47 protein-coding genes and 1 pseudogene (1 of these 48 only partly in view) are annotated in these 56615 nt (G+C 67.2%); 22 read left to right on the forward strand and 26 right to left on the reverse strand.

The features are described 5' to 3' along the window. The first annotated feature begins 116 nt into the window (after window positions 1–116). Both PVZ72_RS21615 and PVZ72_RS21620 read left to right on the forward strand, forming a co-directional pair. The gene (locus PVZ72_RS21615; protein ID WP_187978553.1) at window positions 117–1928 is read left to right on the forward strand and encodes an ABC transporter ATP-binding protein; all 1812 of its coding nucleotides are present in this window, start codon (window positions 117–119) and stop codon (window positions 1926–1928) included. Window positions 1929–1993: 65 nt separating this feature from the next. Beyond that, complete coding sequence (locus tag PVZ72_RS21620) at window positions 1994–2146, forward strand: hypothetical protein (RefSeq protein WP_273862981.1); 153 nt, start codon at window positions 1994–1996, stop codon at window positions 2144–2146. 284 nt (window positions 2147–2430) lie between these two features. On the opposite strand, the gene treA is transcribed toward PVZ72_RS21620, so the two are convergent. The 3 genes from treA to PVZ72_RS21635 form a co-directional block, all read right to left on the reverse strand. Beyond that, window positions 2431–4074: an alpha,alpha-trehalase TreA gene (treA, locus tag PVZ72_RS21625; protein ID WP_187978551.1), complete on the reverse strand. Its 1644-nt coding sequence runs from the start codon at window positions 4072–4074 to the stop codon at window positions 2431–2433. A gap of 98 nt (window positions 4075–4172) precedes the next feature. Further along, window positions 4173–6086, reverse strand: coding sequence for a hybrid sensor histidine kinase/response regulator (locus PVZ72_RS21630; protein WP_273862982.1), 1914 nt, complete (start codon window positions 6084–6086; stop codon window positions 4173–4175). Between the two features lie 126 nt (window positions 6087–6212). Continuing rightward, the gene (locus PVZ72_RS21635) at window positions 6213–9638 is read right to left on the reverse strand and encodes an SbcC/MukB-like Walker B domain-containing protein (RefSeq protein WP_273862983.1); all 3426 of its coding nucleotides are present in this window, start codon (window positions 9636–9638) and stop codon (window positions 6213–6215) included. A gap of 171 nt (window positions 9639–9809) precedes the next feature. On the opposite strand from PVZ72_RS21635, the gene PVZ72_RS21640 reads away from it, so the two are divergent. Then, on the forward strand, window positions 9810–9947 hold the full coding sequence (locus PVZ72_RS21640; protein ID WP_158895263.1) for a hypothetical protein: 138 nt from the start codon (window positions 9810–9812) through the stop codon (window positions 9945–9947). Window positions 9948–9989: 42 nt separating this feature from the next. Here the strand turns inward: PVZ72_RS21640 and PVZ72_RS21645 are convergent, their stop codons facing one another. The 9 genes from PVZ72_RS21645 to PVZ72_RS21685 form a co-directional block, all read right to left on the reverse strand. Next, on the reverse strand, window positions 9990–11165 hold the full coding sequence (locus tag PVZ72_RS21645) for a zinc-dependent alcohol dehydrogenase (protein ID WP_187978548.1): 1176 nt from the start codon (window positions 11163–11165) through the stop codon (window positions 9990–9992). Next, the gene (locus PVZ72_RS21650) at window positions 11165–12004 is read right to left on the reverse strand and encodes an SRPBCC family protein (protein ID WP_187978547.1); all 840 of its coding nucleotides are present in this window, start codon (window positions 12002–12004) and stop codon (window positions 11165–11167) included. Before PVZ72_RS21650 ends, PVZ72_RS21645 begins: the two co-directional genes overlap by 1 nt. A 100-nt stretch (window positions 12005–12104) precedes the next feature. Next, complete coding sequence (gene sbcD, locus PVZ72_RS21655) at window positions 12105–13310, reverse strand: exonuclease subunit SbcD (protein ID WP_273863017.1); 1206 nt, start codon at window positions 13308–13310, stop codon at window positions 12105–12107. A 183-nt stretch (window positions 13311–13493) separates the two neighbouring features. Beyond that, entirely contained in the window at window positions 13494–14579 is a 1086-nt protein-coding gene (locus tag PVZ72_RS21660) for a sn-glycerol-3-phosphate import ATP-binding protein UgpC (RefSeq protein ID WP_273862984.1), read from the reverse strand. A 2-nt stretch (window positions 14580–14581) separates the two neighbouring features. Continuing rightward, on the reverse strand, window positions 14582–15427 hold the full coding sequence (ugpE, locus tag PVZ72_RS21665) for a sn-glycerol-3-phosphate ABC transporter permease UgpE (RefSeq protein ID WP_273862985.1): 846 nt from the start codon (window positions 15425–15427) through the stop codon (window positions 14582–14584). Continuing rightward, entirely contained in the window at window positions 15424–16311 is an 888-nt protein-coding gene (ugpA, locus tag PVZ72_RS21670; RefSeq protein WP_187978544.1) for a sn-glycerol-3-phosphate ABC transporter permease UgpA, read from the reverse strand. Before ugpA ends, ugpE begins: the two co-directional genes overlap by 4 nt. A 75-nt stretch (window positions 16312–16386) precedes the next feature. Further along, on the reverse strand, window positions 16387–17703 hold the full coding sequence (ugpB, locus tag PVZ72_RS21675) for a sn-glycerol-3-phosphate ABC transporter substrate-binding protein UgpB (RefSeq protein WP_133862913.1): 1317 nt from the start codon (window positions 17701–17703) through the stop codon (window positions 16387–16389). Window positions 17704–17909: 206 nt separating this feature from the next. Continuing rightward, the gene (locus PVZ72_RS21680) at window positions 17910–19100 is read right to left on the reverse strand and encodes an MFS transporter (RefSeq protein ID WP_273862986.1); all 1191 of its coding nucleotides are present in this window, start codon (window positions 19098–19100) and stop codon (window positions 17910–17912) included. A gap of 231 nt (window positions 19101–19331) precedes the next feature. After that, window positions 19332–20192 carry a LysR family transcriptional regulator gene (locus PVZ72_RS21685; RefSeq protein WP_273862987.1) on the reverse strand — a complete coding sequence of 287 codons (861 nt, stop codon included), beginning with the start codon at window positions 20190–20192 and terminating at the stop codon, window positions 19332–19334. 97 nt (window positions 20193–20289) lie between these two features. Here PVZ72_RS21685 and PVZ72_RS21690 point away from each other — a divergent pair, with 97 nt between their 5' ends. Further along, on the forward strand, window positions 20290–21195 hold the full coding sequence (locus tag PVZ72_RS21690) for a DMT family transporter (protein WP_273862988.1): 906 nt from the start codon (window positions 20290–20292) through the stop codon (window positions 21193–21195). 73 nt (window positions 21196–21268) lie between these two features. On the opposite strand, the gene PVZ72_RS21695 is transcribed toward PVZ72_RS21690, so the two are convergent. The 4 genes and pseudogenes from PVZ72_RS21695 to PVZ72_RS21710 all read right to left on the reverse strand — a co-directional run bounded on the left by PVZ72_RS21695 (window position 21269) and on the right by PVZ72_RS21710 (window position 24518). Continuing rightward, window positions 21269–21424 (reverse strand): hypothetical protein, encoded by a 156-nt coding sequence (locus tag PVZ72_RS21695; RefSeq protein WP_007162553.1) that lies wholly within the window; start codon window positions 21422–21424, stop codon window positions 21269–21271. 169 nt (window positions 21425–21593) lie between these two features. Beyond that, window positions 21594–22607 (reverse strand): GlxA family transcriptional regulator, encoded by a 1014-nt coding sequence (locus tag PVZ72_RS21700; RefSeq protein WP_133862909.1) that lies wholly within the window; start codon window positions 22605–22607, stop codon window positions 21594–21596. A 98-nt stretch (window positions 22608–22705) separates the two neighbouring features. After that, window positions 22706–23032 (reverse strand): annotated as a pseudogene (locus PVZ72_RS24090) (aromatic ring-hydroxylating oxygenase subunit alpha); the annotation flags it as partial. 520 nt (window positions 23033–23552) lie between these two features. Then, window positions 23553–24518, reverse strand: coding sequence for a LysR substrate-binding domain-containing protein (locus tag PVZ72_RS21710; protein ID WP_059313811.1), 966 nt, complete (start codon window positions 24516–24518; stop codon window positions 23553–23555). A 342-nt stretch (window positions 24519–24860) separates the two neighbouring features. On the opposite strand from PVZ72_RS21710, the gene PVZ72_RS21715 reads away from it, so the two are divergent. The 10 genes from PVZ72_RS21715 to PVZ72_RS21760 all read left to right on the forward strand — a co-directional run bounded on the left by PVZ72_RS21715 (window position 24861) and on the right by PVZ72_RS21760 (window position 36538). After that, window positions 24861–25895, forward strand: a complete 1035-nt coding sequence (locus PVZ72_RS21715) for a quaternary amine ABC transporter ATP-binding protein (RefSeq protein ID WP_187978540.1) — start codon at window positions 24861–24863, stop codon at window positions 25893–25895. 50 nt (window positions 25896–25945) lie between these two features. Continuing rightward, entirely contained in the window at window positions 25946–26902 is a 957-nt protein-coding gene (proW, locus tag PVZ72_RS21720) for a glycine betaine/L-proline ABC transporter permease ProW (RefSeq protein WP_187978539.1), read from the forward strand. Between the two features lie 46 nt (window positions 26903–26948). Then, window positions 26949–27974: a glycine betaine/L-proline ABC transporter substrate-binding protein ProX gene (proX, locus tag PVZ72_RS21725; RefSeq protein ID WP_187978538.1), complete on the forward strand. Its 1026-nt coding sequence runs from the start codon at window positions 26949–26951 to the stop codon at window positions 27972–27974. Window positions 27975–28179: 205 nt separating this feature from the next. Continuing rightward, a complete protein-coding gene (locus tag PVZ72_RS21730; RefSeq protein WP_187978537.1) occupies window positions 28180–29496 on the forward strand; it encodes an NAD(P)/FAD-dependent oxidoreductase in 1317 nt (438 codons plus the stop codon). Window positions 29497–29546: 50 nt separating this feature from the next. Next, the gene (locus tag PVZ72_RS21735; protein WP_273862989.1) at window positions 29547–30449 is read left to right on the forward strand and encodes a dihydrodipicolinate synthase family protein; all 903 of its coding nucleotides are present in this window, start codon (window positions 29547–29549) and stop codon (window positions 30447–30449) included. A 2-nt stretch (window positions 30450–30451) separates the two neighbouring features. Continuing rightward, the gene (locus PVZ72_RS21740; RefSeq protein WP_187978535.1) at window positions 30452–31942 is read left to right on the forward strand and encodes an aldehyde dehydrogenase; all 1491 of its coding nucleotides are present in this window, start codon (window positions 30452–30454) and stop codon (window positions 31940–31942) included. A gap of 376 nt (window positions 31943–32318) precedes the next feature. Beyond that, entirely contained in the window at window positions 32319–33773 is a 1455-nt protein-coding gene (locus PVZ72_RS21745; RefSeq protein ID WP_187978534.1) for an amino acid permease, read from the forward strand. Between the two features lie 86 nt (window positions 33774–33859). Next, complete coding sequence (locus PVZ72_RS21750; protein WP_133862901.1) at window positions 33860–34738, forward strand: GntR family transcriptional regulator; 879 nt, start codon at window positions 33860–33862, stop codon at window positions 34736–34738. A 79-nt stretch (window positions 34739–34817) separates the two neighbouring features. Continuing rightward, window positions 34818–35825, forward strand: coding sequence for a nucleoid-associated protein YejK (yejK, locus tag PVZ72_RS21755; RefSeq protein ID WP_017640943.1), 1008 nt, complete (start codon window positions 34818–34820; stop codon window positions 35823–35825). A 275-nt stretch (window positions 35826–36100) separates the two neighbouring features. Next, window positions 36101–36538 carry a hypothetical protein gene (locus PVZ72_RS21760; protein WP_133862900.1) on the forward strand — a complete coding sequence of 146 codons (438 nt, stop codon included), beginning with the start codon at window positions 36101–36103 and terminating at the stop codon, window positions 36536–36538. A gap of 319 nt (window positions 36539–36857) precedes the next feature. Here PVZ72_RS21760 and PVZ72_RS21765 read toward each other — a convergent pair whose 3' ends face one another. Beyond that, window positions 36858–37625: a hypothetical protein gene (locus PVZ72_RS21765; protein ID WP_273862990.1), complete on the reverse strand. Its 768-nt coding sequence runs from the start codon at window positions 37623–37625 to the stop codon at window positions 36858–36860. 260 nt (window positions 37626–37885) lie between these two features. Continuing rightward, window positions 37886–38401 carry a dihydrofolate reductase gene (locus PVZ72_RS21770; protein WP_187978532.1) on the reverse strand — a complete coding sequence of 172 codons (516 nt, stop codon included), beginning with the start codon at window positions 38399–38401 and terminating at the stop codon, window positions 37886–37888. Between the two features lie 81 nt (window positions 38402–38482). Between PVZ72_RS21770 and PVZ72_RS21775 the strand changes: the two genes are divergently transcribed. Both PVZ72_RS21775 and PVZ72_RS21780 read left to right on the forward strand, forming a co-directional pair. Beyond that, window positions 38483–39871, forward strand: a complete 1389-nt coding sequence (locus tag PVZ72_RS21775; protein ID WP_273862991.1) for a DUF2868 domain-containing protein — start codon at window positions 38483–38485, stop codon at window positions 39869–39871. After that, on the forward strand, window positions 39868–41244 hold the full coding sequence (locus tag PVZ72_RS21780) for a GTPase/DUF3482 domain-containing protein (protein ID WP_187978530.1): 1377 nt from the start codon (window positions 39868–39870) through the stop codon (window positions 41242–41244). Before PVZ72_RS21775 ends, PVZ72_RS21780 begins: the two co-directional genes overlap by 4 nt. On the opposite strand, the gene PVZ72_RS21785 is transcribed toward PVZ72_RS21780, so the two are convergent. From PVZ72_RS21785 to PVZ72_RS21800, 4 genes are all read right to left on the reverse strand, one after another. After that, a complete protein-coding gene (locus tag PVZ72_RS21785) occupies window positions 41241–42134 on the reverse strand; it encodes a proline iminopeptidase-family hydrolase (protein WP_273862992.1) in 894 nt (297 codons plus the stop codon). The two genes, PVZ72_RS21780 and PVZ72_RS21785, sit on opposite strands and share 4 nt — an antisense overlap. 1046 nt (window positions 42135–43180) lie before the next feature. Continuing rightward, complete coding sequence (locus PVZ72_RS21790; protein ID WP_160923579.1) at window positions 43181–43342, reverse strand: DUF2474 domain-containing protein; 162 nt, start codon at window positions 43340–43342, stop codon at window positions 43181–43183. Further along, window positions 43342–44364, reverse strand: a complete 1023-nt coding sequence (gene cydB, locus PVZ72_RS21795; protein ID WP_133862893.1) for a cytochrome d ubiquinol oxidase subunit II — start codon at window positions 44362–44364, stop codon at window positions 43342–43344. Before cydB ends, PVZ72_RS21790 begins: the two co-directional genes overlap by 1 nt. Then, a complete protein-coding gene (locus tag PVZ72_RS21800) occupies window positions 44361–45806 on the reverse strand; it encodes a cytochrome ubiquinol oxidase subunit I (protein ID WP_133862892.1) in 1446 nt (481 codons plus the stop codon). Before PVZ72_RS21800 ends, cydB begins: the two co-directional genes overlap by 4 nt. 303 nt (window positions 45807–46109) lie before the next feature. Here PVZ72_RS21800 and PVZ72_RS21805 point away from each other — a divergent pair, with 303 nt between their 5' ends. The 4 genes from PVZ72_RS21805 (at window position 46110) to PVZ72_RS21820 (ending at window position 51828) form a co-directional block, all read left to right on the forward strand. Beyond that, entirely contained in the window at window positions 46110–47339 is a 1230-nt protein-coding gene (locus PVZ72_RS21805; protein WP_273862993.1) for an MFS transporter, read from the forward strand. Between the two features lie 132 nt (window positions 47340–47471). Then, window positions 47472–49118 (forward strand): methyl-accepting chemotaxis protein, encoded by a 1647-nt coding sequence (locus PVZ72_RS21810; RefSeq protein ID WP_273862994.1) that lies wholly within the window; start codon window positions 47472–47474, stop codon window positions 49116–49118. Between the two features lie 84 nt (window positions 49119–49202). Next, window positions 49203–50006 carry an SDR family oxidoreductase gene (locus PVZ72_RS21815; protein ID WP_273862995.1) on the forward strand — a complete coding sequence of 268 codons (804 nt, stop codon included), beginning with the start codon at window positions 49203–49205 and terminating at the stop codon, window positions 50004–50006. Further along, window positions 49999–51828, forward strand: coding sequence for a glycoside hydrolase family 15 protein (locus PVZ72_RS21820; RefSeq protein ID WP_187978526.1), 1830 nt, complete (start codon window positions 49999–50001; stop codon window positions 51826–51828). The genes PVZ72_RS21815 and PVZ72_RS21820 overlap by 8 nt, the downstream gene beginning before the upstream one ends. Window positions 51829–51997: 169 nt before the next feature. Here the strand turns inward: PVZ72_RS21820 and PVZ72_RS21825 are convergent, their stop codons facing one another. The 3 genes from PVZ72_RS21825 to PVZ72_RS21835 form a co-directional block, all read right to left on the reverse strand. Continuing rightward, window positions 51998–52339, reverse strand: coding sequence for a HepT-like ribonuclease domain-containing protein (locus PVZ72_RS21825; protein WP_187978525.1), 342 nt, complete (start codon window positions 52337–52339; stop codon window positions 51998–52000). Then, the gene (locus PVZ72_RS21830) at window positions 52336–52626 is read right to left on the reverse strand and encodes a nucleotidyltransferase family protein (protein ID WP_133862887.1); all 291 of its coding nucleotides are present in this window, start codon (window positions 52624–52626) and stop codon (window positions 52336–52338) included. The genes PVZ72_RS21825 and PVZ72_RS21830 overlap by 4 nt, the downstream gene beginning before the upstream one ends. Before the next feature lie 66 nt (window positions 52627–52692). Continuing rightward, window positions 52693–53097, reverse strand: coding sequence for a response regulator (locus PVZ72_RS21835; RefSeq protein ID WP_273862996.1), 405 nt, complete (start codon window positions 53095–53097; stop codon window positions 52693–52695). Window positions 53098–53343: 246 nt separating this feature from the next. On the opposite strand from PVZ72_RS21835, the gene betT reads away from it, so the two are divergent. Further along, window positions 53344–55308 (forward strand): choline BCCT transporter BetT, encoded by a 1965-nt coding sequence (gene betT, locus PVZ72_RS21840; RefSeq protein ID WP_187981318.1) that lies wholly within the window; start codon window positions 53344–53346, stop codon window positions 55306–55308. A gap of 129 nt (window positions 55309–55437) precedes the next feature. Further along, the gene (locus PVZ72_RS21845; RefSeq protein ID WP_187978524.1) at window positions 55438–56508 is read left to right on the forward strand and encodes an AbrB family transcriptional regulator; all 1071 of its coding nucleotides are present in this window, start codon (window positions 55438–55440) and stop codon (window positions 56506–56508) included. Window positions 56509–56529: 21 nt separating this feature from the next. Here the strand turns inward: PVZ72_RS21845 and PVZ72_RS21850 are convergent, their stop codons facing one another. Then, window positions 56530–56615: the final stretch of a hypothetical protein gene (locus tag PVZ72_RS21850; RefSeq protein ID WP_133862885.1), read on the reverse strand. 175 nt of this gene lie beyond the right edge of the window; 86 of the gene's 261 nt are visible here — the last part of the coding sequence; its start codon lies beyond the right edge, outside the window; it ends in the stop codon at window positions 56530–56532.

Consider the following 56615-nt stretch of genomic DNA (forward strand, 5'->3'; position numbering starts at 1 on the left):
CCCGCCGAGATGGCAACATGGCCAGGTGACACCAGTGCGTGTAAGCCTTTTGCCATAGCCTCGGGAACATGGCGACCGCCGCCTCGACTAATGCTGACCCTCGCCGAAGATCCGCCATGGCCCTCTCGACTTCCTTCGCTATCGTGCAACAGCAGATGCGCCGCGCTGCCGGCCTGGTCTGGAGTACCTCTCCCGCGCTGATGATCGGCCTGGTTCTGGCCACCCTGGTCGCCGGCCTGCTGCCGGCCCTCGCCGCCTGGCTCGGGCAGCGCATCGTCGATGCGGTGGTGGCGGCCATGCGGCTGCATGCCGAGCAGGGCCAGGCGCCGCTGTGGCCAGTGCTGAAGTTCGTGCTGGCCGAAGCCGGGGTGCTGGCCGCCCTGGCGGGAGCCCAGCGGCTGCTGTCGGTGCAGCAATCGCTACTGCGGGTACGCCTGGGGCAGACCGTGAATTTGCTGATCCTGGAAAAGGCCCAGACCCTGTCGCTGGCACAATTCGAAGACGCGGATTTCTACGACAAGCTGGTGCGGGCCCGGCGCGAGGCGTCCATCCGACCGCTGGCGCTGGTGACCAAGTCCCTGACCCTGCTGCAGAACCTGATCTCGCTCGTCAGCTTCGCCGTGCTGCTGGTGCATTTCTCGCCCTGGGCGCTGTTGCTGCTGGTGGTGGGTGCCCTACCGGTGTTTCTGGCCGAGGCGCGCTTTTCCGGCGATGCCTTTCGCCTGTTCAGTCGGCGTGCACCCGAGACGCGCCGCCAGACCTACCTGGAGACCCTGCTTTCCCACGAGGCCTACATCAAGGAAGTCAAGCTGTTCGGCCTGGCGCCGCTGCTGCTGGAGCGCTATCGCACCACCTTCACCAAGCTCTATGCCGAGGACCGTCGCCTGACCCTGAGACGTGACGGCTGGGGTTTCGTCTTTGGCCTGCTGGGCACCCTCGCCTTCTATGCCGCCTATGCCTGGGTGGTGCTCGATACCGTGCGCGGGCGTCTGAGCCTGGGCCAGATGACCCTCTATCTCACCCTGTTTCGCCAGGGCCAGGCCGCGGTCAGCGCCAGCCTGACGGCCCTTGGCGGACTCTACGAAGACAGCCTCTACCTGAGCAATCTCTACGATTACCTGGGCCAGCCGACCAGCGCCGAGGGCGGCAGCCTCACCGCCGGCAGCCAGCCCGGAGATGGCCTGAGATTCGACGGGGTCGGCTTCACCTATCCGGGCGCGACCGCACCGACGCTCAAGGACATCAGCTTTCACCTGGCGCCGGGCCAGAGCCTGGCCCTGGTGGGCGCCAACGGCTCGGGCAAGACCACCCTGATCAAGCTGCTGACCCGGCTGCATGCGCCTACTCAGGGACGCATCCTGCTCGATGGCAGCGATCTGCAGGAGTGGCAGCCGGCCGCCCTGCACAGGCGCATTGGCGTCATCTTCCAGGATTTCATCCGCTACCAGCTCACCGCTGGCGAAAATCTGGGGGTCGGCGACACCACGGCCTTCAACGACGGGGCGCGCTGGCGCAAGGCGGCCGAACAGGGCCTGGCCGACGAAGTCATCGCCGGTCTGCGCGAGGGCTACGAGACCCAGCTCGGACGCTGGTTCATGGGCGGCCAGGAGTTGTCCGGCGGGCAGTGGCAGAAGATTGCCCTGTCACGCGCCTATATGCGCGAAGACGCCGACATCCTGGTGCTGGACGAACCCACCGCCGCGCTGGACGCCGCCGCCGAGGCGGTGATCTTCGAGCGCTTTCGCGCCCAGGCGCAGCAGCGCATGACCTTGCTGATCTCGCACCGTTTCTCCAGCGTGCGCAATGCCGATCAGATCCTGGTGCTGGAAGGCGGCGAGATTCGCGAGCGAGGGGATCACGAGCAGCTGCTGGCGAGCGGCGGCCGCTATGCCCAGCTGTTCGATCTGCAGGCCAGAGGCTATCGCTGATCGCCGGTGGCGAACTTCGCGTGGAGGGCTCTGCCCAACGCTTACCAACCACTCGCGGAGGCCGCATGAACGATCAGATCAAGGAAAACCCCGACGACCTGGACATCGATCCGGACATCGCGCCCGATCCAGAAGAGCCCGTGGGCGAGGATCCGGATGACAAGCCGATCGAGGAACGCCTGCCGCAGAAGAATCCGCGCAATCCGGAGTACAGTTGATGAACGCCATCCTGCCGTTGCCCGAGGACGAAGATCCGGAGGGGCTGCATCCGGCGGAGTTGCCGGCCGACGAGGACGATGCGCCGCCGGTGGATCCGCTTTGACGCCTGGAGTCGGTATCCGGATGGAGCTGGCATAGGGATTGCCCTCACCCCGGCCCTCTCCCGGAGGGAGAGGGGAAAAGAGCGGCCCGTAGATTGGGTTGAGCGTAGCGAAGCCCAAGCCCAAGCCCAAAACTTTCACACTATGAAAAAGGTCCGCCGTGGCGGACCTTTTCTTTGGCCTTATTTCGCGCCGGGTTGCGGTTTGTAGAGCTCGAGCAGCTTGAGCGTGACGCCATTGGTCCAGCCGAAGCCGTCCTGCAGCTCGTACTCGCCGCCGCCGCCGCCCTGGCCGCCGGTGAGGTCGTATTTCTCCACCAGCTTCTGCTCGCGGGCGTAGAGGTTCTGCACCTGGGTCAGGAAGCGGGTGCCAATGTCGGCGGCCAGCTTGTCCTGCTGGTAGCGACGCAGGCCGTCCACGGCCACCCACTGCAGCGGTGCCCAGCCATTGGGTTCGTCCCACTGCTGGCCGGTCTTGACCGTGGTGGTGGCGATACCGCCCGGACGCAGCAGCTGGTTGGCCACGGTCGCGGCGGTCTGGTCGGCGCTGCTCTGGCTGGCAAGACCGACGAACAGCGGGAACAGGGTAGCGGCGGAAACCTTGTCGGTACGGCGCTTGGCCTGCCAGTCGAAGTCGGTGTAGTAACCGGCCGGATTCCACAGGTAGCGGTCGATGGCCTGCTGGCGGGTCTTGGCCTTCTGGCTGTAGGCCTGGACGCAACTGGCCTCGCCGGTCTTCTCGCAGGCCTTGGCGATGGTCTGTTCCAGGTGATAGAGCAGGCTGTTCAGGTCCACCGGGGCGATGGCGGTGGTGCGGATGGTCGCCAGGGTCTTGCCATCGCCCAGCCAGCGCGAGGAGAAGTCCCAGCCACTCTCGGCTCCGGCGCGCAGATCGCGATAGACCTCGCCGGCCGGTCGGCCCTTGGCCTGGGCGGCGGTGGCCAGGTCTTCCAGGTAGGACTCCTGGCGCGGGGTATCGCGAGCATCCCAGTAGCGATTGAGCAGGGTGCCGTCGGCCAGCCTGACCACATGGGCATTGGCCTGGCCCGGTTGCAGGCCTTCGGCCCCGGCCATCCAGTAGGCGTATTCCTTCTGCAGTTGCGGCAGGTAGCGGCGATAGGCGGAGTCGCCTTCCAGGCTGGCCTGCAGATCGACCATGTAGGCGAAGAACGGCGGCTGCGAGCGACTCAGGTAGTAGCTGCGATTGCCGTTGGGGATGTGGCCGTAGACGTCGATCTCATGGGCGAAGTTGTCCACCATGTCGCGGACCAGGTCGGTGCGCCCGTCCTTGGCCAGTCCCAGCATGGTGAAGTAGGAATCCCAGTAGTAGACCTCGCGGAAGCGTCCACCCGGCACCACATAGGGCTTGGGCAGCGGCAGCAGGCTGCTGTAGGCCGGCACCTCTTCGTAGTGGCGGGTCAGCACCGGCCAGAGATCCTTGACGTGGGTCGGCAGGTCGGCCCCCGCCTTGGGCGGTGCGGCCTTGATCGGATCGGATTCTTCGAAGTTGGCGCTGACAAAGGCCTTGAGGTCGAAGCCCGGCTTGTCGCGCTGGGCCAGGTAGTCCTGGCGGATGTCGGCCGGATTGCGCTTGGGCAGGGCATCGACGAAATGCTTCTGGTCGCTGAACAGCTTGCCCTGCTGCACGGCGGCGAACAGCTCGGGATAGGCCTGGTCCGGCGGCACGGCGCGGGCGTTGCTGGCGTCGCGCCAACTCCAGGTCGGGGTTTCCGGCTTGCTGCCCTCATGGGCGCAGGCGGCGAGAAAGGCGATGGACAGGGACAGGACGAGCATCCGCGCGGGTGGCGCAGGTGGCAGGCGTTTCATGAAGCGCTCCTTTTCTTGTCGACACGACAGCAGCCGCAACGGACGTTGCGACACGAAGGATCGACCCTGGAGCGCCGCGACAGTTCGCCGCAATCGGCTCAGCCGCCCGGACGCAGACGCCTTACGCAGCGTGCCAGCTCTTCGAGACCGAAGGGCTTGCCAATGAGTTCGACGCCCTCTTCCGCCAGCTCCGGCAGGGACGCCGGGTCCGCCTGACCGGACAGATAGAGCACCGGCAGCCCGGGGCTGGTGGCCCGCGCCTGCTCGGCCAGTTGCCGGCCGTCCAGCCCGGAGAGGCCGAGACTGGTCACCAGCAGATCGATACGCAGGCTGCCCGAGGCGATGAGGGCCACGGCGGTGGCGCTGTCGGCGACAGCCAGGGGCGTGTAACCCAGCTCCGCCAGCACCTCGCCGATGATGACGCGGACTTCACGCTCTTCTTCGACGATCAGCGCGCAGTCACCGGAGACCTCCGGCAGGACCGGACCTTCGGCTTCGCTGGGCGCGGGCTCCACCACAGGCTGAGCCAGTAGCCGCGGTAGATAGAGGCTGATGCAGGTGCCCTCGCCCACCACCGAATGGATCTCCACCTGACCACCCGATTGGCGGACGAAGCCATAGATCATCGACAGCCCGAGTCCGGTGCCACGCCCGCTGGGCTTGGTGGTGAAGAAGGGTTCGCAGGCGCGCTTGAGGGTATCGGCGTCCATGCCGGTGCCGGTATCGCAGACCTGGATACGGACGAAATCACCGGCCACCGTCTCGATCGGCAGGCCGATGCTGAGCGGTCCGCTGACATTGTCCACGCGGATGCTCAGGTTGCCGCCCTCGGGCATGGCATCGCGGGCGTTGATGGCTAGGTTCAGGATGGCGTTTTCCAGCTGATGCGGATCGCAGTGCAGCAGCCAGAGGTCGGCATCGAGCTGGACGTCCTTGCGGATCTTCTTGCCCAGGCTGTGACGCAGCAATTCGTGCATGCCCTGCACCAGCTGGCCGGCATCCACCGGGCGGGGTTCGAGTACCTGACGGCGGGCAAAGGCCAGCAGGCGCTGGGTCAGGGCCGCGGCGTTCTCGGCCGAGCGGGTGGCGGTGTCCAGGTAGCGCTCCAGCTCCTGGATGCGCCCCTGCTGCACCCGGCGACGCATCAGATCGAGCGAGCCGACGATGCCGGTCAGCAGGTTGTTGAAGTCGTGGGCGATGCCGCCGGTGAGTTGGCCGATGGCCTCCATCTTCTGCGCCTGGCGCAGCTCCTCTTCCAGGGCCATCAGCTCCTGGCTGCGTATCTCGATGCGCTCCTCGAGGTTGCGATTGAGTTCGTCCAGGGCTTCGCGAGTGTGGACGGCTTCGCTGACATCGCGGGAAATGGAGAGGAATCTCAGGGGCTGGCCGTCATCGCCCAGGATCGGCGTGACCACCACGTCCCACCAGCGCCGGGTGCCCTTCGCCGTGGGTGCCAGCCCGGTGAAGCGCCCGATGCCGCCCTGCCGCGCCGCCTCGATGGCGGCGGTCACCTCATGGCGCTGCCCTTCGGGCCAGAGTTCGGCCCAGGGACGGCCCTGGAAGGGAATGAAGTCGTCGATCTCCATGACCACCAGGCCGCCCGGATTCATGTATTCCAGACGCCCTTCCAGATCGATCAGCTTGATGCAGTCGACGCTGCAGACCATGACGCTGCGCTTGAAGGCCTCGCCCTGCCAGAGCTCGGCTTCATGGCGTCGCTGCGCGGTGATGTCGAGCAGTACGCCACCGGCCTCGCGCCGCTGGAATTGCAGGCAGCGCAACTGGCCATCGGTGCCCTGGCGCCAGGCCTCCCAGACCTGGCCCGCGGCGGGCAGCAGCCCCTCGGGCGGTGCGCTGCGACTCTGCAGCCCGCTGAGCAGCTCGGCGGGCGAAAGGCCCCGGGCCAGCGCCTCGGCGTCCCGTTCCAGCATGGCCGCACAGGTGGCATCCGCGCGCCACTCGGCGCGGCTGGGATCGTATTCGAACAGGCCGACGGCAAGGAATTGGGACATGGTGGGTAGGTGGCCGGTAGGAAAAGGAGATGTCATAACGCCAGCAGAAACGGCGAACCTGTCTACGTTAACAGTTTCATCGTTTCGCTTCGCGCTGGGCTTCGACCACTGCGCCGGAAAAATTACTCACTCGGTCGCGTTTTTCTCCACGGCATAGCGCCGCTCCAGACCGCTATGGCCCAGACCTACGCCCTTGCGCACCTTGAGCTGCACCGGGATACGCTCCTTGAGCGCCTCCACGTGGCTGATGATGCCGATGGTCTTGCCGCTGGCATTGAGCTGATCGAGGGCATCCAGGGCGACCTCCAGGGTCTCGCCATCGAGGGTACCGAAGCCTTCGTCGAGAAACAGCGAGTCGATGCCGGTGCGCTGGCTGACCAGATCCGACAGGGCCAGCGCCAGGGCCAGGCTCACCAAAAAGCTCTCGCCACCGGAGAGGGTACGGATGTCGCGCAGGGCATCGGCCTGCCAGGTGTCGAGGATCTGCAATTCCAGCTCGGCGGCCTGGCGCCGGAAGAGTCGATAGCGACCGTGCAGGCGCATCAGCTGACCATTGGCGAGATGCACCAGGTGATCCAGGGTCAGGCCCTGGGCGAACTTGCGGAATTTGGCGCCGTCGGCCGAGCCGATCAGACCGTTGAGGTGCTGCCAGAGGTCGTGATCGCGCTCCTGGCCGGCGATCTCGCCGAGCAGGGCCTGCAGACCATCGCGGCGGCGCTCGTCTTCGCGCAGGGCGGCGTTGACCTCGCCCTGGCGCTGGCCCAGGGCGCGCAATTCAGCACCGGCGGCGGCCAGTTCGGCATCCAGCTCGGCGGCGCTGCGCTCGGTCTGCGGCTCGGCGTTCAGGATTGCCAGGCGCTCCTGCGCCGCACCGGCCAGGGCGCGCGCCTCGGTCAGGCCGGTCTCGAGACGGGTGCGCTCCAGCGTCAGAGCGCTGTGCTCGTGGTCGTCCAGTTGCGCGGCGCGCCAGGCGTCGGCGTCGGCGAAGGCGCTGGCGGCCAGAGCGGTCTGCCAACGGACGCCGGCTTCGCTGGCCAGCTGCACCTCGCCCGCCAGTCGCTCGTGCAGCGCCTGGTGGCTGCCCTGCAGCGCCGCACCCTGCTCACGGCAGTCTTCCCAGGTCGCGGTCGCCTCCGCGAGCACGGCCGCAGCGGCCTCCGGCGCTACCGGGACGGCGGCGACCTCGCCGGCGCGCTGGCGCCAGGTCTCGACCAGCGGCACGAGGGTGGCCAGGCGCTGGGCAATGTCCTTCAGGTGCTGCTGCAGTTCCTGCGCTCGCTGGCGATCGGCCTGCCAGCGGCGCCACTCCTGCTCGCGCAGCGTCAGCCATTCGCCGGCACGACTGGGCACCTCATGTCCCCAGCGCGCCAGCTCCGCGCCCAACTGGCGCTCTGCCGTGGCCTGTTGCGCCTCGGCCTCCCGCTGTTCCCTGGCACCCTCCGCCAGACTTTGCTGCGCTCGCTCCCAGGCCGCCTCGGCCAGCGCCTGGCGCTGTTCGGCATCGGCCTGTTGACGCGCCAGGCGCTGGGCTTCGTTGCGGCCTTCCTCGCCTTGCTGACGCAGGCCATCCAGGGTGGCGAGCACCTGCTGGATGCGCGCCAGCTCCTGGTCCTGACGGCGGCGCAATTCGGCCACCGCGCCAGGCACCTCAGGATCGGCACCCAGGGCCGTGCAACGCTGACGCCAGAGATCGCCCAGTTGCTCCAGCTGCTGACTGGCCTCGGTCTGCTGTTCGGTGGCCTGATCCAGTTGCGCCTTGAGCGCGGCCAGGGCTTCGCTGAGCTCCTTGCCCTCCTGGGTCAGGCGCTCCAGCTCGGTCTTGGCGTCCTGCAGGGCGGTCTGGGTGGCGGAGACGTCCAGCGCGGCATAGTCGGCCACCGCGGGGTGATCACGGGAACCGCACAGCGGACAGGGTTCGTCGGGCTGCAAGTCGGCGCGCTGGGCCTCGAGACTGCGGATGACCCTTTCCTGTTCGAGCAGCTTCTCGCGCTCGCGCACCTGCTGGGCCACCTCGCGATAGCGCCCGCGCAGGGCGTCCAGGCGCACCTGGTGATCGCCATGCTGGCGCTGACGCTCATCCTGGCTGCGGGCCAGACGCTCCACCTGGGTCTGCAGCTGGCGCCGGCGCTCGACCAGCTGATCCAGCTGATCCACCTCGTTGACCCGGCCCAGCGTGGCCTGCCAGAGGGCACGCCAGGCCTTTTCGTCGCGGCCGTCCAGCGCGGCCTGCCAGCGTTCGCGCTGGGCCTGCTCCGTCGCCTGGGCCTGGGCGGCCTGCTCGCGTGCCCGCGTCACCGCCTCCTGCTGGGCTTCGCGTTCCTCGGCCAGCAGCTGCAGCTGCCGGGTCTGCTCCTGCTGGCGCCGCGTCAGGCGCGCCAGGGCCTCGGCTCGTTCATCGCGCAGGGCCAGCTGGCTGCGCCAGTCGCCCAGGCGTTCGCCAAGTTCGGCATGACCACTGCGCTCAGCCAGGCTCAGTTCCAGATGCTGCTGTTCGTCCAGCGCCTGCGCCTGCTCCGCCTCGGCCTGGCGCAGTTGTTCGCCACTGGCCCCCAGGGCCTGGGCCAGGGCGGCATCGCGGCGACTGGCCAGGGTCTGGATCCTCTGATCGAGCTGTGCCAGTTCATCCCGGCTGCGCTGTTCCCGCGCCGCGGCTTCGCGCCAGGCCTGCTCGACGGGCAGCAACCGGGCCGCCGGTTCGGCCGCCGCCAGCCGCTGACGTTGCGGCTCGGCGGCCTCCCAGGCCTGCTGCGCGGTGGCCAGGCGCGCCTGGGCCTGCTGCTCGTCCGCCGCCGTCTGCTCCACGGCGGACAGCCACTGGCGCTGGGCCTGCCAGGTCTTGAGGTCTGCGCCCAGTCGCTCTTCGCGCTGCGCCAGGCCGCTGCCCTCGGCGGCCAGCGCCTGGCGGCGTTCGGCGTCCAGCACCTCGACCCCGGCGACGCGCTGGCGCAGGCCGTCCAGGACGCCCTTGGCCTCCCGCGCGCGCTCGAACACCCGCTGGGAGATCTGCCCGTACACGGCGGTGCCAGTCAGCTCTTCCAGCAGTTCGGCACGCTGGCTGGCACTGGCTTCCAAAAAGGCGGCGAAGCCCCCCTGGGCCAGCAGCATGGAGCGGGTGAAGCGCTCGAAGTCGAGGCCGGTGAGTTCCTCGGTAAGTCTGAGCTTGTCGCCGGTCTTTTCGGCGAGGATGCTGCCGTCGAGCCTGGCCAATTCCACCTTGGGTGGCTGCAGGGCGCCATCGGCGCGGTCGCGGGCGCGTCGCTGGCTCCAGAAGGCCCGATAGCGCTCGCCACACACGGCGAATTCCACCTCGGCGAGGCAGTCGCCGGTATGGCGGGTCATGAGTTCGTTGCTCTCCCCACCCACCTTGCTCATGCGCGGCGTGCGGTGATAGAGCGCCAGGCAGATGGCGTCCAGCAGGGTGGTCTTGCCCGCCCCGGTCGGTCCGGTGATGGCGAACAGGCCACTGCTGGCGAAGGGTTCGGCGGTGAAGTCGATCTTCCACTCACCCTTGAGGGAATTGAGGTTCTTCAGGCGCAGGGTGAGGATCTTCATCGGGCTTTTCCAGGACGACTCGGCGAACCGCCAATTCTGGCATTGTTGGGCCCGCTCGCCCATGCCAACCGACCACTCGACCTATGGTCGTGCCCACCGCTGAACTTGCTTCGCCCCCCGCTCTCAACTGCAAGGTATCGCTCTGCAATCACGTTTCCCGGAGGATCCGTCGTGCGCTCGCCCCTCTCTCCCTTCGATTTCCTCGGCATGCCCCTGCTGGTCGGTGTGGGCACCCTGGCGCTGGTCAGCTGCAGTGGCGGCCACAAGGTCGCCGCGCTGTGGCAGCCGCTGGCGACCTGGCTGGTCTAGCGGATAAAGAGCCCGCCGATCCTGGGATCGCCGGGCTGCCCCTCACGGCATGAACACCGCCCTCATGCAGTTCCTGTCCTTGGACTTGAACAGCTCGTAGCCGTAGGGCGACTCTTCCAGGCTCATCGGATGGGTGAGCAGGTAAGACGGATCCAGCTCGCCCTTCTGGATGTGTTCGAACAGCCGCTCCACATAGCGCTGCCCCGGCTGCTGGCCCGATCTCAGGGTCAGGGCCTTGTTGACGATGGCGCCCATGGGAAACTTGTCGATCACCCCGCCATAGACGCCGATCACCGACACCGTACCGCCCTTGCGACAGGCACGGATGGCCTGGCGCAGCGCCGATCCGCGCTCGGTATGCAGGCGCAGCAGCTGCTTGGTCTTGTCGTAGGCATAGTCGACCTGGGTACCGTGGGCCTCCATGCCGACGCAATCGATGCAGCGATCCGGGCCACGGCCACCGGTCAGCTCCAGCAGCGCCTCATGGATGTTGGTGGTCTCGTAATCGAGGACGATGGCGCCGGCCTTCTCGGCCGCCAGCTGCAGGCGATCGCTGAAGCGATCGATGGCGATCACCCGCTCGGCGCCCAGCAGGTAGGCGCTGCGAATGGCCATCTGGCCAACGCCGCCACACCCCCAGACCGCCACGGTATCGCCAGGCTGGATGTCGGCGATGTCGGCAGCGTAGTAGCCGGTGGGCACGGCATCGGACACGAACACCGCCTGGGCATCGCTGACGCCGTCAGGCACCTTGAACAGATTGACGTCGGCATAGGGCACCCGCACGTAGGTGGCGTGGCTGCCGGCATAGCCGCCGAAGGCATGGCTGTAGCCGAAGATGCCGGAACAGGGCTGCCCATAGGCCAGCTCGGTCATCTCGGGCTTGGGGTTGCTGTTGTCGCAGCAGTTGTAATCCTCGCGCTGGCAGTGCTCGCAGTCACCGCAACCGATGATGGAGACGGTCACCACCCGGTCGCCAACGGCCAGGCCCTGGTTACGCAGGCTGCTGCCCAGTTCGACGATCTCGCCGAGGAATTCATGGCCGATGATGTCGCCAGGCTTCATCGCCGGGACGTAGCCGCCCAGCAGGTGCAGGTCCGAACCGCACACCGAGGACATGATGATGCGCACGATGGCGTCGCGCGGATTGAGGATCTCCGGGTCCGGGACGGTTTCCACCTGCAGACGATTGGGGGCTTGCCAGGTCAGGGCACGCATTATTCGGACCTCGCATGAGTGCCCAGGCCGGCATTGATGTCGGCCTGGGGTTCGTCGGCCGGGCGAGTCACCGGCGGATGAGGCGGCGCCAACGGGCGACCGCTGCGGGAGACCTCGGGGGTGGCGATCTCGCCGGTTTCCAGTTGCTGCTTGAGCCGGCGCAGGCCGAGATTGACCGCCTTGCCGGTGAAGCGGCTGATCCCTTCGGTGACGGCATGACCGAGCAGGCCGACCGGGGCTTCGCAGGCCAGTACGGCCTGGACCAGGGTACCGCGGCCCTGGGGTGCGTCGCTGAAGGTCAGACTGGCCTTGTGCGCCATGAAGGTGCCGGGCACGGTGCTCCACAGCAGGAATTCGTTCTCGCGGCGCTCGCTCTGCTCCAGCGTCCAGCTCAGGGTGCGCCCCAGGGGACCGGAGGCATGCCAGTGACTGTCGCCATCGGCGCCCAGCTCGATGCGGTCGACGAAGGGCAGCAGCGCGCGCAGGTGCTGCAGGTCGGTGCAGTAGGCGAACACCTCCTCACGCGGCTTGGCGATGGTGACGCTGCGCTGGATGGCAGTGGGATTGCGCCAGCCCCAGCGCTCGGCCAGGGCCTGTTCGAAAGGTGATGGCTGCAGCGCGGCCTTGAACTCGCAACGCTGGCGGACGCCGCGACTGAGGGCCATGGCGCCCAGCGCCAGCTTCACGCAGCCGGTGAGGCCACCGCGGCGCAGGCCGCCAAGGATCAGCAGACCACCGCCAAGCAGGGACACCAGGCGTTCGGTGCCCTGGACATTGGGAACTTGGTTGTCGGAACGTGCGTGACGCGTGGCGGCGAGGGGTTGCGACAGGTCGTGCATGGGGTCTCCTCCGGTATGGGCTACATAGAGAGGGTGACCCCGGGGCAGCGGGCCTTGTTCCGGAGGAGAAATACCGTCCGATGGACGCGTTTCGCTGCGATCAGGCGGGCAACTCGCCGAGAACCTCGCGGTAAAGGCCCTCCAGGCGGGTACGCAGGTCGTCGTCCAAGGTTTCCCCGGCCAGGCGCTGGCTGAAGACGTCGAGCGGGCTGAGCTCTTCCAGCGTTTCGCGCTGGGTACCCTGCAGGGTGGGCGCGATGGCGCTGCGCGCGCGCCTTACCCGCAGCACGTCGAGCGGCAACTCGGCCACCAGCGCGGAGATGCGCGGCTGCAGATCGGCCAGGTAGTCGTCACCGGCCACCACCACCTCGGCCCACACCGGGCACTCGGGGCGGCCGTCGACCGCTGCCTCGACCAGGGCGGCGCCCAGGGTGTCGAGAGTACCCTGCACCACGGCCAGCGGCTGGAAACAGGGCACCGCCACGGGCGTCACCCGCTCCAGGGTCGCGCCGAACTCCACCAGCAGGACCTCCTTGGCGCGTTCCTCATCGAAGCTGAGGCACAGCGGCGAGCCGCTGTAGCGCACCTGCTCCAGGCCGCCGACCCGCTGGGGGCGATGGATATGGCCAAGGGCGATGTAGTCCGCCGGCGGAAAGGCGCTGGTGGGAAAGGCGTCGAGGCTGCCGACATAGATCTCCCGTACCGACTCGCTGGTGCTGGCGCCCACGGTGGTCAGATGGCCGGTGGCGATGATCGGCAGGGCAACGCCCAGTTCGGCGCGGCGCGCTTCGGCCAGAGCGTACAACTCGGCATAGTGCCCCTGGATGGCCTGTTGCAGCGCCTGGCGCTTTTCCTCGGCGCTCTGTCCGGCCTGGCTCTGCACCACGTCACGCGGCCGCACGAAGGGAATGCCGCAGAGCAGTGCGCCGATCTCGCCGTCGCGGCGGCGCAATTCCAGCAGCTGGTCGGCTGGCGTCTCGCTGACGCAGGGGATCACCCGGGTGTCCAGGCAGGCCAGCAATTCGCGGGATTCGGCCAGCACCGCGGCGGAATCATGGTTGCCACCCAGCACCACCAGGCTGGCGCCGGTTCCGCGCAGGGCGACGATGAAGCCGTTGTACAGCTCGCGGGCATAGCTCGGCGGGGTGGCGGTGTCGAAGATGTCGCCTGCCACCAGCACCACGTCCACCGCCTGCTCTGCCACCTGGTCGACCAGCCAGGCGAGAAAGGCGCGATGCTCGGCCTCGCGGGTGCGCCCGAGGAAATGCTGCCCCAGGTGCCAGTCGGAGGTGTGCAGCAGGCGCAGGCCGCTCGCGGAAGCAGACTTTCGAACACGTCTGGGCTTGGGTTTTTCCTCGGGGGCAGCGGCGGGCAGATCGAACAGCGGGAGGTTTTCCATGGGTATTGGCGGTCAGAGCGGCAAAGGGCGCAGTATCCTCTCCGGGGCGCCTGAGGGAAACCGCCCCGCGCCCTGACCGGACCGGCGTGCCTAGCGCCGGGGATCGAGGCGCTGACCGGAGGCGGCATCGAACAGGTGCAGGTGCTCCTCCGGTGCGCGCAGCTGCAGGACGTGGCCCGGCGCCGGCCGCTGCTGATGGGGCAGGCGCACCACCAGCGCCTGCTCGCCCCAGCGCCCATGCGCCAGGTTGTCGGCGCCGAGGATCTCCAGGGTGCGGACCACCAGGGGCAGGCCCTGCTCCGAAACGCCGCAGGGCTGCAGGTGCTCGGGCCGGATGCCCAGGCAGACCGGACGTCCGGCCAGATGGTGATAGCCCGGCCCCAGCGGCAGGCGCAGACCGCCTGGCACTTCGCAGTGGCTGCCAGCGGCGTCGACCTGGCCGTCCAGCAGATTCATCGCCGGACTGCCGATGAAGCTGGCGACGAAGCGCGTGGCCGGACGTTCGTAGACCTCCACCGGGGTGCCGAGCTGCTCGACCACCCCCGCCTGCATCACCACCACCCGCTGGGCCAGGGTCATGGCCTCCACCTGGTCATGGGTGACATAGAGGCTGGTGGTATTGAGCCGCTGGTGCAGCTGCTGCAATTCCAGGCGCATCTGCACCCGCAGCTTGGCGTCCAGGTTGGACAGCGGCTCGTCGAACAGGAACACCGCCGGATCACGCACCAGGGCGCGGCCCATGGCCACCCGCTGGCGCTGGCCGCCGGACAGCTCTCGCGGCCGCCGTTCGAGCAGGCCATCGAGTTCCAGAATGCGCGCCGCCTCCTTGACCCGGGTGGCGATCTCGGCACGGCCGAGACCGGCGATCTTGAGACCCCAGGCCAGATTCTCGGCCACGCTCATGTGCGGATAGAGGGCGTAGTTCTGGAACACCATGGCGATGCCGCGCGCCTTGGGTTCCAGCGCGGTGACGTCCCGGCCACCGATATGGATGCTGCCGGCGCTGACCCGCTCCAGCCCGGCCACCAGCCGCAGCAGGGTGGACTTGCCGCAGCCCGAAGGCCCCACCAGCACGATGAATTCGCCATCCGCCACCTGCAGATCGAGGGGCTGGATGACCTGGGTCTTGCCGCCGTTCCAGCTCTTGGAAACGGTCCTGAGTTCGAGGTTTGCCATGGTTACTTTTCGCTATCCACCAGACCGCGCACGAAGGCGCGTTGCATGACCATTACCACCGCCACCGGCGGGATCAGGGTGAGCAGCATGGCTGCCATCACCTGGTTCCATTGCGGCACCCGTTCGCCGAGCGAGAGCATGCCGCGAATGCCCGCCACGGCCGTGCCGAGGTCGGGGTTGCTGACGATCAGCAGCGGCCAGAGGTACTGGTTCCAGCCGTAGATGAAGGTGATGACGAACAGCGCCGCCAGGTTGGTCCGCGACAGCGGCAGGACGATGTCGCGGAAGAAGCGCAGCGGCGAGGCGCCATCGATGCGCGCCGCTTCGAGCAATTCCTCGGGCAGCGTCAGAAAGAACTGGCGGAACAGGAAGGTGGCGGTGGCCGAGGCCATCAGCGGCAGGGTCAGACCGGCGTAGCTGTCCAGCATTCCGAGATGGCCGATGGTGTCCACGGTGGGAAAGATGCGCACCTCCACCGGCAGCATCAGGGTGATGAAGATCAGCCAGAAAGCCAGGGGGCGCAGCGGAAAGCGGAACCAGACGATGGCGAAGGCCGAGAGGATGGAGACCGACAGCTTGCCCAGGGTGATGCCCAGCGCCATCAGGAAGCTGTTGAGCAGCAGCAGCCAGAAGGGTGCGGTGCTGTTGCTCACGCCCTGGGTCCAGATCAGGCTGAGGTTGTCCCAGAGATGGCGCCCCGGAATCAGGCTCATGGGCGTGGCGAACACCGCCCGGTCGTCGAGGGTGGCGGCCACAAAGGCCACATAGAGCGGAAAGAGGATGACGCCGATGCCCAGTACCAGCATCAGGTGGCACAGCAGCGTCAGCCCGCGACGATTCTCGATCATTGATAGCGCACCCGGCGTTCGACGTAGCGGAATTGCACCACCGTGAGCACGATGACCAGCAGCATCAGCACCACCGACTGGGCGGCGGAGGCGGCGAGATCGAGTCCGGTGAAGCCCTCGCGATAGATCTTGTAGATCAGGGTGGTGGTGGCCTGCACCGGTCCGCCGCCGGTGGCCGCGTCGATCACCGGAAAGGTGTCGAAGAAGGCGTAGACCAGGTTGACCACCAGCAGGAAGAAGCTGACCGGCGCGATCAGCGGCAGCGACAGCTGCAGGAAGCGGCGCAGCGGCCCGGCGCCGTCGATGGCGGCAGCTTCCAGCAGCGAGCGCGGGATGGATTGCAGCGCGGCGAAGAAGAACAGGAAGTTGTAGCTGATCTGCTTCCACACCGAAGCGAGCACCACCAGGAACAGCGCCTGACCGGCGTTCTGGGCGTGGTTCCAGTGATAGCCGTAGCGCTCCAGCAACAGGGTGAGCAGACCGAGACCGGGGTTGAACAGAAAGATCCACAACACCGCGGCAATGGCCGGGGCCACCGCATAGGGCAGCAGCAGCAGGGTCTGGTAGATCCGGCTGCCACGCACCACCAGATCGACCAGGGCGGCGAGGACCAGGGACACCAGCAGGCCGCAGCCGGTCACCAGGGCGCTGAAGGTCAGGGTGGTCCAGAAGGAGGCCAGATACAGCGGGTCCTGGAACAGCTGACGGAAGTTGTCGAGGCCGACGAACTGGCTGGACAGGCCGAAGGGATCGACGCTCTGCAACGAGTACCAGAGCGTCTTGCCGGCGGGCCAGAGAAAGAACACGGCGGTGATCGCCAGCTGCGGCGCGAGCAGCGCATAGGGCAGCCAGCCGGAAGGAAAGACCTGACGGGATGTGGACATGGGCGCACGCATCGTCGCGAAAAGAGGAGCGGCGCCGGCACTCGTCGGCAGGCGCCGCCAGGGCGGACCCCAGGCTTACTGGGTGGATTTCTCGAAGCGGCGCAACAGCACGTTGCCGCGCTGCACGGCAGTATCCAGCGCCTGTTGCGGGGCCTGCTTGCCGGTCCAGACGCTTTCCAGCTCTTCGTCGATCACCGCGCGGATCTGCGGCATGTTGCCCAGGCGCAGGCCCTTGGTGAAGGCCAGTGGCGGCTTGTTCAGCATCTGCCGGGTGGCGATGTCCGCCCCCGGATTCTTGCTGTAGAAGCCCTGCTCGCGGGTCAGGTCGTAGGCCGCCTTGGTGATCGGCAGGTAGCCGGTCTGCTGGTGCCATTCGGCGGCGATCTCCGGCTGCGCCAGGAAGGCGAGGAATTCGGCCACGCCGCGCTTCACCGCGGCATCCTGACCCTTGAACACCCAGAGGCTGGCGCCGCCGATGATGGCGTTCTGGGGAGCGCCCTTGAGGTCGCCGTCGTAGGGCATCATGGCCACGCCGAAGTCGAACTTGGCGTAGTGGCGGATGTTGGCCAGCGAGCCGGACGAGGTGGTCAGCATGGCGCAGTCGCCGTTGTAGAACTTCTCCGTGGGTTCGTCCTTGCGGCCGACGTAGGTGAAGTCACCGCGCTTGCCCATCTCCTGCAACAGGGCGATGTGCTTGACCTGGGGCGCCTGGTTGAAGTCCAGCACGGCATCGGTCCCCAGGTAGCCGTTGTCCCGGCTGGCGAAGGGCAGGCCGTTCCAGGCGCTGAAGTTTTCCAGCTGCACCCAGCTCTGCCAGCCGCTGGTGTAGCCGCACTTGAGACCGGCGGCGCGCAGCTTGGCGCTGTCCTCCGCCAGGTCCTTCCAGGTCTTGGGCGGCGCTTCCGGATCGAGGCCGGCCTGCTTGAAGGCGGCCTTGTTGTAGTAGAGCACCGGGGTGGAACTGTTGAACGGCATGGACAGCAGTTGACCGGTCTTGGCGTCGCTGTAGTAGCTGGCGACGGTGGGTACGAAGCCCGCTTCATCCAGCTTCAGGCCCGCGTCCTTGAACACCTGGTAGACCGGCTCGATGGCCCGGGAGGCCATCATGGTCGCGGTGCCCACCTCGTAGACCTGCAGAATGGCCGGCGGCTTGCCGGTCCGGAAGGCCGCGATGCCAGCGGCCAGATTCTGCTCGTAGTCACCCTTGTACACCGGCTGTACCTGGAATTCCGGGTGCGCCTGGTTGAAGCGCTGGGCCAGGGAATCGACCTCCTTGCCAAGCTCCGCATCCATTGAATGCCAGAAGGGAATGGGCGTCGCCGCCCACACCGGGCCGCTACTCACCAGCCCGAGTACCAATCCCAACGTCATACCGCGAAGCGAAGCCTGCATGTCTGTGCCGCCCTTATCGATAGCCTGAGGATCGAAGGCGCGAAATCGCGCCTTCCTGTTCGAAAGGCAACATGCCAGGCAGAGATGACAGTCAGGCTACAGCGAAGACAGCACGCACGGTCCCGCCGAAAGGACCGTCGTAGAGCCTTTCGCGGGCAAAACCCCTGGCAGCGCGGCGGCAGCCTGGCGCGGCCAGCTGCCAGGCGCTAGCAGCGACTCGCGGGCGGCGGCGCCAGGGTCAGCCGCTGCACCAGGCTGGGCACCAGGCTCAGCACACCCAGCAGCGCCATTCCCAGGCCAACCCACAGGGGCGCGCGCAGGCCCTGGCCGGCATCGATGGCCGCGCCGCCGGCCCAGGCCCCCACTGCCAGGCCCGCGGTGATCACCGAGGTATGCAGGGTGTTGACCAGGGGCCCTGGGGTGGCCGCGGCCATGACCCGGGCGACCATGGCCGGGTTGAGCGCCACTCCGGTCAGGCCGATCAGCGCCAGGGCCAGGAGGCTGGCCGCGGCATTCTCGGCGCAGCTGACGAACAGGGCGAAGCCCAGCGCCAGCACCGCCAGCCCGACGCCCTGCACCTTGAGGGTGTAGCGATCGGCCAGGCGGCCCACCAGCAGATTGCCCAGCACGTTGGCGAGGCCGTACCCCATCAGCAACCAGGGAATGGTGGTGGACGCGAAGCCTGTCACCTGGATGAAGATGGGCGAGAAGTAGCTGAAACCGGCGAAGGTCGCGCCGATGATCAGGCCGCTGGTGAGGTAGGCCGCCCAGAGCCGGGCGCTGACCAGGGTGCGCAGTTCACCGCCCAACTGCCCGGCCACGCGCGCCGGCGTGCGCGGCACGCACAGGCCGACCAGCAGGGTGCAGCAGGCCGCCAGCAGGGCGACCGCCCAGAAGCTGGCGCGCCAGCCGGCCAGTTGCTCGATCAGCACCGTGCCCGGCACTCCGAATACCGGCGCCAGCATGAGGCCGGACAGGATCAGCGAGGCCGCCCGGCCGCGGCGATCCGGCGTGACCAGGTTGGCGCCCAGGGTCAGGCACAGGCCGATGCTGGCGGAGCTGGCGATGCCCATGAGCACCCGCCCCGCCGCCATCACCGGATAGCTGGCCGCCAGTGCGGCGACCACGGCGCCTACCAGATAGAGCGCCAGCAGCCACAGCAGCGCCGATTTTTCCGCCAAGCGCAGGGCCAGCAGCAACAGGGTCAGCGGCGGGCCGCCCAGGGCCATGCCTAGGGCATACCAGGAAATCAGATAGCCGATCTGGCCGATGGAGACGCCGAGATCGGCGGCCAGCGCCGGCATCATGCCGGCCACCATGAATTCGGCGGTGGTCAGCGCGAAGATGGTCAGGGCCAGCAGATAGATGAGACGGGGGATGGCGGGTGGGGCAGTCATGACAGCGGGATATTCCAGAAAAAGCGGACAGGAGCGGCGGTAGCGGGCCGGATGTAGGGGCCGATCCCGGGTATCTCGGGAGGCAACAGCTCAGGCGGTCGCAGAGGGTCCGAGTGGTCTCGGGAGGTGTCCGTTCCAGGCGGAACGATGAATCGACAGGCGGCAGGTCGCGCGCCAGGGTCGGCACCTTAGTGGCTGCACGGTCGCCCGGTCAAACCTCGCGCCGCCTGGCTAGAGGCGAAAGTCCTCGGCGATCAGCCCGGCCAGAGAGGCGCAGGCGGGGCTGCGCTCACCGGGCGGCGAGGCTAGCCGCAGCTCGTGCACCGGCAGTTGCGCAAAGCCCTCCTCCGGCTTCAGTTCACGCATCGGCGGGGTCATGCGCGCCCGGTCGGTGATGGCCACGGCCTGGCCCAGTTCGACCGCCGCTTCCAATGCCGAAGAGGCGGCGCTGGTCACCACCGCATGCCAGCGCCGGCCCTGGCGGATCAGCAGGTCGATGCCCAGTTCGCGATAGCTGCAGCCTTCGCCGTGCAGCGCCAGGGGCACGCTGGCGTTCGGGCTCAGTTGCAGCCCGGGACCGGCGACCCACACCGGCTGGGTATGGCCGAACCTCTGGCCGTCCGCCCGATCGGTGCGGGGCGGTCCCACCAGCAGCGCCAGGTCCAGCAGGCCCTGGCCGAGCCAGCGCCGGAGCTGGCTGCTGTTGCCGGTCAGCACCTGCAGGACGATCCCGGGATGCTCGCCCTGCAAGCGCGGCAGCACGGCCTTGAGCAGGCGGGCGGCATAGTCCTCGGCCACGCCCAGGCGCACCTCGCCCACCACCGGCTGGCCGGTGAGACCGGCGAGGATGCGGTCATGGGCCTGCAGCAGGTCGGCGGTCTCCAGCAGCACGCGGCGCCCGAGCGGGGTCAGGGTCACCGCCTGGTTGTCCCGCTCGAACAGCCGGCCGCCGGTCTGCTCCTCCAGTCGGCGGATCTGGCTGCTCACCGCCGAAGGACTGCGATTGAGCTGCAAGGAGGCGGCGCGAAACTGCCCCAGCCGCACGATGGTGTGGAAGGTACGCAGGACGTCGATATCGAGAGGTACAGGCATGATGCGTTTTTATCGAACCATAGCTACCGATAATGTCGTTTGAGTGTATTACTACCCTGGGCCAGGCTCAAGGCATCCCGTCATCTGGAGCCCGGCCATGCCTGCCATCCTGTCTTCCCCGCTGCTGCGCCAGCTCGCCCTGGTGCTGTGCTGGAGCGCCGGTTTCGTTGGTTATCGCTACGCAGCGGACCAGGCCCCTACCCTGCTGGTGACCTTCTGGCGCCTGCTGCTGGCCGCCGTGCTGCTGCTGCCCTTCGCCTGGGCCGAGGTGCGGCGATTGCCGCTGAAGATCATCGGCCAGCAGGCGGGCATCGGCGTGCTGGCCTTCGCCGGAGCGGCAGGGCCGGCCGCCAAGGCCATCGAACTGGGCGTCTCACCCGGGCTGGCGGCGCTGCTGTCGGATCTGTCGCCGCTGCTGGTGGCCCTGGGTTGCTGCCTGCTGCCGGGCCAGCGCACCAACGGGCGCCAGTGGCTCGGCCTGGGCCTGGGCCTGACGGGCGTCCTGCTGGCCACCGGCGCGGGCGTGGGACTGGGCGTGGCCCCCGGCTGGGCCTACGCCCTGCCGCTGGGCAGCGCCCTGGCCCTGGCGCTGGCGACCCTGGTGCAGAGTCGCGTGCCGCCGAGCCGACTGGCGTTGCGGACGCAGCTGTTCATCCAGCTGGCGGCCAGCAGTCTGGTGATGCTGGGGGTGGCCGGGGTGGAAGGTCCGCTGACCCCACCGCTGACCCTCGGCTTCGCCCTGGCGGTGCTCTGGTTGTTGATCCCGACCCTGCTCGGCTTCGGCCTCTACTGGCTGTGCCTGCGCCAGGGCAGCCCCCAGGCGGTGAGTGGCGCGCTCTACCTGAGTCCGCCAGTGGCGCTGCTGTGGGCCTGGGCCTGTTTCGACGAGCCGCTGGCGCCGGGCATGCTGCTCGGCCTGCTGTTCGCCCTGGCGGGCTTGCTGTGCCTGAATGCGGCGGAGCGGTCCCGGCAGCCGGAGCCGGCGCTGGCATCGGGCAGCTGACTCTGGCGGGAAGGTGCGATACTGACGGTCGTCAGCACCGGGAGGCCTCGCGTGCTGCGAGGCTGGCAGAGGGTCAGGCTTTGTCGTCGGCCTGCTCGTCGTGGTCCTTGAGCGCGGGTTTCTTGCCCGGTTGCGGCGCGTGCTCGGCATCGGGTGCGATGTCCTCGCCCTGATGCTTCTTTTCCTGCTGCACTTTCTTGTCGTGGGCGACGTTACGTGGGTCAGTCATGGGACATCCTCGCTCGGTAGGTCATCAGGTTATCCGTCGCCGCGTCAGGCAAGCCGTGTCGCGCCGGGATAAGGCTTCGAGCGGGACGGCAGGCAACCGTTCCTGTGCGCCGACGAAACGCTCTGGGGCGCGCCCTCTGCGCTTTGCCCCAAGCGCAGCGCCAGGCGGCTCAGTACTTCAACCGCCGCTCCTTGGACGGCGGATAGCCGAAGTAGGCCGAATATCTCTTGCTGAAGTGGGTGACCGAGGTGAAGCCGCAGGCCACCGCCACCTCCAGCACCGACAGGGTGGAATGCTGCAGCAGGCGGCGGCCCTCGGTGATGCGGAGCTCCAGGTAATAACGCATGGGCGCGGTGTCGAGCTGCTCGCGAAACAGCCGCTCGACCTGGCGCCGCGAGCGGCCGGCGTAGTCGCACAGCTGCTCGATGGTGAGGGGCTCCTCGATGTTGGCCTCCATCAGGGTCACCACCTCGCGCAGCGGCGGGGTCATCTGCACCTTGAGCGTCGGATTGACCTGGCGAAAGCGCGACTCCTCGAAGGCCAGAATGTTGACCAGGCCATCGGCCAGGGCGCTGCCGCACTGGGCGCCGATCCATTCGAGAAAGAGATGGAAGGCGCCGCTGGGACTGGCCGCGGTGAGGCGATCGCGATCCAGCACATGGCTTTCCGCGGAGGTCTTGCAACCGCGCACCCGTTCGCTGAAGGCGCTGCGCTGCTCGGGATGGATGGCGCAGCGATAGCCGTCCAGCATCCCGGCCTGACCCAGTTGCCAGGCGCCGTTCCACAGGCCGCAGAGGGTCACCTGCTGCTTGGCCGCGCGCAGCAGCAGCGCCTTGAGCCGCGGGTCCAGCTCCAGCGGCGTCCGCAGGCCACCACAGACCACCAGCAGATCGAAGCGGGCGCTCTCCGCGGCGCGGTAGTCGCCGTCCGGACGGATGACGATGCCGAGGTCACTGAGCACCTCGGCGCCGGTCGGGCTGTAGGTCCGGGTAGCGAAGGTCCCGGCGGCCAGCAGGTTGGCGGTGACCAGGGTATCCAGCGCCTGGGTGAAGGACGGCAGGGAAAAGTGATCAAGCAGGATGAAGCCGACCAGCCGGGAAAATTCCGGCCGCGGCCGCGTCGACTGCAACTGCAGGTAGTTCTTGCCCTGGATACCGCTGCCAAAGGTTCTCGAATCGATCACGTCCTACCGCCCCGCTCCTTGCCTCGGGCCCATCCTAGCCCAAAGCCGCGTTCCCACTTGGCGGGAGAACCGCCGCCCATCATGTCGCCAGCGACCAGGGTCCTGTCGAAATCAGCGTTCACCTTGCCGGCGAACAGCAGGCTGCCGTCCGGTTCGTAGGTCCACCTGTGATAGGGGCAGACCCGCTTGGCAACCTTGCCCTGCTCGCGCTCGCAGACCTTGGCACCGCGACGGCGACAGGCGTTATGGAAGGCCCGCACCTGACCGTCCTTGCGGCGCATCACCGCCACCGGGTAGTCGCCGATCTGCAGAGTGAGATACTGGCTGGGCTTGGCGATCTCGAAGGTGTGGCCGGCGAAGATCCAGTCGCGATGCCAGAGTCGTTCGAGGTCCTGGCGACAGACCTCGGGATCGCTGTACAGCGCGCGGGCCGGTTTCGTAGCCGAGGCAGAGGGCTTCGGGCAGGTCGCGGCCGCTGATACGGCGGCCCTGGGCGTGCAGGGCATCGGCCAGCGCCAGCAGTGCCGGGACCGCGGTGCGGCATGGCCCTTGGAGGTGAAGTGCCCCTCGTGGGCGTCCAGGCTGTCGGCGGTGAACCCTCCCGCCCAAGCCGCGCCCAGCAGATTCACCGGGGTGCCATCGAAAGGCAGGCGGCTCATGAATTCGCCACCGGGATAGTGCTTGCGCGCATAGCCATAGAGCGTCTGACCGGTGGCATTGGACACCGCCACGGCCAGGGTGCCGAGGATGTCCAGCAGGCTCTTCTGCAGGATGGCCCGGCTAGGGCGCGGTACCTGGTCGAGGGTGAGGGCTTGGCAAAAGGCGTAGGGCGACATCCGCGGACTCCCTTGTTGTTGGCTGCCGAGGTTGGCCGGCAACAGACAATGAGTCAGGGTCGGGCGCTGGCTCCAACGACTTTTTCGCCGGGCAAAGGATAACCGCAGGTCAGGCGGGCGCCCGGCCGAGACGGCCGAGCAGCCACTGCTGGAAGCGCCGCACCGCCTCGCTGTCTTCCATTTCCTCGCGGATCGACAGGTAGTGGCGGCTGTTGCGCAGGACTACCTGCTCCTGGATCGGCCGCACCAGCTGGCCCTGTTCCAGCAGCGCCGCCACCAGGTGATTCCAGCCCAGGCTGATGCCCTGGTGCGTCAGCACCATGCCGATGATCAGGTTGTAGTCGTTGGCATTGAACAGCGGCGGACGCCCGGCCGGACGCTCGTCCAGATCGATGCCCTGGAAGGCCAGCCAGACGCCCCAGTCGACGTGCTCGGCCACCTGGGAGCGACCGTAGGGACTGAGGTTGAGCAGGGCCGCGTCGCGTACCCCTTCGAGGGTGCGGATCTGCGGATGGCGTTCGAGATACAGCGGAGAGCACACCGGATAGATGATGTCGTGGAACAGCGCCGTGCTGCGATAGCCGTCGCGCACCTTGGGCATCTTGGTGATGAAGGCGTCCGGCTGCACCCCCGGCTCCATGGCCAGGAAATTCTGGGTGGTGACCAGATTCAGTTCGATCTCGGGGTGGCTGGCGAAGAAATCCGGCAGGTGCTGGGACAACCACAGTGCCGAGAACGCCGGCGAGCAGCACAGGGTGAGCATGTGCCGGGCGGTCTGGTTGCTGCGGATGCGTTCGGCGGCCTGGGCGATGTTGACGAAGGATAACTGGGCCGCATCGAAGAACAGTTCGCCCGCCGGGGTCAGCGCCACCGCGCGCCCGACCCGGCTGAACAACTGAGCCCCGAGATAGCCCTCCAACTCGCGGATCTGTCGACTGATCGCCGCCTGGGACACGCACAGCGCCTCGGCGGCGCGGGTGAAACTTGCGTACTTGGCCGCCGCGACAAAGGCCTTCACCGCGCGCAACGAAGGCATTTTCAGCAGCAGCGTATCGGGATCGACGGCTTTGGACATCGCAACTCTCGACGGACGGAAAAGGGGCGGACAAACAGTATTGGCCATGGCCGCGCGACCTTGGAGCCTTTGGAGACGCCAGGCATATTTCACGGCGACACCTCTGGCGCGCTCAGCGAAATCATAACGTGACGTTATCAAATCAGGGCTGGAAATGTTGTTGGATTTGCCCGGGGTCAGCTTATAGATTTGCTGAAAAGCCCCGTTCCGAGGGCCACCAGAACAACAAGAAGGGACCGCCGTCGTGAAGACAGACCCCCATTTCCTCTGCCCAGCATCTCTCATCAATCAGAACTGCACAGCGGTGGTGACTGCCTGTGCTGGGCGCGAAGGAGGCATGGCATGACACGCTCCGACGAAATCATCTCGGTCCGCAACATCTACAAGGTGTTCGGCTCTCAGGCGGACACCGCCATGGCACTGGTCAGGGCGGGGGCTTCCAAGGCGGAGGTGTTCGAGAAGACCGGCCAGGTCATCGGGGTCTTCGACGCCAGCTTCTCGGTCATGCGCGGCGAGATCTTCGTGATCATGGGACTGTCCGGCTCGGGCAAGTCGACCATGGTGCGGCTGTTCAATCGCCTCATCGAACCCACCGCTGGCACCATCTTCCTCAACGGCCGGGAAATCACCGGCCTCAGTGACAAGGACCTGTTGCAGGTCCGCCGCAAGGACATGGGCATGGTGTTCCAGTCCTTCGCCCTGATGCCGCATATGACGGTGCTGGACAACGTCGGCTTCGGTCTGCAGATCAGCGGCGTCGCCGAAAAGGAGCGCAACAGCCGCTCTGTCACCGCGCTGCGCCAGGTCGGCCTGGCCGGCCAGGAAAACTGCTATCCGCACCAGCTCTCCGGTGGCATGCAGCAGCGCGTGGGCCTGGCCCGGGCGCTGGCCAACGATCCAGCCATCCTGCTGATGGACGAAGCCTTCTCGGCCCTCGATCCGCTGATCCGCCACGAGATGCAGGGCGAGCTGATCAAGCTGCAGCAGCAACAGGACCGCACCATCATCTTCATCTCCCACGACATCGAGGAAGCGGTCCGCATCGGCCATCGCATCGCCATCATGGAAGGCGGCCGGGTGGTGCAGATCGGTACCCCGCGCCAGTTGCTGTGCCAGCCGGCCAACGACTACGTGCGCACCTTCTTCAACGGCTTCGACGCCAGCCGCATCCTCAAGGCCGGCGACATCGCCCAGCGGGATGCGCAGATCACCTATAGGCCCGGTCGCGAAACCCCGATCACGGCGGACACGCCGATCAGGGACATCTTCGGCACCGTGGCCCGCGCCAGTGCGCCCGTGCCGGTCGTGGACGCCGCCGGCGCCTATCAGGGCTGCATCTCCCAGGGTCGCCTGCTGAGCTATCTCGGCGGCCACTGATCGCTGTTTTCCTTTGTTGAGGGCGCGCAGGCGCGCCGGAGGCCCCGCTCATGTCCGATTTCAGCATTCTCGATCCCTTCAAGACGATCACCGTTCCGGTGGGCTCCTGGGTGGAAGCCGCGCTGCGCTACCTGGTGCACAACTTCCGCGAGGTGTTCCGCTCCATCCGCTGGCCAGTGGACCAGGTCCTGGACGGCATCCAGGCCGCGCTGATGTCGGTGCCGCCGACCGTGTTCATCCTGCTGGCCGCCCTGCTCGGCTGGCAGATCGGCGGTCGCCGCATCGGCATTCTGACCCTGGCCATGCTCACCGCCCTGGGGCTGATCGGCGTGTGGAACGATGCCATGGTCACCCTCGCCCTGGTGCTCACCTCCCTGGTGTTCTGCGCGGTGATCGGCATCCCGCTGGGCATCCTCAGCGCCCGCAGCAACCGCCTGGAAATGTGCATCCGCCCGCTGCTGGACGCCATGCAGACGCTGCCCGCCTTCGTCTACCTGGTGCCGGTGGTGATGCTGTTCGGCATCGGCAACGTGCCGGGGGTCATCGTCACCATCATCTTCTCGCTGGCACCGCTGGTGCGCCTGACCAATCTGGGCATCCGCCAGGTGCCGGAAGACAAGATCGAAGCCGCCCGTGCCTTCGGCTGCACGCCCTGGCAGATGCTGGTCAAGGTCCAGCTGCCGCTGGCCGCGCCGACCATCATGGCCGGGGTCAACCAGACCCTGATGCTGGCGCTGTCGATGGTGGTGGTGGCCTCGATGATCTCGGTCGGCGGCCTCGGCCTCATGGTCCTCAGCGGCATCGGTCGCCTGGACATGGGCCTGGCCAGCGTCGGCGGTATCGGCCTGGTGCTGCTGGCGATCTTTCTCGATCGCTTCACCCAGGCCATGGGCGAGCGCAGCGCCCACCTGGCCACCGGTCAGCGCTGGTACCACAGCGGCCCGGTCGGCCTGGTGGTGCGTCTGGTCGGCAAGAAAAAAGCGCTGCCGCAGCCGGTTACGCCTTGAACCTGCCTTTCACCGCAGAACATCAACTCACAACGACAGGTGCTCCATGAATCTTTCCGCATGCAAAAAAGCGCTCCTGACCGGCTTCGCCGCCTCCCTCCTGGGTCTGGCCCTGAGCGGCGCCGTCCATGCCGCTAGCGCCGACCACCCCGGCGCCGGGGTGAAAGTCACGCCGATTTTCCCCACCATCGCCGAAGAACGCTTTCGCGGCGAGATCGCCATCGCCGGCCTCAAGGCGCTGGGCTACGACGTCAAGGCCCCCAAGGAAACCGACTATCCGGCGCTGTTCCTGGCGCTGTCCTATGGCGACGCCGACTTCACCGTGCACATGTGGGAACACATGCACCAGGCCTTCTATGACAAGGCCGGCGGCGACGACACCATGGTCAAGGCCGGTAACGTGATGCCAGGCGTGCTGCAGGGCTTCATGATCGACAAGAAGACCGCCGACCAGTACCACATCAAGGACATCTCGGACTTCAAGAAGCCGGAAATCGCCAAGCTGTTCGACAGCAATGGCGACGGCAAGGCCGACCTTACCGGCTGCAACCCCGGCTGGGGCTGCGAGGTGATCGTCGAGCACCAGCTCAAGGCCTATGGCCTGAACGACACCGTCACCGACAACCGCGGCTCCTATTTCGCGCTGATGGCCGACACCATCCAGCGCTACAAGGACGGCAAGCCGATCTTCTACTACACCTGGGTGCCGCAGTGGATCTCCAGCGTGCTGGTGGAAGGCCGGGACGTTGTCTGGCTACCAGTGCCCTTCACCTCGCTGCCCGACGGCAAGAACGACGTGAACACCACCTTCGAGGGCAAGAACCTGGGCGCTCCCATCGACAACGTCGTGGCGGTGATCAACAAGGACTTCGCCAGGAAGAACCCCGCCGCGGTCAAGTTCCTCTCGGAGCTGAAGATCGCCACCGCCGACGAAAGCGCCCAGAACCTCAAGATGCAGAACGGCGAGAAATCGCTGGACGACATCAAGCGTCAGGCCGCCGAGTGGATCAAGGCGCACCAGGCCGAGTGGGACGGCTGGCTGGCGGACGCCCGCGCCGCTGGCCAGAAGTGATCGCCTAGACGGCGCCAGCGCGCCGTGACCGGGCAGTAGTCGGGCACAGCGCCACCACGACGTACCGGACCGCCGGGCCTGAACGGCCTGAGCCCGCGGCCCGGTCCTGAACGACCTCAAGCGACATCCTGCCTCCCCGGGAGGCGGGCAAGCCCTGTGCGCCTCGCGTTCAGGCCAGACGCTTCACCAGAGACGGTTGCGCACCATGAAAGTCCAAGCCCTGCCCGCCGACGACAACACCTGTGGCTGGTACCACACCAGTGCCCCGCGCACGCCCCGGCCCAGCCATCGCGGTCATAGCGAGGCGCCCTGGGTGGTGGTCGGCGCCGGTTTCACCGGTCTCGCTGCCGCGCGGCAGCTGGCGCTGAAGTTCCCGGACGACGAGGTGATCCTGGTGGAGGCGCAGGAGGTCGGTCTGGGCCCGGCCGGGCGCAATGCCGGCTTCGCCATCGACCTGCCCCATGACATCGGCGCCGAGGACTACATCGGCGACATCGGCATCGCCCGCACCGTGCTCAAGCTGAACCTGAGTGGCCAGGCCTACCTGCGCCGGCAGGTCGAACGCTACGGCATCGATTGCCAGCTGCAGGCCTGCGGCAAGTATCAGGCCGCCGTCGAGGAACGCGGCCTGGCAGTGCTCGACGCCTACCGGCGCGGCCTGGACAAGCTCGACCAGCCCTACCAGATGATCGAACGCGAGACCCTGCCCGAGCATCTGGGCACGGACTTCTATCAGCGGGCGCTCTATACCCCTGGCGCGGTGCTGATCCAGCCCAGCGCCCTGGTCAAGGGTTTGGCCGAGAATCTACCGACCAATGTCACGCTCTTCGAGCGCACGCCGATCCTGGACGTGGACTACGGTCCGCGCCCCGAGCTGCGGCATGCCGCTGGCCGTATCACCGCCGGCAAACTGGTGCTGGCCAACAATTCCTTCGGCCAGCACTTCGGCTTCCTGCAGGGGCGCATGCTGCCGATCTTCACCTACGGCAGTCTCACGCGGCGGTTGACGCCCGACGAGCAGGCGCTGCTGGGCGGCAAGCCCTTCTGGGGTGCCATCCCCGCCGATCCCTTCGGCACCACGGTGCGGCGTACCCCCGACCAGCGCCTGCTGATCCGCAACAGCTTCAGCTTCAACCCCGATGGCCGCAGCAATCCCAAGCATTTGCAGCGGGTGCTGCAGCGTCACCAGGCCTCCTTCGCCCGCCGCTTTCCCATGCTGCCCAAGGTGACCTTCGAGTACACCTGGGGTGGCGCCCTGGCCATGACCCGCAACCACAACGGCTTCTTCGGCCAGCTGGCCCCCAACGTCTATGGCGCCCTGGGCTGCAACGGCCTGGGGGTCACCCGCGGTACTGCCACCGGCAAGCTGCTCGCCAACTGGCTGGCCGGCGAGCGCGACGAACTGATCGATTTCCTGCTCGCCGCGCCCGGGCCCAATGCCAACCCACCGCAGCCGTTCCTCTCGGCCGGCGTCAATTTCAACCTCTTGTGGGGACAGTACCGCGCCGGCTGCGAAAGCTGACGGCCGCGCCCTCCCCGCTGACATCCGTGCAACCTCTGGAGGCTCCACCCATGAACTTCGACGGCATCTATACCCCGGCCATCACCCCGCTCAAGGCGGACGGCGCCATCGACCAGGCCGGTTTCGCCCAGGTCCTGGAATACCTGATCGAGTCCAAGGTGCACGGCATCGTGGTCGGCGGTTCCACCGGCGAGTACTACGCCCACAGCGGCGAGGAGCGCCTGGCGCTGATCGCCCAGGCCTGCGACGTGGTGGGCCGGCGCCTGCCACTGGTGATCGGCACCGGCGCCATCCGTACCGAGGATTCGGTGCAGTTCGCCCAGGCCGCCCGTGAGCACGGGGCTGATGCCCTGCTGGTCGGCACCCCGCCCTATGCCCTGCCGACCCAGCAGGAGATCGCCGAGCACGTACTGACGGTGGATCGCGCCGCCGACCTGCCGATCATGCTCTACAACTATCCGGGGCGGATGAACGTGGCCATGGGCGAGGACTTCTTCGCCGCCATCGCCGGCTGCCGCAACGTCCAGTCGATCAAGGAAAGCAGCGGCGACATGGCGAGTCTGCACCGCCACGCGGTCAAGCGCCCGGACCTGCAGCTTTCCTGCGGCTGGGACGACCAGGCCCTGGAATTCTTCGCCTGGGGCGCGCGCAGCTGGGTCTGCGCCGGCTCCAACTTCGTGCCGCACGAGCACGTGGCGCTCTACCAGGCCTGCGTGCTGGAGCAGGACTTCGCCAAGGGGCGCCGGATCATGGCGGCCATGCTGCCGCTGATGGATTACCTCGAAGGCGGCAAGTTCGTGCAGTCGATCAAGTACGGCTGCGAACTCGCCGGCCTGCCCAACGGCGGCGTGCGTGCCCCGCTCAAAGGCATGACCGCAGCCGAGCAAGCCGAACTGGCGCAGGTGATCACCGCGCTGAAGAGCAACGTCGCCCGTATCGTCCAGGGAGCCTGACCATGACCGATCTGCTGAGCAAAGCCGCCTACGCCGACCTCGCCGCCACCGTCGAGCTGCGCACCCAGGCCTTTATCGATGGCGCCTTCGTCGCCACCCGGAGCGGCCAGACCTTCGTCACCACCAACCCCGCCACTGGCGCTGAACTGGCGCAGGTGGCCGCCTGTGGCGCCGCCGACGTGGACGCCGCCGTAGCCGCCGCCAAGACCGCCTTCGAAGACGGTCGCTGGAGCGGTCTGCACCCTTCCGCGCGCAAGGCCGTGCTGCAGAAATTCGCCGCCCTGCTGGAAGAACACGCCCATGAACTGGCGGTGGTGGAGAGCCTCGACAGTGGCAAGCCGGTGCGCGAGTGCCAGACCATCGACGTACCGGAGACCATCAACACCCTGCGCTGGCACGCCGAGCTGATCGACAAGATCTACGACGCCACCGCCCCCACCGGCGCCGGCGCCCTGGCCATGGTGGTACGCGAGCCCATCGGCGTGGTCGGCCTGGTACTACCCTGGAACTTCCCGCTGCTGATGCTGGCCTGGAAGATCGGTCCCTCGCTGGCCGCTGGCTGCTCCATCGTGGTCAAGCCGGCCAAGGAGACCACCCTCAGTGCCCTGCGGGTAGCCGAGCTGGCCCACCAGGCCGGGGTGCCGGCCGGCGTGTTCAACGTGGTGCCCGGCAGTGGCAAGGAGGCCGGCGAACCCATCGGCCGGCATCCGGACATCGCCGCGGTCAGCTTTACCGGCTCCACCGACACCGGTCGGCTGTTCCTCAAGTACGCCGCCGAATCCAATCTCAAGCGCATCGTCCTGGAACTGGGCGGCAAGAACCCCGCCGTGGTGATGAACGACGTCGAGGATCTCGACCAGGTCGCCCAGCACGTGGTCAATGGCGCCTTCTGGAACATGGGCGAGAACTGCTCGGCATCGTCGCGGCTGATCGTCCATCGCGAGGTCAAGGATGCCCTGCTGGAGCGCGTCCAGGTCCACCTGCAGGACTGGCAGCTGGGCGACCCGCTGGACCCGGAGAACCGCCTGGGTTCCATGGTCAGCAAGGCGCATTTCGACAAGGTCCGTTCCTACCTGGAGCACGCCAGCGAGCAGCAGCTCAAGGTGGTGACCGGTGGCGCGACCCGCGATGGCGTCTATGTGGAGCCGACCATCGTCGACGGCGTGGCGCGTGACAGCCGCCTGTTCCGCGAGGAGATCTTCGGCCCGGTGCTGAGCGTGACCCCCTTCGATACCCTCGACGAAGCCCTGGAGCTGGCCAACGACACCGCCTACGGCCTGGCCGCCTCGGCCTACACCGGCAACCTGCGCAATGCCATCAAGCTGGCTCGCGGCATCCGTGCCGGCATCGTCACCGTCAACTGCTTCGGCGAGGGCGATGCCTCCACCCCCTTCGGCGGCTACAAGGAGTCGGGGTTCGGCGGGCGCGACAAGTCGCTGTGGGCCCACGACCAGTACACCGAGATCAAGACCATCTGGATCGACGCGTCCTGATCTCGGGCTAAAGACGCTACCCGGTCCGCTGCCGCAGCGCAGCGGACCGTCCTCCCCTGCCTGGCCGCGCTCGACCTCAGTATCCTGGCTGAAGACGTGGCGGCGGTCCGCCGTTCGCTGCTGCGCTGATCACGCCGGCTAGCGCTTGCCCTGTACCGCCTCCCGTAGCCAGAACGGCCGTGCTGGCTTCCTCGCCCGGCCGCGCACCGACGACCGCCATCCCACCTGGCGCCCTTGGCCTGCTAAGCTTCGCGGCTTTTTTGGCGCTGCCCGCGCCGACGGCCGCGGGCGTTCCGCACACCACCCTTCATTCGACGACCGCGACTGGCCGCCAGAGCCAGCGCCGGCCCCCGTTAAACTGCCAGCTGGAATTCCCATGTCCACCGCCTCTCCGAGTCTGCAGCGCCGGCTCAAGCCCCGCCACCTCAACATGATCGCCATCGGCGGCTCCATCGGCACCGGGCTGTTCGTCGCCTCCGGCGCCACCGTGGCCACCGCCGGCCCGGGCGGCGCCCTGGCGGCCTATGCGCTGATCGGCCTGATGGTCTACTTCCTCATGACCAGCCTCGGCGAGATGGCCGCCTACCAGCCGGTGTCGGGTTCCTTCTCCATCTATGGCAGTCGCTTCGTCGAGGACGGCTTCGGCTTCGCCCTCGGCTGGAACTACTGGTACAACTGGGCGGTGACCATCGCCGCCGAACTGGTGGCGGCGCAACTGGTGATGGGCTTCTGGTTTCCCGAGGTGCCCGGGCTGATCTGGAGCGCACTGTTCCTCGCGCTGATGTTCCTGCTCAATGCGGTGTCGGTGCGCGGCTTCGGCGAGAGCGAATTCTGGTTCGCGCTGATCAAGGTGGCCACCGTGGTGGTCTTCATCGGCCTGGGCCTGGCCGCCATCCTCGGCATCTTCAGCGGCATCGAGCCGCCTGGGCTGTCCGTGTTCACCCAGGGCGAGGCGCCCTTCGTCGGCGGCCTGCAGGCCATGGTCGGGGTGGCCATGATCGCCGGCTTTTCCTTCCAGGGCACCGAGCTGATCGGCATCGCCGCCGGCGAATCGGAAAATCCGCGCAAGAACGTGCCCATCGCCATCCGCCAGGTGTTCTGGCGCATCCTGATGTTCTATGTGCTGGCGATCTTCGTCATCGGCATGCTGATCCCCTATACCGATCCGCGCCTGCTGCAGAACGATGCCACCGACGTCTCCGTCTCGCCGTTCACCCTGCTGTTCGAGCGCGCCGGCCTGGCCTTCGCCGCCAGCCTGATGAACGCGGTGATCCTCTCGGCGGTGCTCTCCGCCGGCACCTCGGGCATGTACGCCTCGACGCGGATGCTGCACAGCCTGGCCGAACAGGGCAAGGCGCCGCGGCTGTTCGCCCGCGTCTCGCGCAATGGCGTGCCGCGCAACGCCCTGCTGGCCACCACCGCGGTGGGCGCCCTGTGCTTCTTCACCTCCCTGGTGGGCGACAAGGCGCTCTATGGCTGGCTGCTCAACACCTCGGGCATGTGCGGCTTCATCGCCTGGCTGGGCATCGCCGTGTCCCACCATCGCTTCCGCCAGGGCTACCTGGCGCAGGGTCGCCGGCTGGAAGACCTGCCCTACCGTGCCAAGCTGTTTCCCTTCGGGCCGCTGCTGGCCTTCGCCCTCTGCCTGGTGATCACCCTGGGGCAGAACTATGCCGCCCTGTTCGGGCCGCACGGCGTCGACTGGCTGGGCCTGGCCGCCACCTACATCAGCCTGCCGCTGTTTCTCGCCGTCTGGCTGGGCTATCGCTGCAAGCACGGCAGCCGGCTGGTTAAGCTCAAGGACATGGACGTCAGCCCGAGCGGCGACTGAGCGCTCGCCCGCGGGACCCGCCGGCTGCGCCCGGCGGGTCCCGTGCTAGCATCCCGGATCTTTCCGATCGACTCGCCAGCGCTGCCATGGGCACCACCCTCGCCTCCCAACTGATTCCCGACATCCTCACCTACATCGCCTCGCACCAGCTGGCGGTCGGCACCCGGCTGCCCGAGCGCGCCCTGGCCGAGCGGCTGCGGGTGTCGCGCTCGCCGGTGCGCAGCGCCCTGCAGCAGATGGCCGACCAGAGCCTGCTGGCGCGGCATCCCGAGGGCGGTTTCGCCGTGGCCGCCGCGGCCCTGGACGCCACGCCCCAGGCGCGCGAAGAGGTGTCCGCCAGCGAACGCCTGTACCTGACCATCGCCCGCGACCGCATCGAGGGCGAATTGCCGCTCAAGGTCACGGAAAACGAGCTGATCCGCCGCTACCAGGTCACCCGTGGGCAACTGGCCGATATCCTCAGGCGCATCGTCCAGGAAGGCTGGGCGGAGCGCCTGCCGGGCTACGGCTGGAGCTTCGTCGAAGGTCTCACCTCGCCGGATGCCTATGCCCAGAGCTATGCCTTCCGCCTGCTGATCGAGCCGGCTGGCATCCGCGACGCCGGCTTCACCCTGGATGCCGGCGAATTGCGGCGCTGCCGCGACGAGCAGGCGCTGCTGGCCGCGGGCCGGGTGTTCGAGGCCTCGCCCGCGGAGATCTTCGACGCCAACACCCGCCTGCACGAGACCATCGCCCGCTGCTCGGGCAATGCCTTCATCCTCGATGCACTGCGCCGGCTCAATCGCCTGCGCCGCTTGATCGAATACCAGAAGTCGGTGGATCGCGAGCAGGCCCAGCGCCGCTGTCAGGAGCACCTGCAGCTGATCGACCTGCTGCTCGAGGATCGCCGTGAAGAAGCCGCGGTCTTCATGACCCGCCACCTGGGCAACGCGCTGCAGGAAAAGCAGGCCACGGCGGCGCGCTGAGCCTGCGGCGCCCAGGGCCTGCCCGCCAGGACGCGGGGGCGTTAGACTGGCGGACTTTTCTCCGTTACCCGAGGCCGTCATGCCGATCCGTCACGCCATCGTCCATCTGATCGACAAGAAGCCCGACGGCCAGCCCGCGACCCTGCACGCGCGGGACGCCGAACTGGCCGACTCCCAGGCCATCGAGAATCTGCTGGCCGATCTCAACGACAGCTACAACGCCAAGCCCAACAAGGCCTGGGGCCTGTTCCACGAGGAATCCGGCGCCTATCCCTTGAGCGGCTGGCTCCATGCCTACCTGGAAGGCGAGCAGGACTTCGTCGCCTTCAGTCGCCAGGCGGTGGAGCACCTCAAGGGGCTGATGGAGAGCAGCAACCTTTCCACCGGCGGCCATGTGCTGTTCGCCCAGTACCAGCAGGGCATGACCGACTACCTGAGCATCGCTTTGCTGCACCACAGCGAGGGGGTGACCGTCACCGAGAGTCTGGAAGTGGCCCCGGCCAAGCACCTGGACCTGGGTCAGCTGCATCTGGCCGCGCGGATCAACCTTTCGGAGTGGCGCAACAACAAGCAGTCGCGCCAGTACATCTCCTTCATTCGCGGCAAGGGCGGCAAGAAGGTCTCGGATTACTTCCGCGACTTCATCGGCTGCCAGGAAGGCGTCGACGCCAAGGGCGAGACCCGGACCCTGCTCAAGGCCTTCAGCGACTACGTGGAGAGCGAGGACCTGCCGGAAGAGGCCGCCAAGGAAAAGACCGACACCCTGGTGGACTACGCCAGTAGCCAGGCCAAGCGCGGCGAGCCCATGGCCCTGGACGCCCTCTCCGAGCTGATGGATGACCAGGCACCGCGTGCCTTCTACGACTACATCCGCAACAAGGATTACGGTCTGGCCCCGGAGATCCCGGCGGACAAGCGCACCCTCAATCAATTCCGCCGCTTCACCGGCCGTGCCGAGGGGCTGTCGATCAGCTTCGAGGCGCACCTGCTGGGCTCGCGCATCGAATACGACGAAGGCCAGGATCTGCTGATCATTCGCGAGGTGCCGACCCAGCTGAAAGACCAGCTCAAGCGGCGCAATGACTAGGCTTCGTCCGAAAAGTCGCCGCGCGAAGGTCAGGCAAGGCGAAAATTCGTGAGGAAGCGGCGTTTACGAGCAGTAGATGAGCGTTCGGAACGGCTTTTCAACGCAGCCTGGCCGAGCGCAGGCACTTTTCAGCCAGGCCCCGGTGACCGCCGGGCCGCTGGACACCTGGGGTTGCAAACGCGATCACCGATCGGGCGCCCCCGGCTGGACAGCGGCCGGCCAAAGGAGGCACAAGATGTCCCTTCTTTTCCTTATCTGCCGAAAAAGTCGAAACCATGAGCCAGTACCCCTTCGAACGCCGCATCGTCATCACCCTGCAATCGAACAACGAACTGACGCTCGACGCCGCCCTCGACCAGGCCGTGTCGCGCATCAAGCAGGGCGAGATCCACGGTGGTGACGAAGGCCTGGCCACCGCCTACAGCTTCCATGTGGACACCGTCGCCGAAGGCCCCTCCGGTCCGGTGGACCTGGGCGAATACCTGGGCCGTCCGGCGACCAAGGCCGAGCAGAGCGTGGTGGACGCCGGCGTGGTCCCGCGCTTCCGCCTGGGCCAGACGGTGGCCGTGCAGGTCGGCAATGGCGAACCCAAGCCCAGCAGCATTCAGGAAGTGCGCCTTTTTCCCCAGGTGGAAGGCCCTTGCTGGCTGTACCTGGTGGAAGAGCGCGTCCACCGCGACTACCTGCCGGCGAAGAAGCTGCGGGCGATCTGAGGGCATCTTGGCGTTGGGCTTCGCTGCGCTCAGCGCCAACCTACCGCTCTGACGTAGGTTGGGTTGAGACGACTCCATTGTCGAAGCCCAAAAGACAGACCTGAGCGCCACGATGTTGGGCTTCGCTGCGCTCAGCGCCAACCTACCGACCGCGTAGGTTGGGATGAGACGGCTCCATCGTCGAAGCCCAACAGACAGGTCTGAGCGACACGATGTTGGGCATCGCTGCACTCAGCGCCAACCTACCGACCGCGTAGGTTGGGCTGAGACGGCTCCATCGTCGAAGCCCAACAGACAGGTCTTAGCCCAACAGCGCCACTCAACCAAAGGCGGCGATCTGGCGATAGAGCGACAGCGAAGGCGCCGCCGTCGCGCCGGTCATCTGGGTGAGGATGCTGCCATCCAGCGCGGTGCTCGCTTCGGCGTCCTGCCCGTCTGACGGTTGCGTCGTCCATTGGGGTGCGCCATCCGCCCCGGTGGTGACGCCAAGGGTCGGCGCCGCCAACGCGGCCGTTTCCTGAGCCGCCGCAGTCGCCACCCCGCCAGCGCTCAGGCCATCGATGAGCTGGGTGTTCAACTGACCCGACTGCCAGTCCGGTGCGCCCGGATTCAGGGTCCCCAGGATGCCGGAATCCTCGGTGGCGGCAGGTGCCCAGTTCCAGGAAGCGGACCCCTGCGCCTGCGGGGAGAGACCGGAGAAGGCCACGTTGGCGCCATCGGTACCGCGCTGCGCCCCTTCGAAATAGGCCAGCTGACGCTCAGCCGAAGTAAAGGTGCCGGAATCGTCACTGGCGATCCGGGTCAGGCTGTCGCTGTCCAGATTGGCGAAGGGATCCTGGGTGGAGGCGTCGGCATAGCGACTGTCGTCATGGTAATAGCTCACCAGCAGGTGGTTGGCCGCCTGTTTGGCCAATTGCACGCGGTCGGCACTGGCAGCCTGGGGCAGTTCGCCGAGCACGGCGGCATCGGTGCCCTGGCTGCGGATCTGCTGCTGGAGGATCTGCATGAAGCCATCGAGATCGCTGTTACCGTTCGACTGGCCCGGCAGCAATCCGGCTATGAGCTGGGCGGCGGGCGACAGATCCACCGCCACATCGGTGCCGGCTGGGATTCCCCCCGCGCTGGTGGAGTCACTGGCGGATGCGCCCTGACTGGCGGTAACGCTCGGATTGGCAGGCTGAGTCCCTGCCATTGCCGTCGAAGTCTGGCTGTCGATCGCCCTCATGGTCGTGCCCTCCGGCCGCCCAGGCGGCCTGCCTCAGCGTCTTTATGCCATACCCGTCTTAGGTTTTACTTAAGGTCGAAACAATGACCGGAGCCAGGCGGGAAGGCTGCAGGCGACCGCCCCTAGGCCCGGCGCTCCCAGACCTCGCAGGCATAGGCCGGACGGTCGTCCTCGGCCGCATGTTCCTGGCGCGAGACAAGCTCCCACTCCGCCTCCTGCCAATCGGGAAAGAACACGTCCCCGGCCGGCGCCAGGGCGACCCGGGTCAGGTAAAGGCGCTGGGCCACCGGCAGGGCTTCGGCGAACAGCTGGGCGCCACCGATCAGCATGATCTCGCTGGCCTCGCGCTCCCGGGCCCAGGCCTCGGCGCGCTCCACGGCAGCGGCCAGCGAGGTCCGCACCTCGGCACCTTCGGCCACCAGATCAGTCTGACGGGAGACCACCAGATTCAGTCGGCCCGGCAACGGGCGGCCCAGGGAATCCCAGGTCTTGCGACCCATGACCAGCGGCTTGCCGAGGGTCACGGCCTTGAAATATTTGAGCTCCGCCGGCAGGTGCCAGGGGAGACGATTGTCGATGCCGATGACGCCGTTGTCGGCCACGGCGACGATCAGGCTCAGGGGAAGAGAGGTTTTCATGGTGACAGAGCATAACAGAGGCGTTAACAGCCAGGGCGCCAGGGACTATGCTCGGCGTCTTTGCCGCAAGGGCGTCGACGCGTGACCGCACTCCCCTCTCCCGCCTTCGAGGATCTCTGGCTCACCGAAGCCCTGCGCCTGACCGAGGAAGACAGCGGCCCGCTGGAAGACGCCGAGGCCAATCGCCAGGCGCGTGCGGCCGGTGGCCCCTTCGAGTCGCGGCTGGTGACGCGCGCCCGTCTGCTCGGCCAGCGCGACGGCCTGCTGGCAGCGCGGCGCCGCTGGCGCCAGGGTGCGCTGCTGGCCGCCTGGCTGCTGGGCATCGTCGCGCTGTTCTGCGGCGCGGGACTCGCCGCCGGGGCCCTGGGCGATGGCAGTCGCCCGGTCAATGTGTTCTGGGCGCTGGGCAGTCTGCTCGGGATCAACCTGCTCAGCCTGCTGGTCTGGACCCTCGGCCTGCTGGGCGGCGGCCGCCAGCTGGCCTCGCCGCTGGCGCGCCTCTGGCTGTGGCTCTCCGGCCGCCTGGCGCGCGATGCCCGCGCCCTGCACCTGGGGCCCGCGCTGGTCGGGCTGCTCGGCCGCGCCCGTCTGCTGCCCTGGGCGCTGGGCGGGCTGGTGCACGGTCTCTGGCTGCTGATCCTCGGCAGCGCCCTGGCCACCCTGCTGGCCCTGCTTTCCGGGCGCAGCTATCTGTTCGTCTGGGAGACCACCCTGCTTGGCAGCGACACCTTCGTGCTGCTCACCCAGGTACTCGGCGCCCTGCCCCAGCTGCTGGGTTTTCCGCTGCCCGATCCGGCCAGCATCGCCGCCAGTGGCGATGCTGGCAGCCCCCTGGCCACGGCACGGCAGGCCTGGGCCGGCTGGCTGCTGGGCGTGGTACTGGTCTACGGCCTGCTGCCACGGCTGCTGTTGACCCTGCTCTGCCTGTGGCGCTGGCGACGCGGTCGCCAACGGCTGCGGCTGGACGTCGAGCGCCCGGGCTATCGGCAACTGCGCGAACGCCTGCTACCCACCAGCGAACGCCTGGGCGTCAACGACGCCGCCCCCGCCCACCTGCCCCAGCAGGACGCCGGCGGTCTCGCCCGCACCGGCGACGAGGCGCTGCTGGTGGGCATCGAACTCACCGACCATACCTGGCCGCCGCCGCTGCCCGAGGGCGTGCGCGATGCCGGCATCCTTGACGATGGCCAGGGCCGGCGCCATCTGCTCGAACAGCTGACCCGCTATCCGGCGCGCCGCCTGCTGATCGCCTGCGATCCGCGCCGGTCGCCGGATCGCGGTACCCTGGCCTTGCTAGCAGAATTGTCGCGCTGTGCCACGGCGACCCGCGTCTGGCTGTTGCCCGCGCCCTTGGGCAGCAAGCTCGATCCGGTCCGCCTGGACAACTGGCGGCAGGCGCTGGACGCCCTGCGTCTGGCACACTGCGCCGGCGATCTCGAAGAACTGGCCTGGCTGGAGACGAATCCATGAGCGGCCCCCTGCGCCTGGCGCTGGTCGGTCACACCAATGTCGGCAAGACCTCACTGCTGCGCACCCTGACCCGCGACATCGACTTCGGCGAGGTTTCCCATCGTCCCAGCACCACCCGCCATGTCGAGGGTGCCCGATTGTCGGTGGACGGCGAGGCCCTGCTGGAGCTCTACGATACCCCCGGCCTGGAGGACGCCATCGCCCTGCGCGACTACCTGGAGCAACTGGAAAGACCCGGCGAACGCCTGGACGCCGCCACCCTGCTCGATCGCTTTCTCGACAGCGTGGAAGCCCGCCAGAGATTCGAGCAGGAGGCCAAGGTGATTCGCCAGCTGCGCGCCTCCGATGCCGGGCTCTATGTGATCGACGCCCGCGAGCCGGTGCTGGCCAAGTACCGCGACGAACTGGCGGTGCTGGCTGGTTGCGGGCGGCCGCTGGTGCCGGTGCTCAATTTCGTCGCCGCCGACGGTCACCGCGCCGACGACTGGCGCGCCATCCTGGCCCGTCTCGGCCTGCACGCCCTGGTGCGCTTCGACAGCGTCGCCCCGCCGGCGGATGGCGAGGCGCGTCTCTACGAAAGCCTGGCGACCCTGCTGGAAAGCGGCCGCCCGGCGCTGCAACGGCTGATCGCCGACCATGCCGAGCAGGCCCGCCGCCGCCATCAGCAAGGCGTGCGGCTGATCGCCGAATTGCTGGTGGACGCCGCCGCCGCCCGGCGCAGCGTGGCGCCGGGCGAAGCCGAGGTCAGTACCGCGACCGCCGAGTTGCGCGACGCCCTGCGCACCCGTGAACAACGCTGTGTGGAAGAACTCCTGCGGCTGTTCGGCTTTCGCCCGGGCGATGCCCATGCCAGCGACCTGCCGCTGCTGGACGGCCGCTGGGGCGATGACCTGTTCAATCCGGAAACCCTGCGCCTGCTCGGCATCCGCCTGGGCGGCGGCGTGGCGGCCGGGGCGGCTGCAGGGGTCGGTCTGGACCTGCTCGCCGGCGGCCTGACCCTGGGCGCCGCCACGGTACTGGGCGCCCTGGCCGGTGGCCTGGCCCAGACCGGCGGCCACTATGGCCGGCGGCTGTTCGGCAAGCTGCGCGGCGGACGGGAACTGTCCATCGACGACGCCGTGCTGCGCCTGCTGGCGCTGCGGCAGCGTCAGCTGCTGGCGGCGCTGGAAATCCGCGGCCACGCCGCCCAGGGTGCCATCGAAGTGGCCGCGCCTGACGAGCAGCGCTGGCGCGAAGGCAAGCTGCCCGCCGCCGTGCAGGTAGCCCGGGCCCACCCGGAATGGTCGGCGCTCAATCCGCGGTCGCGCCTGCAGGCCGACGACCGCCAGACCCGCATCGACGAGATCGCTGCGGCCCTCGACGCCGAGGCCTAACCGCGCTCCACCTCGGCGAGAAAGTCCGCCACGATGGCCATGCAGGCCTCGCGTTCTTCCACGTGGGGCATGTGGCTGGAATTCTCGAAGATGCGCCAGCGCACGTCCGGGATGAGCCGGTCGAAGGGCTCCACGCAGGCCGGCGTGGCCTCGTCGTGACGCCCGGAGATCAGTAGCGTCGACACCTGGATCCGCGCCAGCCGCTCGATCACGCTCCAGTCCCGCAGACTGCCGATCACATGGAACTCGGTAGGACCGTTCATGGCGTGATAGACGGTGGGATCGGCGTCGATGGCGGCGAAGGTCCGCACCACCTCGGCCGGCAGCGGCTGCACCCGGCAGACATGGCGGTCATAGAAGACCTGGCTGGCGGCGCGATACTCGGGCGAGTCGGTGGTGCCGGCGGCCTCGTGGCGCTCCAGGGTGGCCTGCACCGCGGACGGCAACTCGGCCCGCAGCCCTGCTGCAGCCGCGCGCCAGAGCGCCATCGACGCAGGCGAATTGGCAATGATCAGCCCCCGCAGTCCTGCAGGCTGACGCACCCCGTGCTCGGCAGCCAGCATTCCGCCCCAGGATTGGCCGAGCAGCGCGTATTGGCCGATACCCAGGTGGCGCAGCAGGTTGTTCAGCTCGTCGAGAAACAGCTCCACCGTCCAGAATCCCGGATCGATGCCGCGCAGGTGGGTGGAACGGCCATTGCCCAGCTGGTCGTAATGCACCACCGGCCAGCCGTGCTCGGCCAGGTCCTTGAAGCTGTCGACATAGTCATGGGTGCAACCGGGACCGCCGTGGGCCACCACCAGCGGTAATCGCCCGCTGGCCAGCTCACCGGTGACCCGGTACCAGGTCTGGTGGCCTTGGAAATCGGCGTAGCCTTCTTGAACCTGCATGGATGCCTTCCTCGTCGCGATGGGAACGGAGTCAGGCTAGCGGGCGGGCGGGAGCGGGATAACTGGGAAAAGTTGTAGGTTTGGGGAGTGGGCTGCGTTGCAGTTTTAATCAGCTCCGCGGCTGATGCGCGGCGTTTGACCCGTTCACGCCGGACTGCCCCCTCTCCCGCTTGCGGGGGAGGGTTGGGGTGGGGGTAGTGCTTTTGCTCAGGCCGCCAAGCTGATTTTAGGAATCTGCTGACGATCCTTGTTCCGCCCCGCCGGGCGGGTCACTTTTTTCAATTGCCAAAAAAGTAACCAAAAACGCTCACCCCGACTGGCCGGTCCTGCGCCTTGCGCAGGATGCCCTCACGTCAGCGCCGCTCCAGCGGGCCGTGGCCGAAGGGCCGTCCTGGCCCTCGGCCTCTTTCGCGGCATCCATGCCGCTCACCCACTTCCGCGACACTGCCGTTCGACCGGCCAAACGGGGCACTGGGGTGCCGGCTGAGAGTTGGGCGTCATAGAGCAGACCTGCGTTCCAAACCTGCTGATCTACTGAATCAGTGCCGCCAAGAAACATGTGAAGAGAAGGGAAGAGAAGAGAAGAGAAGAGAAGAGAAGAGAAGAGAAGAACTGATCAGCCTTTTAAAAAGACACTTTCAGCCGGCACCCAAGCGCCCTGTTCAGTAGGCCGAACGCAGCCACTCTGGAGGCGGGTGAGCGGCAGGGATGCCGCGAAAGGCGTCGAGGGCCAGGACGGCCCTTCGACGGCGGCCCGGCGGAAGAGCGGCGGAGCGAGGGGACCCGGAGCGCAGCGTAGGGCCGGATGACCAGGGCGAGCGTTTTTGGTTACTTTTTTTGCGACTGAAAAAAGTAACCCGCCCGGCGAGGGCGGAACAAAAGCCTACCGAGCACACCGCAAATCAGCTCGGCAGGTTGACCCACCCCAACCCTCCCCCGCAAGCGGGAGAGGGGGCGTCTGGCGTAAAGGGTAGCTTTCCAGCACAGGATCGTGCCCTGCGTAGGGTGGATGACGGCGCAGCCTCATCTACCAACACACGGAAGGGTCAGTGCGACTTGAGCCCCGCCGCCGTCAGCACCAATCTCAGCACCCAGGCCACCACGCCGAGTGCTACCAGGCTGCAGGCCCAGATGGCGGCCATCCAGGCGAGCCGCTGCCAGAGCGGCTTGTTATCGGCGGGATTGGGTTCGCGCGAGCGGCCGACCATCAGTGGTAGCCCTCCCCCGCGCGGACCTTGCCGCGGAACACGTAGTAGCCCCAGAAGGTGTACATCAGGGTGATCGGAATGATGAACAGGGTGCCGATGAGCAGGAACAGCTGGCTCTGCGGCGGCGACGAGGCCTCCCAGATGGAAACGCCCGGCGGGATGATGTTCGGCCAGAGGCTGATGCCCAGACCGCTGTAGCCGAGGAAGATCAGCGCCAGGGTCAGCAGGAAGGGCGCGTGGTGCGAGTCCTCGCGCAGGATGGCGCGCAGCAGGGCCAGGGTCACCACGCCCACCAGGATCGGCACCGGCAGGAACCAGACCAGATTGGGCATGCTGAACCAGCGGGCGGAGATGGCCGCCTGGCTCAGCGGGGTCCAGATGCTCACCACCGCGGTAAAGGCCAGCAGCAGGAACAGCAGCGGCTTGGTCAGGCGACGCATGGTGGCCTGCAGCGGGCCCTCGGTCTTCATGATCAGCCAGGTGCTGCCCAGCAGCGCATAGGCGGCGATGACGCCCAGGCCGCAGAACATCGAGAAGGGCGTCAGCCAGTCCAGCGGACCGCCGACATACTGCCGATTCTCCACCGGGAAGCCTTCGATGAAGGCGCCCAGGGCCACGCCCTGGCAGAAGCTGGCCAGCAGCGAGCCGAAGATGAAGGACTTGTCCCACAGGGCTTCCTTGCCTTCCTGGACCTTGAAGCGGAATTCGAAGGCCACGCCGCGGAAGATCAGGCCGATCAGCATGAAGATCAGCGGCAGGTAAAGCGCCGGCAGGATCACCGCGTAGGCCAGCGGGAAGGCGCCATAGAGCCCCGCCCCGCCGAGCACCAGCCAGGTCTCGTTGCCGTCCCAGATGGGCGCCACGGTGTTCATCATGACGTCGCGATCTTCCTTGCCCTTGACGAAGGGGAAGAGGATGCCGATGCCCAGGTCGAAGCCGTCCATGACCACGTACATCATGAGGCCGAAGATGATGATGATCGCCCAGATCAGCGGGAGGTCGATGCCAGGGATGCCGTTCATGTGCGGTCTCCGGTCAGCTGGTCATTGGGATTGTCTTCTTCCAGGCCGCCATCGGCGCCGGACAGCGGACGCTTGGGATGACGATCGGTGCCCGGGCCGCCGGAGGTGGGCAGGTCGCCTTCACCGGTGTGCGGACCCTTGCCGATCATGCGCAGCGCATAGAGGGTGCCGATGCCGAACACGGCGAAGTAGACCACCACGAAGGCCACCAGGGTGATGCTCAGCTGGGTGACGCTGTGGTTGGACACCCCGTCCTTGGTGCGCAGGAGGCCGTAGACGATCCACGGCTGGCGGCCCACCTCGGTGGTGAACCAGCCGGCCAGCAGGGCGATGAGGCCGACCGGCCCCATGCAGGTGACCAGGCGCAGGAAGCCGCGGGTCTCGAACAGTTTGCCGCGCCAGCGCAGCCAGGCACTCCACAGGCCGGCGGCGATCATCAGCATGCCGAGGGCGACCATGATGCGGAACGACCAGAACACCACATAGGCCGGCGGCCGGTCTTCCTTGGGGAAGTCCTTGAGCGCCGGGATCGGCTCGGTGAGGCTGTGCTTGAGGATCAGGCTGCCGAGCACCGGGATCTCCAGCTTGAAGCGGGTTTCCTCGCGCTCCATGTCCGGCCAGCCGAACAGGATCAGCGGGGTCGCCTCGCCTGGGGGGTTCTCCCAGTGGCCTTCCATCGCGGCGATCTTGGCCGGCTGGTGCTCCAGGGTGTTGAGGCCGTGGGCGTCGCCGACGAAGGCCTGGATGGGGGCTACCAGCAGGGCCATCCACATGGCCATGGAAAACATCTTGCGCACCGCCGGGTTGTCGTTGCCGCGCAGCAGGTGCCAGGCCGCCGAGGCGCCGACCAGGAAGGCCACCGACAGGTAGGCGGCGATGGTCATGTGCGCCCAGCGGAAGGGGAACGACGGGTTGAAGATCACCGCCAGCCAATCCACCGGGACGATGCGCCCATCGACGATCTCGTAGCCGCTCGGGGTGTGCATCCAGCTGTTGGAGGCCAGGATCCAGAAGGTCGACATCAGGGTGCCGATCGCCACCATCACCGTCGAGAAGAAGTGCAGGCCGCGGCCCACGCGATTCCAGCCGAACAGCATGACGCCGAGGAAGCCGGCCTCGATGAAGAAGGCAGTGAGCACCTCGTAGGTCAGCAGCGGGCCGGTCACGGCGCCGGCATAGTCGGCGAAGCCGCTCCAGTTGGTGCCGAACTCGTAGGCCATCACCAGACCGGACACCACGCCCATGCCGAAGAAGATCGCGAAGATCTTCAGCCAGAAATGATACAGATCCTTGTAGACGTGGTTGTCGGTCTTCAGCCACAGCCCTTCGAGCACGGCAAGAAAGCTCGCGGTACCGATGGACAGCGCCGGAAAGACGATGTGGAAGGACACGGTGAAGGCGAACTGGATCCGGGCGAGATCCAGGGCTTCGAGGCCGAACATAGCTATTCCTCTCAGGCACGCCGGCCGTCGAGAGCAGCCGGTCGAGTTGACGCTGACCGAGGTTCGAACCTCCGGCGTCGCCTGGGGTTCGAGCGGGACGCTAAAAAGGCGCCGCCGCCGCTAGCCCAAAGGACCAGGTCGGAAGCTGACGTGGATCAACGTCAGGCTTTAGGATAGTCCTCCTCGATACATTTGCTTACGTGGTTCGATGTCGCATCGGGCAGGCTGTCGCACCCCGCAGTTGTATGACGATCAGCCTCGGGGTGGCTTAAGATGCCGCCTCTGCCCTCGCGAGCCCCAGTCATGTCCGGCGATACCCTGCAGCTGCGTCACCACCGTCCCTTCGTCGCCTTCTGGTTCGCCCGCATCTGTACCGCCGGCAGTTTCCAGATGCTCACCGTCGCCATCGGCTGGCACCTCTATTCCCTCACCGGCAACGTGCTCGACCTCGGCCTGGTGGGGCTGGTGGAATTCCTGCCGCGGGTGCTGTTCATGCTGCACACCGGACATGTCGCCGATCGCTACGACCGCCGCCGGGTCGCTGCCCTCTGCCAGACCGGCCAGGGGCTGATCGCCCTGGTGCTGCTGGTGGGCAGCCTCAATCACGCGGTGACCCGCGAACTGATCTTCATCCTGGCGTTCTGCCTGGGCACCGCCCGCGCCTTCGAGCAGCCCACCACCCAGGCGCTGCTGCCCAACATCGTGCCACCGGCGATCTTTCCCCGCGCCATCGCCGCGGCGGCCTCGGCCATGCAGGGCGCCACCATCATCGCCCCGGCGCTGGGCGGGCTGCTCTATGCCCTGGGCGCCGCCTGGGTCTATGGCCCGGCGCTGGTGCTCTATGGCATCGCCATCCTGCTGGTCTCCAGCCTGCCGGCGCGGCAGACGCCCAGCCAGAAGGAAAAGCCGACCCTGAACAACCTGCTGGCCGGCATCCGCTTCATCAGGAGTCGCCCGGACGTACTCGGCGCCATCTCCCTGGATCTGTTCGCCGTGCTGCTGGGCGGCGCCACCGCCCTGCTCCCGGTGTTCGCCGCCGACATCCTGCTCACCGGGCCCTGGGGCCTTGGCCTGCTGCGCTCGGCACCCGCGGTGGGCGCCCTGGGCATGTCCTTTCTGCTCGCCTACGTCAGCCTCAATCGTCACGTGGGCCGCATCATGTTCGGTTCGGTGGCGCTGTTCGGCGTCGCCACCATCGCCTTCGGGCTATCCACCTCGCTGTGGTTCTCGCTGGCCACCCTGGTGGTGCTGGGCGCCGCCGACATGGTCAGCGTGGTGATCCGCAGCTCCTTCGTGCAGCTGGAAACCCCGGATGCAATGCGCGGCCGGGTCAGTGCGGTCAACGGGCTGTTCATCGGCGCCTCCAACCAGCTCGGCGAATTCGAATCGGGGGTCACTGCGCACTTCTTCGGCACCGTGCCGGCGGTGGTGCTGGGCGGCGTCGGCACCCTGGTGATCACCGGGGTCTGGATGAGGCTGTTCCCGGGCCTGGCCAGGCGCGACCGGCTGACGGAGCCACGCGACGACGGTTGAATCCTGGCCAGTCGCGCTGGCACGGCCACTCATCCCGAGGCCATGACCGCTCGCCCCGGAAAAGAGTTATCGCGCAAACCTTTACCAAAAAATGTGATCCATATCACATTCCAATAGATTCCTGAGGTCCCCATGCGCACCCCTCTTTCCATGGCCGCCCGCCTGGGCCTGGGCTTCGGCCTGATCCTGGTACTGATGCTGCTGATCACCCTCGTCGGCGTCCAGCGGGTCGGCGTCATCGATGACACCCTGACCGCCGTCAGCCAGGGCGCCAGCGTCAAGCAGCGTTACGCCATCAACTTCCGCGGCAGCGTACACGACCGCGCCATCGCCATTCGCGATACGGTACTGATCCACGACGCCGCGCCCCTGGCCAGCCGCCTGGCCGACATCGATCGCCTCAAGGCCTTCTATCGCCAGTCCGCCGAGCCCATGGATCAGCTGTATGCCAGCCAGGGCGCCAGCGCCGAGGAACAGCGCCTGCTGGCGGCCATCAAGGACATAGAAGGTACCGCCCTGCCGCTGACCGATCGCCTGCTGCAACTGCGCCAGGCCGGTGATCTGGAAGGCGCCCGGATGTTCCTGCTGGAGCGCGTTTCGCCGGCCTATGTCGAGTGGCTCAAGCGCATCAATGCGCTCATCGATCATGAGGAAGCCATCGCCAGCGGCCATCTGGCCGAGGTCCGCGGCATCGCCGGTGGCTTCCGCTGGCTGATGCTGGTGACCTGCGCCCTCGCCCTGCTGCTGAGCGTGACCGTCTCCATCCTGATCATCCGCCAGATGGGCGCGACCCTGGGCGGCGAACCCCATGTCGTGGCCGCCGCCATCCGCCGGCTGGCCGAGGGCCGCCTGGACGAGCGCCCCGCCACCCGTCATCCGGACAGCGTGATGGGCACCCTGGGCAGCGCCACCGCGCACCTGGGCGAGACCATCGTCCAGGTCCGCCATACCGCCAGTTCGGTCGCCGCCGCTGCCGCCCAGTTGCAGGACACCGCCCAGACCAACCAGCGCCACACCGATGTGCAGTCCAACCAGGCCCAGCACATGGCCGCCGCCGTCACCGAGCTGGCCGCCACCATCGGCGAGGTCGCCGGCTACGCGGCCCAGGCCGCCCAGGCCACCGGCAACGCCAGTGCCCAGGTGGACACCGGCAACCGGCTGGTCGCCAGCTCCGGCCAGGCCATCGGTCAGCTGGTGCAGGCCCTGGAGCAGGCCAGCGTCACCGTGCAGCAGGTCTCCAGCGACAGCGCCAGCATCGAGAACATCGTCGCCGTCATCAACGGCATCGCCGAGCAGACCAACCTGCTGGCGCTGAATGCCGCCATCGAGGCCGCCCGCGCCGGAGAGCAGGGCCGCGGTTTCGCCGTGGTGGCCGATGAGGTCCGCAACCTGGCGACCCGTACCCAGGAATCGACCCGCGAGATCCGCGGCATGATCGCCACCCTGCAGGAGGGCGCCGGACGCGCCGCGGCGCAGATGGAAGAGAGTCGCGGCCAGGCCCACGAGACCGCCGAGCTGACCCAGCGCGCCGTCGCGGCCCTGGCAGCCATCCAGGCGGACGTCGGCTCGGTGAACGCCATGAATACGCAGATCGCCACCGCCGCGGCGCAACAGACCGCCGTGGCCGAAGAGGTCAACGAAAACATCAATCGCATCCACGCGGCCACCCTGGAAACCGCCAGTGGGTCGCAGCAGATCGCCGGGGCCAGTCGTCAGCTGGCGGAGCTGGCCGAAGACCTGGAACGCCGCATGAGTCTGTTCCGCACCACCCGTGCCTGAACATCCGGCAACGCTCGCGGGCTGAACCTAGACGCGAGCGCAACGGTCAGCAGTCAGACACCTTTTCCGCGCAGGAGTCTGGACATGCAGCTTTCCCTCAACGGCCAGGTCGCCCTGGTCACCGGCGGCAGCTCCGGGATCGGCGCCGCCGTTGCCGAAGCCCTGGGCAAGGCCGGTGCCGCCGTCGCCATCAACTACCATTCCCATGCCGAACCTGCCGAAGACCTGGCCAGGCGCATCCAGGACGCCGGAGGCCGTGCCATCGCCGTGGGCGGTGACGTCGGCGACGAGGACGCGGTCAAGGCCCTGTTCGAGCGCACCCTGGAAGCCTTCGGCCGCCTGGACATCCTGGTCGCCAACTCCGGTCTGCAAAAGGACGCGGCGGTGGCCGACATGTCCCTCAAGGACTGGAACACGGTGATCAACACCAACCTCACCGGCCAGTTTCTCTGCGCCCAGGCGGCGATCCGCCAGTTCCGCAGGCAGGGCCGCGACGAGAAGATTTCCCGCGCCCTCGGCAAGATCATCCACATGAGCTCGGTGCACGAGGTCATTCCCTGGGCTGGACACGTCAACTACGCCGCCTCCAAGGGCGGGGTCAATCTGCTGATGCGCAGCCTGGCCCAGGAAGTCGCCGCCGAGGGCATCCGCGTCAACAGCATCGCCCCGGGCGCCATCGCCACCGCCATCAATGAAGAGGTGACCGGCGACGAGGCCAAGGCCCGCGAACTGCTCAGGCTGATCCCCTACAAGCGCGTCGGCCATGTCGACGACGTGGGCAACGCGGCGGTCTTTCTCGCCAGCGACCTGGCCGACTACATCGTCGGCACCACCCTGTTCGTCGACGGCGGCATGTGCCTCTATCCGGGATTCGAAGACAATGGCTGATTCCACCTCCGTACAGGGTCGTCGCAGTATCGGCGCCCACGGTGTCATCGGCGACCTGCGTACCTGCGCCCTGGTCGCCACCGACGGCACCATCGACCACTTCTGCTGGCCGAATCTGGACAGCCCCTCGGTGTTCGCCGCCCTGCTCGACTCGGAAAAGGCCGGCTATTTCAGCCTGGCGCCGGTCTGGGAAGACGCCCGCGAGCAACAGCTCTACCTGCCGGATACCAACATCCTGCAGACCCGCTGGCTGTCGGCGGAAGGGGTCGCCGAGATCACCGACCTGATGCCGGTGTGCAGCAGCGAAGATACCAAGCCGCGTATCGTCCGCCGCGTACAGGTGGTGGCCGGCCGCTGCCGCTTCCGCCTGGTCTGCGCGCCGGCCCACGACTATGCCCGCGCCGAGACCCGCGCACGCCTGGTGGACGGCGGCGCCCTATTCGAGGCCGCTGGCCAGCCGACCCTGCGCCTGGCGTCAAGCGTCACCCTGCGGGTCGACGGCAATGCCGCATCGGCCGAGTTCGAACTGGAACAGGGTGAGCAACTGGATTTCGTCTTTGGCTGCAAGGAAGACGACAAGGTCGTCGCCGGCCAGAGCGATCTCTGCTTCGAGGACACCCTCTCCTACTGGACTTCCTGGGCCGCCAAGAGCCATTACCAGGGGCGCTGGCGCGAGATGGTCACCCGCTCGGCCCTGGCGCTGAAGCTGCTGACCTCCTGCAAGCACGGCTCCATCGCCGCGGCCGCCACCTTCAGCCTGCCCGAGGCACTGGGTGGCGAGCGCAACTGGGACTATCGCGCCTCCTGGATCCGCGACGCCTCCTTTACCGTCTACGCCTTCATGCGCCTGGGCTACACCCAGGAAGCCAAGGATTTCACCCACTGGGTGGGCCAGTGCGTGGAAAACAGCCACAACGCCCCGGAAAAGCTGCAGATCATGTATCGCCTGGACGGCGGGCTGGACCTGCCCGAGGAAACCCTCGACCACCTGGCGGGCTATGCAAACTCGAGTCCGGTGCGCATCGGCAACGAGGCCTACAAGCAGGTCCAGCTGGACATCTACGGCGAGCTGATGGACGCCATCTACCTGTCCAACAAGTATGGCGAAGCCATCTCCCACCATGGCTGGAAGGACGTGGTGCGGATGATCGATCACGTCTGCGAACACTGGAACCAGCCCGATGCCGGTATCTGGGAGATGCGCGGCGATCCCGAGCACTTCCTGCATTCACGGCTGATGTGCTGGGTAGCCATCGACCGCGCCATGCGGCTGTCGGTCAAGCGCTCGCTGCCGATGCCCTATGAACGCTGGTACGCCGCGCGCGCCGCCATCCAGGAAGACATCTGGGACAACTTCTGGAACGCCGAACTGGGTCATTTCACCTCGACCCGCCACGGCAAGAGTCTGGACGCCGCCCTGCTGCTGATGCCCCTGGTACGCTTCGTCAGCGCCACCGACCCCATGTGGCTGTCCACCCTCGACGCCATCAAGACCAACCTGGCCTACGACGGCATGATCCGCCGCTACAACCCGGTCGACACCCCGGCGGACAACCTCAAGGGTGAAGAAGGCGCCTTTGTCGCCTGCTCCTTCTGGTACGTCGAATGCCTGGCCCGCGCCGGTCGTGTCGACGAAGCCCACCTGGAGTTCGAAAAGCTGTTGGGCTACGCCAATCCGCTGGGCCTGTACGCCGAGGAACTGGACAAGCGCGGCTATCCCCTCGGCAACCTGCCCCAGGCCCTGTCGCACCTGGCCCTGATCAGCACCGCCTTCTTCCTCGATCGCAAGCTGAGCGGCAAGGATCCGCAATGGCAGCCGTAGGGCGAGCCGATGCAGCCATGGCTGTCCTCGATGCGGCCGCCCCTGCGGGTGCCCGCCCGATAGCGGATCGCGATCTTGCTCGCTGGAGCTGATAAAGCAGGAAACCCGCTCGGACAGCCCCCTCTCCCCCTGGGAGAGGGTTGGGGTGAGGGCACAGCGAGCTACCAGGCTACTTTCCCGGTAACAAACGCAGTTGCTCCAGAAGCTCCGGTAGAGCGGTAACGACGGTTTCCCAGACGACATCGAGATCGATGTGGAAATAGCCATGGGCGATACGGTTGCGCATACCCCTCATGCTGCGCCATGGAAGGTGCGGATGCATTTGGGTGAAAGCCTCGTCCGCGATCATGATCTTGGTCGCCGCTTCGCCAATGATGATCAGGCTCATGACCACCGCTTGCTGTGTCCGGCGGTCCTCGAGGAAGTCTTCCCGAGTGAGGCCCTCGATAAAGCCTACGGCTTCGCCGGCCGCCTGTTGCATATGAACCAGATAGTCCGCTGTGCGATTCATATCGGTCGTGCTGCCAGCAGGACCTGAGTGCGAAAAGATCCGGGCAGATCGGCAGGGGTCACCAGATCCACAGGAACGCCCAGCAACTCCTCCAGCTCATCCTGCAGGCCTCCCAGATCAAACAGTGTCGCCCCCGGCAATGCGTCTACCAGCAGATCGAGATCGCTGCCGTCCTGATCGGTACCGTCCAGGACAGAGCCAAATACCCGCGGATTGGCCACGCGAAAACGCGCTGCAGCGTCTCGTATTACTGCGCGTTTGAGGTCTAGGGCTAAGGAAGGTCGCATGGCATGACTCAAGCTGGATCAGCCCTCGAATAGTCGGCCATAGGTCCCGACTTTTCAACCGCCTCCTCACGCCACCCGACTCTGCCCCAGCACCTCGTTGACGCAATTGGCCATGTCGTCGATATGCCAGGGCTTGGGCATGAAGCGGGTGCGGCCGGCGCCGCGGGGGACGGTCAGGCGATCGCCGGAGGTAAGAATCACCGGGATGTGCGGCCAGCGCTGAGCGACCAGTTGGGCCAGGGCCTCACCATCCAGGCGTCCCGGCATGCGCACGTCGGTGAAGAGCACGTCGATGCGGGCACCGTTCTGTTCCAGATAGCTCAGCGCCGCATCGGCGGTCGACATGGCCACCACCTGGAGGTCCACCAGCGACTCCAGGGCCTCGGTGGCCAATTCCCGCAGCAAGGGTTCGTCCTCTACCAGAAGCAGTAGTGGACGATAGGAGCCGAAGGGAGAAGATACCTGAGTCATACCCAACAGACTTTGCCAAGAGGTCACGGTTCTGACCATTCGGCCCTGGCTCGACCAAAGTCGACCACCGGCATAAGCAAGCCCTCTAAGCGGCAACTTTCAACGCCTCGCTGACTCGAAGCGTTCACCTCGGGGACCTCCTGTGGTATTCTTTTTTAATCGAACGATCAATTAAAAAAGCATTCTCCCTTTGGCAGTCTGCAAGGAGTCCTCATGAGTGCAACGCCCTCATCCGGCACCGTAAAGCTGAATCCTCCCGCCTTCTATTGTGCGGCCGCAGTGATCCTGCTGTTTTCCCTGGTGGTCATCGGCCGTCCCGAGCAGGCCGGCGCCTGGCTGCTGCAGGCCCAGACCTGGGCCGCCAATACGGTCGGCTGGTACTACCTGCTAGCCATGTCGCTCTATCTGGTGTTCGTGGTGGTCACCGCGCTGTCCGGCTACGGCAAGATCAAGCTCGGTGCCGACCACGACCAACCCGAGTTCAGCTATCTGTCCTGGGCCGGCATGCTGTTCGCCGCGGGCATCAGCATCACCCTGTTCTTCTTTTGCGTATCCGAACCCCTGACCCACTTCGCCCAGCCCCCGGCCGGTGAAGGCGGCAATCCGGCAGCCGCGCGCCAGGCCATGCAGATTCTCTTCCTGCACTGGGGCCTGCACGGCTGGGGCGTGTTCGCCCTGGTGGCCATGGCCCTGGCCTACTTCGCCTATCGCCACAACCTGCCGCTGGCACTGCGTTCGGCGCTCTATCCGCTGATCGGCAAGCGCATCAACGGGCCCATCGGCCACGCCGTGGACGCCTTCGGCATCATCGCCACCATCTTCGGCCTCGGCGCCGACCTGGGCTTCGGGGTGCTGCACCTCAATGCCGGCCTCGACTACCTGTTCGGCATCAGCCACAGCCACTGGGTGCAACTGATCCTCATCGTACTGATGATGGGCGCGGCCATCGCCGTGGCCGTGTCCGGCGTCGACAAGGGCGTGCGCATCATGTCCGACATCAACATGGTGCTGGCCGTCGCCCTGCTGCTGTTCGTGCTGTTCGCCGGTCCGACCCAGCACCTGCTCAACACCCTAATCCAGAACATCGGCGACTATCTCTCGGCCTTGCCGGGCAAGAGCTTCGATCTCTATGCCTATGACGAGCCGTCCGACTGGCTGGGTGGCTGGACGGTGTTCTACTGGGCCTGGTGGATCGCCTGGGCGCCCTTCGTCGGGCTGTTCATCGCGCGCATCTCGCGCGGTCGCACCATCCGCGAATTCGTCTTCGGCGTGCTGTTCATCCCGCTGGGCTTCACCCTGGCCTGGCTGTCGATCTTCGGCAACAGCGCCCTAGAGCTGGTCCTCGGCCAGGGCATGACCGGCCTGGCGCAGACCGCTCTCACCGATCCGGCCATGGTCTTCTATCAGGTGCTGGAAACCTATCCGGCCAGCCGCGTGGTGATCAGCGTCGCCGTGCTGGTGAGCTTCGTCTTCTTCGTCACCTCGGCCGATTCCGGCACCGTGGTGCTCTCGACCCTGTCGTCCACCGGCGGCGAGGCCGATGAAGACGGTCCCAAGTGGTTGCGGGTGTTCTGGGGCGCGGCCGTGGCCCTGGTCACGGGCGGCCTGCTGTTCGCCGGCAGCATGGATGCGCTGAAATCAGCGGTGGTGCTGACCTCGCTCCCCTTCTCGGTGGTGGTGCTGCTGATGATGTGGGGCCTGCACAAGGCGCTGCACCTGGAATCCCAGCGCCAGCGGGCGCGGCTGCACTCGCTGGCGCCGGTGGCGACCAATGGCAAGGCCCGCCATGGCGGCTGGCGCCAGCGGCTGTCCCAGGCGGTGTACTTCCCTTCGCGGGACGAGGTCTATCGCTTCATGGACAGTACCGTGCGGCCAGCCATGGAAGAGATGGTCGAGGTCTCGCGGGAGAAAGGGTTGGTGGTGGAGACCCAATTCGACGCCACCAACGCCAACCTGCAACTCATCATCGGCCATGGCGAAGAGCACCCCTTCATCTACCAGGTGATCATGCAGGGCTACTTCACGCCCTCCTTTGCCCGCGCCGGCATCGGCGGCCTGCACCTGAAGAATCGGCGCTACTACCGCGCCGAGGTGCACCTCACCGAAGGCAGCCAGGACTATGACCTGGTGGGCTACAACCGCGAGCAGATCCTCAACGACATGCTCGACCAGTACGAACGCCATCTGCAGTTCCTGCACCTGGTGCGCTAGCCAACGGTTTTTTCAGTGACTGAAAGGCCATTGAAAGCGACAAAGGTCGTATAATCGTCTCCAGGGTCGACCCCGTGTCGGCCCCGGGGTCGGTACGCTGCGCCGGTCCCCCGCCGTCCGGAGACCGCCTTGCCCACCCCGCCTGCCCCCTCGCCCTATCCTCCACTGCTGCAATGGCTGGCCCTGATCCTCTGCTCCGCCCTGGTCGGCGGCGGACTCAGCTGGCTGCAAGTACCCGCGGCGCTCTTTCTCGGCCCCATGCTGGTGGCCATCGGCTTTGGCGTCTGCGGCGCCACCATTCGCCTGCCACGGCGGCTGTTCCAGACCGGCCAGGGCGTGGTGGGCTGCCTGATCGCCCATGCCATGACCGCTGCGGTGCTGCTCACGGTCGCCGAACACTGGCCGGTGATGCTGCTGGCCACCGCCCTGACCGTGCTGCTCAGCCTGCTCACCGGCGCCCTGCTGGTGCGCTTCGGTGGTCTGCCCGGCAGTACCGCTGCCTGGGGCACCACGCCTGGCGCCGCGGCCGCCATGGTGGCCATGGCTGAGGAATACGGCGCCGATCCCCGCATCGTCGCCACCATGCAATATGTCCGGGTGGTCTGCGTGGTGCTGATCAGTGCCCTGGTCGGCCGGTTGCTGGGCGCCGAAGGCAGCGGCACCGGGCACCAGGCGACGGTGGTCAGCCTGGACGGCCACTTCGCCTTCAACCTGGCGCTGACCCTGGCGGTGGCCCTCGCCGGCAGCTGGCTGGGCGGCCGGCTGTTTCCTGCCGGTGCCCTGCTGCTGCCGATCGCCCTGGGCACCCTGCTGCAACTCAACGGCTGGCTGGACATCACCCTGCCCCATCTGCTGCTCGCGGCGGCCTATGGCGCCATGGGCTGCTATGTCGGCCTGAGATTCGACCGGGCCACGGTCGCCTATGTGTGGCGCGCCCTGCCCAAGATGATCTTCGCCTCACTGCTGCTGATCGCGCTCTGTGCCTTCTCGGCCCTGCTGATGGCGAAGCTGATGCACGTGGACTTTCTTACCGCCTACCTGGCGACCAGTCCGGGCGGACTGGATTCCATGGCCATCATCGCGGTGGATGCCCATGCCGATGTCGGCCTGGTGCTGGCCATGCAGGCGCTGCGCCTGATCGGGGTGGTGCTGACCGGGCCGTTGCTGGCCCGGCAACTGGTCAAGCTGGCCCCCAGCTAGCACGAGCCGAGGGCCCGGCCATCAGGCCGAGCGGCGACGCTCGACCTGAGCAGTGATGTTGTAGCCCTCGGCGGCATGACCGCGCACTACTACCCGGGCATCCGGAT

The sequence above is a fragment of the Pseudomonas sp. LA5 genome (assembly GCF_028640825.1).
GTDB lineage: Bacteria > Pseudomonadota > Gammaproteobacteria > Pseudomonadales > Pseudomonadaceae > Chryseomonas > Chryseomonas aestiva.

Excerpts from the sequence above, each read along its gene's own strand:
- ugpE (WP_273862985.1), bottom strand. The coding sequence starts at position 15,427 with ATGATCGAGAATCGTCGCGGGCTGACGCTGCTGTGCCACCTGATGCTG.
- PVZ72_RS21770 (WP_187978532.1), bottom strand. The coding sequence starts at position 38,401 with ATGAAAACCTCTCTTCCCCTGAGCCTGATCGTCGCCGTGGCCGACAAC.
- PVZ72_RS21800 (WP_133862892.1), bottom strand. The coding sequence starts at position 45,806 with ATGTTCGGCCTCGAAGCCCTGGATCTCGCCCGGATCCAGTTCGCCTTC.
- PVZ72_RS21735 (WP_273862989.1), top strand. The coding sequence starts at position 29,547 with ATGAACTTCGACGGCATCTATACCCCGGCCATCACCCCGCTCAAGGCG.
- PVZ72_RS21820 (WP_187978526.1), top strand. The coding sequence starts at position 49,999 with ATGGCTGATTCCACCTCCGTACAGGGTCGTCGCAGTATCGGCGCCCAC.
- PVZ72_RS21830 (WP_133862887.1), bottom strand. The coding sequence starts at position 52,626 with ATGCGACCTTCCTTAGCCCTAGACCTCAAACGCGCAGTAATACGAGAC.
- PVZ72_RS21760 (WP_133862900.1), top strand. The coding sequence starts at position 36,101 with ATGAGCCAGTACCCCTTCGAACGCCGCATCGTCATCACCCTGCAATCG.
- yejK (WP_017640943.1), top strand. The coding sequence starts at position 34,818 with ATGCCGATCCGTCACGCCATCGTCCATCTGATCGACAAGAAGCCCGAC.
- proW (WP_187978539.1), top strand. The coding sequence starts at position 25,946 with ATGTCCGATTTCAGCATTCTCGATCCCTTCAAGACGATCACCGTTCCG.
- PVZ72_RS21730 (WP_187978537.1), top strand. The coding sequence starts at position 28,180 with ATGAAAGTCCAAGCCCTGCCCGCCGACGACAACACCTGTGGCTGGTAC.
- PVZ72_RS21620 (WP_273862981.1), top strand. The coding sequence starts at position 1,994 with ATGAACGATCAGATCAAGGAAAACCCCGACGACCTGGACATCGATCCG.
- PVZ72_RS21810 (WP_273862994.1), top strand. The coding sequence starts at position 47,472 with ATGCGCACCCCTCTTTCCATGGCCGCCCGCCTGGGCCTGGGCTTCGGC.
- PVZ72_RS21805 (WP_273862993.1), top strand. The coding sequence starts at position 46,110 with ATGTCCGGCGATACCCTGCAGCTGCGTCACCACCGTCCCTTCGTCGCC.
- ugpA (WP_187978544.1), bottom strand. The coding sequence starts at position 16,311 with ATGTCCACATCCCGTCAGGTCTTTCCTTCCGGCTGGCTGCCCTATGCG.
- PVZ72_RS21645 (WP_187978548.1), bottom strand. The coding sequence starts at position 11,165 with ATGCGTGCCCTGACCTGGCAAGCCCCCAATCGTCTGCAGGTGGAAACC.
- PVZ72_RS21650 (WP_187978547.1), bottom strand. The coding sequence starts at position 12,004 with ATGCACGACCTGTCGCAACCCCTCGCCGCCACGCGTCACGCACGTTCC.
- PVZ72_RS21715 (WP_187978540.1), top strand. The coding sequence starts at position 24,861 with ATGACACGCTCCGACGAAATCATCTCGGTCCGCAACATCTACAAGGTG.
- treA (WP_187978551.1), bottom strand. The coding sequence starts at position 4,074 with ATGAAACGCCTGCCACCTGCGCCACCCGCGCGGATGCTCGTCCTGTCC.
- PVZ72_RS21835 (WP_273862996.1), bottom strand. The coding sequence starts at position 53,097 with ATGACTCAGGTATCTTCTCCCTTCGGCTCCTATCGTCCACTACTGCTT.
- PVZ72_RS21825 (WP_187978525.1), bottom strand. The coding sequence starts at position 52,339 with ATGAATCGCACAGCGGACTATCTGGTTCATATGCAACAGGCGGCCGGC.
- PVZ72_RS21790 (WP_160923579.1), bottom strand. The coding sequence starts at position 43,342 with ATGGTCGGCCGCTCGCGCGAACCCAATCCCGCCGATAACAAGCCGCTC.
- PVZ72_RS21815 (WP_273862995.1), top strand. The coding sequence starts at position 49,203 with ATGCAGCTTTCCCTCAACGGCCAGGTCGCCCTGGTCACCGGCGGCAGC.
- PVZ72_RS21785 (WP_273862992.1), bottom strand. The coding sequence starts at position 42,134 with ATGCAGGTTCAAGAAGGCTACGCCGATTTCCAAGGCCACCAGACCTGG.
- proX (WP_187978538.1), top strand. The coding sequence starts at position 26,949 with ATGAATCTTTCCGCATGCAAAAAAGCGCTCCTGACCGGCTTCGCCGCC.
- PVZ72_RS21690 (WP_273862988.1), top strand. The coding sequence starts at position 20,290 with ATGCCTGCCATCCTGTCTTCCCCGCTGCTGCGCCAGCTCGCCCTGGTG.
- PVZ72_RS21750 (WP_133862901.1), top strand. The coding sequence starts at position 33,860 with ATGGGCACCACCCTCGCCTCCCAACTGATTCCCGACATCCTCACCTAC.
- PVZ72_RS21740 (WP_187978535.1), top strand. The coding sequence starts at position 30,452 with ATGACCGATCTGCTGAGCAAAGCCGCCTACGCCGACCTCGCCGCCACC.
- PVZ72_RS21710 (WP_059313811.1), bottom strand. The coding sequence starts at position 24,518 with ATGTCCAAAGCCGTCGATCCCGATACGCTGCTGCTGAAAATGCCTTCG.
- PVZ72_RS21685 (WP_273862987.1), bottom strand. The coding sequence starts at position 20,192 with ATGCCTGTACCTCTCGATATCGACGTCCTGCGTACCTTCCACACCATC.
- PVZ72_RS21695 (WP_007162553.1), bottom strand. The coding sequence starts at position 21,424 with ATGACTGACCCACGTAACGTCGCCCACGACAAGAAAGTGCAGCAGGAA.
- PVZ72_RS21745 (WP_187978534.1), top strand. The coding sequence starts at position 32,319 with ATGTCCACCGCCTCTCCGAGTCTGCAGCGCCGGCTCAAGCCCCGCCAC.
- PVZ72_RS21660 (WP_273862984.1), bottom strand. The coding sequence starts at position 14,579 with ATGGCAAACCTCGAACTCAGGACCGTTTCCAAGAGCTGGAACGGCGGC.
- PVZ72_RS21780 (WP_187978530.1), top strand. The coding sequence starts at position 39,868 with ATGAGCGGCCCCCTGCGCCTGGCGCTGGTCGGTCACACCAATGTCGGC.
- PVZ72_RS21680 (WP_273862986.1), bottom strand. The coding sequence starts at position 19,100 with ATGACTGCCCCACCCGCCATCCCCCGTCTCATCTATCTGCTGGCCCTG.
- PVZ72_RS21630 (WP_273862982.1), bottom strand. The coding sequence starts at position 6,086 with ATGTCCCAATTCCTTGCCGTCGGCCTGTTCGAATACGATCCCAGCCGC.
- ugpB (WP_133862913.1), bottom strand. The coding sequence starts at position 17,703 with ATGCAGGCTTCGCTTCGCGGTATGACGTTGGGATTGGTACTCGGGCTG.
- PVZ72_RS21635 (WP_273862983.1), bottom strand. The coding sequence starts at position 9,638 with ATGAAGATCCTCACCCTGCGCCTGAAGAACCTCAATTCCCTCAAGGGT.
- cydB (WP_133862893.1), bottom strand. The coding sequence starts at position 44,364 with ATGAACGGCATCCCTGGCATCGACCTCCCGCTGATCTGGGCGATCATC.
- PVZ72_RS21615 (WP_187978553.1), top strand. The coding sequence starts at position 117 with ATGGCCCTCTCGACTTCCTTCGCTATCGTGCAACAGCAGATGCGCCGC.